Below are 56,403 nucleotides of genomic sequence, written 5' to 3' on the forward strand. Positions count from 1 at the left end.
CGCCGTCGTGGTCCGCGATCTGGCGGTGGCCGGCCTTTGCGCGCTGGTGATCCGCGACATCCACCAGCCGCGCAAAGACCCGGTCCGCGCCGCCGGGGACGACGATCCGATCGGCGGATTCCTCGACGGCGCCCCCGACCTACGCGCGGTCAAGCCCGCTTCAGCACCTCAGGCCCAGGACGTTCGAGCCTGATGTGCTTGCCGAAGTCCTCGGCCCCGAAGTCTTCGATCCGCACGACGACGGCTTCGGGCGAGGTTTCGACCAGCCTGCAGGTGAACCAGTCTTCGCCGTGCCTGACCGACCAGCGCTCGGCAAGGATGGCCAGGCCCTCCGCCTCCAGCAACGCGACGGAGTCGTCGAAGGCGGCGGGCCCGCCGAGCGGGTAGCCGAAAACGGTCAGTGCCTGCCAACGGGTTTCCGGCGCGGGGACGACGTAGCCGACGTGCTCGCCGTCCTCCGCCCGGTACACGGTCCGATTCTTCATGCGGCCAAGACTCGACCCTCCCGTGGCGAGAGGGTCAAGCCGATTCAGCGCACGAGGTAGCCGCCCGTGCTCGTTTCGAAGAACGGGATCGGGGCCGTGCAGCGCAGAACGTCCTGGTCGAAGCCGCCGACGGCCCAGCTCCAGCCGATCCGGTCGTGCCCGCCCGGCACGTCCCGCACCGAGAAACCGACCCGGCGCCCGACCAGGTCCACCGGGAGCGCGGGGATGTCGGCGCGTTCGATCACGCCGGTCAGGATCGCGAGGTCGCCGTCACGCGAGACGCAGTCGACCTTGCCTTCGAAATCGGCGAAGGGCTTCCCGTCCTTGGTCAGATGATTCACGTGGAACCGCCCGGAAGACTTCCCGGGATCGCCGAAGGCCGCGAAGTCGAACCGGACCGGATCGCCTTCGTAGCCCGGAAACGTCAGCGGACCGCCCGCCGACCCGAGGACGACCGAGCCGGACGGCGGGGCCTGGGCCGCCGTCGCCTGGGTTGCCCCCAGCGTTCCCGTGGCGACGGCGAGCACTGCGACGGCGGCGATCTTGGCCTTGAGCTTCATGGCTTTCCCTCCAGTACCGGGTGTTTCCCGGCTGGAATCGAGCCTTCCTCGATCGGCTTGCCCGGCCCTCCCGCTGGAGAGGGAACGCTCTCCCGCGCGGGTAGCCCCTCGGTCCGGCTTGATCACATGCCAGGTCCTCGCCACGCACCCCACAGGGCACAAGCAGGCACAGCGGTCACAGTGCCTTCACACCATGCCGAGTACTTCAGCTGCCCAATCCGTCGCGAGTACCGCACTCACGTGATCGAAGCCGGAACTCGCGTGATCAGAGGCGGAACAACCCGAGTGCGGCTTCCAGTCACGCGAGTCACGTGCCTGAGCACGCGAATCACGCCTTCGCGCACGCCGCGCCCTGTGTTCCAGGTCCGTGAAGGCCTCCTTGAGGGACCCAGAGTCCCTCAAGGAGGCCTTCACGGACTTCGGACCACCGCGACGTCAGGCGGACGCGACGCGCTCCCGGACGAAAGCGATGTCCGCCGCCTGCCCGTCTGCCGGGGTCTCGACGACCACGGGCGCACCCGCTTCGGCCGCGACGGCGGCCAGCACCTCGGGATCGATCGTGCCGTCGCCGCCGACGACGTTGGCGTGCCGGTCCCGCGTGGAACCGAATTCGTCACGCGAGTTGTTGAGGTGCACCAGGTCGATCCGGCCGGTGATGGCCTTGACCTTCTTGACCGCCTCGGTCAAATCCCAGCCCGCCGCGTACGCGTGGCAGGTGTCGAAACAGAAACCGGCGCCGAATTCGCCGACCTTGTCCCAGAGCCGGGCGATCGTGTCGAGGTCGCGGGTCATCGCGTTGTCGCCGCCCGCGGTGTTCTCGATCAGGATCGGCACGGCGAAGCCGCCCTTTTCCTGTTCCCGCTCGAAAAGCTTGCGCCAGTTGACGAGGCCTTCTTCGACGTCTTCCGCCGAACCGACATGGCCGCCGTGCACGACGAGCCCTTTCGCGCCGATTTCGGCGGCGCCGTTCGCGTGCTGGGTGACGTTCTTCCGCGACGGGATGCGGATGCGGTTGTTCATCGACGCCACATTGATCAGGTACGGCGAGTGGATGAACACCTCGACCGGCGATTCCTTGATCGCTTCGCCGTGCGGGTGGGGTTTGGGAGCCTTCCAGCCCTGCGGGTCGGAAAGGAAGAACTGAAGGACCTCGGCGTCGCGTTCGGCGACCGCGGAGAGGGGATCGTCGTCGCGGACATGGGCACCGATTTTCATGCCAGCAAACTACCCTTGGCCAATTCTCACCGGCGCGCCCCAGTCCGTCACGCTCGTGGGGTAGCGTGAGCGCGTTCCGTTAAAACCGCGTGGGTCTTTGAGGGGCGGAGGACGAACTCGATGGGGAAGACTGCCGGGCGGATCACGGCTTGGGGATTCGCGCTTTCGGTCACGGCCGGACTCGCGTTCCCGATGACCGCGACGGCCGCCGAGGAACCGAGCCCGACCCTTTCCGGTGATTGCGGATCGACGCTGCAGAACGGAAAGTCGGCCGACGGTCTCGTGCTCGACGCGGGTGCCCCGCTCGGTTCGTCCGAGGCGCTGACGGTCGGTCTCGATTCGAAGGCCAAGACCGCCGAGGGCCGGAAGCCCCTTCTCTCGCTGCCGGTCGGCGATCTGGTCAAGACGACCGGTCTCACCGACAACGCGGCAGGCGACCTCGTCGCGCAGGGTGTCTGCAAACCGGCGCAGGGCGCGGTGAACGCGGTCGGGAACCTGACCCAGGGCGTCGTCGAGGAGATCCCGGGAGTCCCGGAGATCCCGCCCGGCCCGAAACCGCCGAACCCGGAGCCTCCCAAGCCGGAACCCCCGAAGCCGGGGCCGGGTCAGCCCGGCGGTCCGGGCAGCGAACTCCCGGTCGAGACCGCCCCGGGTTCCTCCACCGGCATCGGCGGCGACTCGATCGCCGGCCTGATCAGCAACGCCGCGCTGCTCCCCGGCAGTTTCGTCCAGGCGCCGGTGATCACCGAGATCATCCCCGGCGAGGTGCCGCCGCCCACCGTCGACGAGAAGGACACCGGCAACGCGCAGGCCGTCCAGGCGCCGGTCGCCCCGGCCAAGCTGCCGCTGCTGCTCGCGGTGCTGGCGCTGGCCGTCGTCGCCGCGGCTCTGGTCCGCGCTTGGCTGCGGGGTAAGCCCGCCTGACCTTCACCGTCAGTGACGCCCGCTTCCACTCGAATGCCTGACCTCTTCGAGTGAGCGGGCGTTACTTGTCTCCATTAGCGTCGTTATCCGGGTAGGTGACCCCGACGACGGAGGAGTCGAAGGCATGCGCGAACGGACACGGAGGGCGACCGCCCTGGGTGCGTCGGCCTTCATTCTCGCGGGCTCGGCCGCCCTCGCCATGCCCGGCCAGGCCGCCGCCGCGGAGACCAAGACCGCCACCTGCGGCGGCTCGGTGACCGCGAAGCCCGGCGACACGATCCTCGGCAAGACCCCGTTGCTCGGTATCCCGCTCAACCTCGGCCAGGCCGGACCGGTCTCCGGAGTGCTCACGGGCACGATCAACGCGCTGCTCGGCACGGTCTGCAAGGTGACGGTGACGATCGTGAACACCGTCGTCGCACCGGTCCCGGTCGTCGGCGCGCCCGCCGCGGAAGCGCTGAACGGCGCGGTCGCCGGCACCACCCAGGCGCTGACCGGTGGTGGCGCCAAGCCCGCTCCCGGAACCCAGCCCCAGCCGGGGAAACCCGCTCCCGGAACACCCGGCAGCGGCGGACCGCAGACCGGCGGACCGGGTGCTCCCGCGCAGGGCGGCGCCCCGGCGGGCGGCATCCCGGCGGCGAACAGCCCGCTCCTGCCCGGCACCTTTACCCCGAATTTCGGCGGCCTGCCCTGGGGCATCAGCACGGGCTACGCCCCGATGCGCGACTACAGCTCCATTCCGATGGCGACGGCCGGTCTCTTCAGTCCGTCGCCCGGCCTCCGGTACGGCGGCCAGATCCCGGGTTACGCGCCGCAGTACGGCCTCGCGACCGAGAACCAGGTCGGCAACCCGGACGTCCAGAATGCGGGACAGGCGGAAGCGCTACCGGGTGTGAGCGACGGATTCACTCAGAACGGGAAACTGCCGCTGCTGATCGCCGTTTTGGCACTCTCCGGAGTCAGCGCGGGCCTCGTGCGCACCTGGGTCCTCCGCCGAATGGCCGCTACAAGTTAGTCCTACCGCCTAGTATCTTTCTGGTCGCTCCCTCGTTATCCCCGTTGCAGTGATTCCTCATGCACTGCTTCACGCCCCACCGACCCGGAGGATCGCGCCCGTGCGGAAGACCACCATCTGGCAGACCACCCGCAAGGCGCTCACCGTCACCGCACTCGCGACCATGGTCACCGGTGGCGCGCTCCTGACGGCGGGTACCGCCTCGGCGGCGGGCACCACGCTGGCGAACGCGTGCAGCGGCACCGTGAACGGCGGGATGGGCGACACCGTCGCGATCACCGGCACCTCGGTCAAGGAACTGGTGCGGGCGGGCGCGCGGGAAGCGGGCACGCTGGCGCTGTACGACGTCGCCGCGAACGACATCGCGAAGGTCAACACCATCAACGTCGGCGCGGTCCCGAACGCCGCGGGCGGTTCGGTCGACGGCAAGGCGATCGGCACGGCCGTGCGCCAGGCGGTCAAGAACACCAAGTCCTGGGGCCTCGGGCTCAACCCCGAGAAGACCCTCGAGTCCATCGAGCACAAGGTCGCCGGCAGCTGCGGCCTGACCACGGTCGCCACGAACTACGTCGCGCCCGCCCTGCCGACGCCGGGCACCACCGCCCCGCAGCAGGGCGGCAACGGCGGCGGCACCAACGGCCTCCCGGCCTCGCCGAGCCTGCTGCCCGGCGGCAGCAACGGCACCGGCTACGCCCCGCCTCGCGACTACGGCAACCTGCCGGTCGCGCAGCCGGGTGTCGCGGTGGCGCCGGGCGTGCGCTACCCGGCCAACAGCCCGCTCCCGGGCGAGGGTGCCCCGCAGTACGGCACCGACGGCCAGGCCGGACCGGGTCCGGACGTCCGCAACGCGGGCAACGCCGAAGCGCTCGCGACCGACGGCATGCCCGGCGGCGACGTCCAGCTGCCGATGCTGCTCGCGGTGCTCGTGCTCGCCGGCGTGACCGCCGCGCTGGTCCGCACCTGGGTCCTGCGTCGCGTCTCCTGACCGCCAGGTACGCTTACCTGGACAAACCCTCCTGCCACGGACAGTCCGTGGCCGCGAGCCCATAGGAGGTGAGTGGTTGTGTCACGCCATTACGAGGTAATGGTCATCCTGGACCCCACGCTCGACGAGCGTACGGTGGCCCCGACCCTGGACAACTTCCTCAACGTGATCCGCACTTCGGGCGGAAGCGTCGAGAAGGTCGACGTCTGGGGCCGTCGCCGGCTGTCCTACGAGATCAAGAAGCACGCCGAGGGCATCTACGCGCTCCTCGACCTGAACTCGACTTCGGAAGCGGTCAAGGAGCTGGACCGTCAGCTCTCGCTGCAGGAGACCGTGCTCCGCACCAAGGTCATGCGCCGCGAGATCAAGCGCGCCGCGACCGCCGCCGCCAAGGCCTGAGCCGAAGGACTTTCCCGATGGCTGGAGACACCGTCATCACGGTGATCGGCAACCTCACGTCCGACCCGGAGCTTCGCTTCACCCCTTCCGGTGCGGCGGTCGCGAACTTCACCGTCGCGTCCACCCCGCGCACGCTGGACCGTCAGTCCGGTGAGTGGAAGGACGGCGAGGCCCTGTTCCTGCGCTGCAACATCTGGCGTCAGGCGGCCGAGAACGTCGCCGAGTCGCTGACGCGTGGCGCGCGAGTCGTCGTGCAGGGGCGCCTCAAGCAGCGGTCTTTCGAGACCAAGGAAGGCGAGAAGCGCACCGTCGTCGAGCTCGAGGTCGATGAGATCGGCCCGTCGCTGCGCTACGCCACCGCCAAGGTGAACAAGGTCAGCCGGGGCACCGGTGGCGGTGGCGGCGGCTTCGGTGGTGGCGGCGGCCAGAGCGCCCCGCCCGCCGACGACCCGTGGGGCTCCGCCCCGCCCGCCGGTGGCGGCGGTTTCTCCGACGAGCCGCCCTTCTGATCAGGCGATCCACCGCGGGCGCGAGCTCCGCGAGACGCCTCGAGACAACCACTACGTAGAAATTCAGGAGTAATACCGTGGCCAAGCCACCCATCCGCAAGCCCAAGAAGAAGGTCTGCGTGTTCTGCAAGGCCGAGAAGAAGGGCCGCCCGGAGAACATCGACTACAAGGACACCAACCTGCTTCGGAAGTACATCTCCGACCGCGGGAAGATCCGTGCCCGTCGAGTGACCGGCAACTGCAGCCAGCACCAGCGTGACATCGCCATCGCGGTCAAGAACTCCCGCGAAATGGCGCTGCTGCCCTACACCTCGACCGCGCGCTAAGGAGGCACGTCAATGGCGAAGATCATTCTCACCACCGACGTCGCCAACCTCGGTGGGCCCGGCGACATCGTCGAGGTCAAGGACGGCTACGCACGCAACTACCTGCTCCCCCGCGGCTACGCCATCGTGGCCACCAAGGGCGCGGAGAAGAACGTGCGCACGATCAAGCGGGCGCAGGAGAGCCGTCGCATCCGCGACCTCGACCACGCCAAGGAGATCAAGGCGACCCTGGAGGGCCTCGGCGCCATCCAGCTGAGCGGCAAGGCGGCCGAGGGCTCGAAGAAGCTCTTCGGTTCGATCACCACCGCCGAGATCGTGGACGCGATCAAGGCCGCGGGTGGCCCGCTGCTCGACAAGCGCGTCATCGAGCTGAAGGACCACATCAAGACCGTGGGCAAGCACTCGGTCGGCGCCCGTCTGCACCCCGACGTCCGCGTCGACGTGCGGCTCGAGGTCAAGGCCAAGTAACACCGCTTCGGCAAAGGGCGGGACGTCTCCATTCCGGAGGTGTCCCGCCCTTTGTTTTACGGGGAACCGCACCCCACCAGGCCACGTCTTAAGCTTGACTGGGGATCAAGGCATTATCGAGACTCGACGTCGAGGCACGGGGAGATCTGGACGCAATGGCTTACGACAGCAACGCCGAGCAGAACCGACAGGAGAAGGTCACGGTGTCCGCGCCGGCCAACCCGGACAAGCCGGCGGCTGGCGGAGGTGGCGGCGGGTTCACCTTCGACAAGGACAAGATCGACGGCATCATCAAGAAGTGGACGGATCTGCAGGCCGAGCTCAAGCGGGACTACGCCGACGCGAACCTGATGGCGAACGTCAAGGCGCCCGGCAAGGAGTTCGCGAGCGGCGACTGGGAGAAGCTGGCCAACCCGTCGGGCAAGGCGTTCCTGGAGCAGAACCAGAAGATGCAGGAATACGTCAAGAACTACATCGACCAGCTGACCGCCGCGAAGCAGAAGATCGCCACGAACGAGGCCGAAACGCAGGCTTCGCTCAACAAGCACAAGGCCGTGTGATGCGACGTTCCCTCGTTCTCCTCCTGGCCGCGGGCGCGCTGGTCGCCGGCTGTTCGGGCACCAAGACCGGCACCGCCTCTTCGGAGCCGTCCTACACGACCGGTGCCGGTGCCTCCAGCGCGTCGAGCGGCTCGTCCGGCTCCGCGCCCAAGGTGTCGAACCCGTTGAAGACCTCGTCGATCGAGAGCGACGCCTGTGCCGCGCTTTCCGCGGCGAAGCGGACCGAGCTCGGTCTCGGCGAAGGCGAGCGGCGGACCACCAGCGTCGGGCCCGGCTGCTCGATCTTCGCCGCGGACGACCAGCTGAACCAGATCGAGATCAGCCCGGTGCTCGCGAACAAGAACGGCCTGAGCGACGTCTACGACACGAAGGCCAACAACGAGTACTTCGAGCCGACCGAGGTCGCCGGCTACCCGGCGGTGTACGCCGCGTCGCTCGACCACCGCAAGAACGGCAAATGCGGTCTGTTCGTCGGCGTGACCGACCAGCTGTCCGTGAACATCCTGGTGCAGTACGACAACGGGCCCGGCGCGAGTGATCCGTGCCCGGTCGCGCTCAAAGTGGGGGAAGCGATGATCGAGACGTTGAAGGAGGGCTGACGCGTGTTCCTGCTGCCGATCATCGCCGGGTATTCGGCCTACAACCTGGCGACCACGAAATCCGGCGACTTCGAAGCGTCCGGCGGCGATCGCAAGATCGACTGCTACAACATCTGGGAGAAGATCGTCACCGGTCCGGGTACCGGGTCGATCCAGGAGGGCCAGGCCGCCGCGACCCGGCTCAAGGCCGGCTACCAGGACAGGCTGACCACCATCGACAACCTGTCGAAGGAGATGGACGCCGCCTGGACCGGTAAGAGCGCCGAAGCCGCGCAGCAGTCGGGTGCGCATCCGCTGCGGACGTGGATGGAGGACTCCGGCAAGAAGCTGGTGGACTCCGACAAGTACCTCGGTGAGCAGAACACCGCCTTCACCACGGTGAAGGCGAAGGTGCAGCAGGTCCCGAAGGAACCGCCGAAGAACAACCTGCTCAACTCCATCACCCCGTGGACCACCGACACCGACCGCGCGATCCGGGACTACAACCAAAAGGGTCAAGCGAACGTCGACGCGTTCAACGAGTACTTCAAGGCCAGTTCCGAGAACGGCAAGAAGCTGCCCACCTACAACAAGATGGAGGGGCAGAACACCAACGTCGACGTCAACGGCGGCGGCAAGGACAAGAACGGCAAGGACAAGGACGGCAGCGGCCAGGGCGACCGGAACGGGAACAACGGCATGCCGGGCATCTCGACGCCGCCCGGTTCGATGCCGCCCGGCGGGATGCCGAGTGTCCCCAGCCCGAACATCCCCGGTTCGAACATGCCGGGTATCGGCACGCCGGGATCGAACCTTCCGGGCAGCAATCTGCCCGGGTCGAACCTGCCCGGCTCGAACCTGCCCGGCGGGCAGTACAACCCGAACATCCCCGGCAGCAACTACAAGCCGCCGTCCTGGGACGACGGGACGAACGCGTCCGGCTACACCCCGCCGAAGATCCCCGGCGCCGGTGGCTTCGGCCCGGGTGGTGGCGGCGGAGGCGCCGGTGGCGGCTTCGGCGGCACCGACATCCCCGGCGCGGGCGGCTTCGGCCCGGACGGTGGCTTCGGTCCTGGTGGCGGCTTCGGCCCCGGTGGCGGAAGTGGCGCAGCCCTGCCCGGCAACGCGGGCGCGATGGGTGGCGCCGGCATGGGTGGCGGCGCCGGTGGCGCGGGTTCCGGAGCGGGCCGCGGCGCGGGCGGAATGATGGGCGGCATGGGCGGTATGGGAGCCGGTGGCGCCAGGGGTAAGGGCGGCGAAGACGAGGAGCGCAGCTCCAAGTTCCTCGTCGGCGACGACCCCAACGAGATCTTCGGAACCGACGAACTCACCGCACCGCCGGTGATCGGCGAGTGAGTTGGGGGCGGAGCTGCGGCTATGGCGGCATACGGCCACGGTTGTGAACCCGCCCGGCCGCAAGGCCCCGCTATCGCGGTGGCAGGGCGCCTGCACCGCGAAAGGCGACTGGGAGTGCCAACACGCGCCCTGCCGACGTCGATCGCGGTCGCGGGTTCACCGATGAAGGACTAGTAGTCACGAGCGGGCCGGGCGCGTGCCAAGATTGGGGCCGCGCCCGGCTTGTCTTGTTCCGGGCTGGACGAACAGAACGACTAGGGGGCAGTTCCGGTGCTGGACAAACAGGTCACGATCACGACCGGCACCCTCATCACGCTGATCCGCCGCCGAGGCGGCGAACCGCACACGATCCTGTCGGAAACCCCCACCTGGTACGACGAGGACGCGCAGCGGGCCGAGGACGAGCGGACCAACGAGGAACTGGCGAGTCAGGGCCTCTTCGGCGCACGAGGACTGCACCCCGGTTTCAAGGCGACGCTCGAAGCGATCGCCAGGCCGTCGCTGGAGTACTACGGCTGGGTCGACGGCGGGTTCGAGGGCAAGGCGTTGAGCTTCAGCGTGCTCGCGGGGAGCGCCGGCGGCGAGGGTTTCGTGCTCGCCCGGCACAGCGAGCACGACGGTGTCGCGCTGGCCTCCGTGCGGCCGGAAGAGCTGCTCACCGAGTTCCTCGACCAGATCCCCAAGCTCGCGCCGGGACGCGGCCGTCCGATCGCCGTGCCGAAGAGTCAGGTCGAGGCTCCACGCTCCTCGTCGACGGCGCAGGACGAGGGCTTCGAGGTGCTTCGCAGCGGACGGCAGAGCGCCGGGAGCCAGGAGGCCGACGAGCTCCGCCGCATCCTCGCGTTACGCCGTTTGGGGAGTGGAAGCCTCTACGTCGCGGCCCGCGGCCGGAGCGGCGCGCGGCAGCGGATCGAACGCCCGGTGAACTACATCGATACGACCGAGGGCCGCTGGCTGACCGAAGAGGTACCGGGGAGTGGCGAGCCGAGGATCGCCTTCACACCCGCCGACCAGCAGGTTCTCGCAGAACGACTACGGAGCGCACAGGGCAGGTTGTTCGCGTCCTGAATTGCGGCCCGTTCGGCCCGGCGGGTCGCCCCTCTACCCTCCGTAGCATTCATCCACAGGGCACCCCTGTGCGCCCGCGTGCGACACGCCGAACGACGACTTTTGCCCGACACGCCGTCGCGAGGTGAATAAAGTTCTCCACAGTCTCTCCACAGGGCCTGACCAGCACTTTTGTCAGACCATCCCAGCGTTGCCCACAAGTTGTACACAGGGTTTCGGCCACCTGTGAAGGGATGCCCGCAGTCATCCCCAGGTTGTCCACAGGGCGGTCCCCAGGCGAAATTGCGCTCGTCCTTTCGGGGGGCCTAGCGTGCCCGCCGGGCCGGTACACACCGTGGTGGTCGTCCGGCCGCAGAGGGGAAGACAGGGGAGAGTCCGGAGCCGCGGGAGGGGCGGACGGGCGCGGGCGGACCGACCGGGGAAATTCTGGCATAATCGAACGCGTGTTCGATGTCTTGAGGAGGTGGCAGCAGCGGTGGCGCTGACCGACGACCGCAATCCGATGTACGCGGAGTCCGACCCGGGTCCCAGCGACCCCGGTCCGCGTGGCGGCGAATACGACCGCCAGCCTCCGCAGGACATCGCGGCCGAGCAATCCGTGCTCGGCGGCATGCTGCTGTCGAAGGACGCCGTCGCCGACGTCATCGAAGCCCTCGGCCCCGACGACTTCTACCGTCCCGCGCATCAAGCGATCTACGACGTCATCCTCGACCTCTACGGCCGAGGCGAACCCGCCGACCCGATCACCGTCTCCGCCGAGCTGGAACGCCGCGGCGAGCTGGGCCGGGTCGGTGGCGCCCCGTATCTGCACACCCTGATCGCGACGGTGCCGACGGCGGCGAACGCCGGGTACTACGCCGAGATCGTCTCCGAGAAGGCGGTGCTGCGGCGCCTGGTCGAGGCGGGCACGCGGATCGTGCAGTACGGCTACGGCGCGGCCGCGGCCGACGGCGCGAACATCGACGAGGTCGTCGACCGCGCGCAGGCCGCGATCTACGACGTCACCGAGCGGCGCACCAGCGAGGACTACGTCGCGCTGGAAGAGCTGCTGCAGCCGACCATGGACGAGATCGACGCGATCGCGTCACGCGGCGGGCAGTCGCAGGGCATCCCGACCGGATTCGCCGACTTCGACGATCTGACCAACGGCCTGCACCCCGGCCAGATGATCATCGTCGCGGCGCGGCCCGGTGTCGGGAAATCGACGCTGGGACTCGATTTCGCGCGTTCGGCGTCCATCAAACACGGTCTGACCAGCGTCATCTTCTCGCTGGAAATGAGCAGGACCGAGATCGTCATGCGCATGCTCTCGGCCGAGGCTCGGATCCGCCTGGCGGATATGCGCGGTGGCAAGATGTCCGACGACGACTGGACGCGGCTCGCGCGCCGGATGAGCGAGGTCTCCGAGGCGCCGCTGTTCGTCGACGATTCGCCGAACATGACGATGATGGAGATCCGCGCGAAGGCCCGGCGGCTCAAGCAGCGCAACGACCTCAAACTCGTCGTCCTCGACTATCTCCAGCTGATGACCTCGGGCAAGCGCGTCGAGTCGCGGCAGCAGGAGGTCTCGGAGTTCTCGCGGCAGATGAAGCTGCTGGCGAAGGAGATCGAGGTCCCGGTGATCGCGATCAGCCAGCTGAACCGTGGTCCCGAGCAGCGGACCGACAAACGCCCGATGCTGTCCGACCTCCGTGAGTCCGGCTCGCTGGAGCAGGACGCCGACCTCGTCATCCTGGTCAACCGCCCCGACGCCTGGGAGCGGGACGACCCGCGGGCGGGCGAGGCGGACCTGATCATCGCGAAGCACCGTGCCGGGCCGACGGCGACGATCACCGTGGCGCACCAGCTGCACTACAGCCGCTTCGTCGACCTGTCACACGACTAAAGCAAGAACTCGAAGACGTCCTTGGTGAAGCGCCGGTCGCTCATCACGGTGTGGTGCCGTCGGCCCGGGTAGACCTTGAGATCGCCGCGGCGGGTCTTGTCGGCCACCCGTTCGGCGAGTTCGAGCGGGTAGAGGGCGTCCCGCGACCCGGCGATCACCAAGGTGGGCGCGGTGATCTCGCCGAGCCGGTCTTCGATGTCGAAAGCGTCTTCGGCCCGCAGCATGGCCACCATGCCGTTCGGGTCCGCCGGACGGCCGGAGGTCAGCGCCAGCATGCCTGCCAGCAGAGCCCGCCCCGGCCGGGTTTCCGCGACCGTGGGCGCCAGCGCCATGGCCGCGGCCCGGTGCCGTCCGGCGGCCAGGAGATCCGCGTACTCGCGCTGGACGCGGCGGCCGGTCGAGCCGAGGCGGGTGCCCGCGGCCCCGACCACCAGGTTCCGCACCAGGCCGGGGTGGTCGGCGGCGAACTGCAGCGCCAGGCAGCCGGCCGTGGACACACCGAGCACGTCGACCGGTCCGTCGAATCGTTCCCGCAGCTCTTCGGCGTGGTGGGCGGCGAGGTCCGCCATGGTGACGCCGGGTTCGAGCCCCGGCCGCCGTCCGACCGTCAGCACGGTGAACCGCGCGGCCAGCGGTTTGAGGGAACGCACCTCGGCCCAGCGGGCGACGCCGGTGGGGTTGGCCGAGTCGGGCAGCACCGTCCGGAAGACGACGAGCGGGCTTCCCGTGCCGAACTCGAAATACGGGGCCCCACCGGCCAGTACACCTTCGCGCATGGTCACTCCTTGATCAGTCCCGCCGCGACGATGTCGATGAGCCGGTCGAGTACGGCGGGGTAGCGCTGCTCGCCGATGTCCTGCCGGTGCATGGGCAGCAGCAGCACGGCCTGGAGCACCCCGGTCAGCTCGTCGTCGTCGGCGTCGACGAGCTGCCCCTTGGCTCGGGCCGCCGCCAGGAATCCGGGCAGCGGCAGCACCTGCTCGGCTCTGGCCATCTCCTCGGGCCCCATCCGCCGGGCCACCGCCCGCATCTCCTCGGGATGCGTGATCAGCCGGTGATAGAGCGGGTTCTCCGCCAAGATCCGTACCGTGGCACGCAGGAAACCGGCAAGGGCGGCGCGGGCGTTTTCGGTCTCGTTCACCACTGTCGCCAGCTGTTCGTGCAGCTCAGGGGCCTGCCGCAGCATGAGCTCCAGGTACAGCGCCTCCTTCGAGTCGAAGAAGGCGTAGAAGCTGCTTTTGGCGATCCCGGCGGGGGCCACGAGGTCGTCCAGCGAGGTTTTGCGCAGGCCCTGCGCGGCGAACAGAGCACGTCCGGCGTCCAGGAGCCGCTCGGTGATCCTCGCGCGGTCCTCGGCGCTGAACGGGCTCGGCATCTCGGCTCCCGGCTGGCTATGAACGAAATGAATTTTCGTTCATAGCCACCTTAGCCTCACCCGGGCTGGAAGAACGCCAGCATTTTCCGGGAAGCGTCCGGAGCCGCGAGGAGTTCGTGGACCCGCGCGGACATCCGGGCGGCGGCAGCGGCGCGTTCGAACATCTCGAGTTCGTACTCCTTGACGGCGGCGGGGAAGTCGTCCGGCCGCGCGGCCAGCGCGAGCCCGAGCAGGGCGCCGTCGAGCAGGGCCATGTTGGCGCCTTCGCCCACCGGCGGCATCAGGTGCGCGGCGTCGCCGACCAGGGTGACGTCGGGCGCCGACGGCCAGGTCAGGCCGACGGGGAGACTGCTGATCGATCGCGGCACGACCACGTCGTCGCAGGCCGCGATCAGCGCGGTGAACCGCGCGTCCCAGCCGTCGAGTCGTCCGATCAGCCACGTCCTCGCGGCGGCCGGATCGTCGAGCGGCATCCCGTTGGTGGCGAACCAGTCCTCGGCGGTGCCGTAGAAGCTGAGGCCGACGCGAACGGTGCCGTCGCCATTGCGCTGCGCCGCGAGGGATTTCCCGTCGCCGAGCACCCAGTACGTGCCGCGTCCGACCATCGCCGCGAGATCGGGATGGGTGCGGTCGATGTCGGGGATGCGGAGTTCGACCAGGTTGTGACCGAGATGCGCTGGCCGGGCGTCGGTGAGCAAGGCGCGGACGCGGGAGTTGGCGCCGTCGGCGCCGACCAGAAGGTCGTACGTCGCGCTGTGCCCATTCGCGAAGCGCACGACGCCGTCTTCGGCGGATTCGAACGCGTGCCCCCAGCGCACCGTGTGCTCGGGGAGCGAGTCCAGCAGCAGGTCGCGCAGATCGGCCCGGTCGACCTCGGGCCGCTCGAAAGGCGCGTCGTCCGGAGTGTCCTCCCGCAGCAGCAGGGTGCCGTCCGGTTCCAGGAGCCGCATGTCCTGGCCCTCGCCTCGGGCGATCGCGGCGAACCGGTCGATCAGACCGGCTTCGCGCAGCGCCCTCTGCCCGGTGTCGGCGTGGATGTCGAGCATGCCGCCCTGGCCGCGGGCGTGGCGTGACGACTCCCGCTCGTACACGACCGCTTCGATGCCGTGGACGTGCAGGACCCGGGCGAGCGCCAGGCCGCCGAGGCCCGCTCCGACGATGGCGATGGTCATGATTCGCACCTCTCGATACAGTGTATTGGTCGATACACTGTATCGAGCGATGCGTTGTATTGTCACCGCCATGGTGGTGTGGGAGCGGCCCGAGCCGCCGGATCGGCCCGCGCTGGCCCCGCTGAGCCGGGAGCTGATCGTGCGGGCGGCGATCCGGCTCGCCGACGCGGACGGCCTGGACGCGGTGTCCCTGCGCAAGATCGCGACCGCGCTGGACGTCGGCCCGATGCGGCTGTACGGCTACATCGAGAACAAGGAAGAGCTGCTCGATCTGATGGTCGACGCCGCCCACGCCGAGATCCGGCCCACCGGCGACGGCTGGCGGGAGGTGCTGCGGTCGCTCGCCGACGCCATGCGCCGCGCCGTCCACCGGCACGAATGGCTCGCCGACCTCCTGGGCGGCAGGCCGCAGCTGGGGCCGCACGCGCTGGCCACCGCCGAGGCCGTGATGGCGGCGCTGGGCGACGTCGGGGTGGATTCCGCGATGCCGGTGGTCTCGGCGGTCAACGCGTACACGATCGGCGCGGTCCGCCGGGAGATCGCCGAACGCCGTGCCGAACGTGCCACCGGGATGGACGAGCAGCGGTGGCAGGCCACGCTCGGGCCTTATCTGACGCGGGCGTTCGCCAGTGGTGATCTCCCCGCGCTGGCCACGGTCGTCCGCGACGCCGTCCACCTGGACGCCGACGAGACCTTCCGGATGGGCCTCGATTTCCTCCTCGACGGCATCGAAGCCCGCCTCTCAGGCTGACGCGCGTTCGAGGGCCGCCCTGCCCGCCGGCTCCCAGGTCGGCTTGCCCCCGGGTCGACCGAGCCTGCCGTTGCGCCCGATGCCGATCAGGTGCAACGCGCGCAGAACCGCCCAGCCGCGGGCCCGCGCGATGGTCGCCTCGTCCGCGATCGCGTACGCCTCGAAGAACCGGGTCGCCGTGCCCTCGGGCAGGAGGAGCCAGGCCGCCGACAGGTCGGTCGCGGGATCGCCCGAGCACAGGTCGCCGAAATCGATCACCCCGGCGAGCGTTCCGTCCCGCACGATCACGTTCGCGGCGTGGAGGTCGCCGTGCAGCCAGATCGGCGCCCCGTCCCACGCGGGCGCCGCGAGGGCCTTCTCCCAGATCTCCCGCGCGGGTCCGGTGTTCGCGTCGCCCTCGATGAACTCCAGCCCCTGGTCGAAACCGTCGCGCATTTCGGCGAGCGGGATGCCACGCGTCGGACTGACCGGGGCATCGGCGGGCGCCTCCTGATGCAGCGCCGCGAGAAAACCCGCGAGTGTCTCGGCGGCATCCGGACGGGTGATCGGCGCGCGATCCGAAGGCTCGCCCTCGACCCAGCGCGTGATCGTCCAGGTGTGCTCGAACCGGGCGGAAGGCTCGCCGATCCGCACCGGCACCGGAGTGGGCAGTGGCAAGCGCTCGGCCAGCACGGGAAGCCACTTCTGCTCGCCGCGCAACAACTCCGGCGCGCGTTCGGTGCGTGGCAGGCGCACGGCCAGGTCCGGTCCGAGACGCCACTGCTGGTTGTCCCAGCCGCCTTCGACGTCACGGAGTTCGAGTTCCGCGAGATCCGGATGCTGTTCTCGCAGCAGAGCCCGCACCAGTTCCTGCTCGAACCTGAATTCGTCCATGATCGAGACTCCCATGTCAGCGCCGTGACCGTGCCGTGTCAGCGCGGCCCGCGAACGTGGTCGCCATGACCAAGACACTGAAGACCTTCCGCCGCATCGGTCTCACCGCCCTGGCCGCCGCACTGCTGGCGGGCGTGACCGCCCCCGCCGCCTCCGCCGGGCAGGATCGCCCGGAACTGCAGCGGGCGGCCCAGGAATTCGTCGACGCGGGCTTCGCCGGGATGCAGCTGCGCGTCCGCGACGAGCGGGGCGAATGGTCCGGCAGCGCCGGGGTGCGCGAACTGGGCGGCACCGCGAAGCCGCCGACGAACGGCCACTTCCGCCTCGGCAGCACGACGAAGAACTTCACCGCGACCCTGGTGCTGCAGTTCGTGGCCGAGGGCCGGATCGGCCTCGACACCCCGGTCGCCGGTCTCCTTCCCCAGCTGGGGCTGGACCCGCGGATCACCGTGCGGATGCTGCTGCAGCACACCAGCGGGCTGTTCAACCACACCGGCCAGTACAACCCGGACGGCACGGTCACGCCGGGGATCCCGTGGGCGGGCCAGGAATGGGTGGACAAGCGGTTCCACACCTACCAGCCGGAGGAACTGGTGCGGCTGGCCGTGTCCAAGCCCGCGGTCTTCGCGCCGGGGGCGGGCTGGAGCTACTCCAACACCAACTACGTGGTGGCCAGGCTGCTGGTCGAGAAGCTCAGCGGCCGTCCCTTCGCCGACGAGCTGGACCGGCGGATCCTGCGGCCGCTCAAGCTGCGTGACACCTTGTCGCCGGGGGCGTGGGCCGGGATGCCCAAGCCGTACGCCCACGCCTACTACCGCTACGAGAACGCCGGCCAGTGGAAGACGATCGACGTCACCCACCAGAACCCGACCTGGATCTCCAGTGCCGGCGACATGATCTCGACGACCAAGGATCTCCAGACCTACTACTCCGCGCTGCAGAGCGGAAAGCTCCTCCCTGCCTGGCTGCTGGCCGAGATGCGCGTGACGCATCCGGGCAGCGAAAGCCTCTACGGCTTCTACGGTCTCGGGCAGTTCTCGCAGGACTTGGGCCCGGGCTGTGTCGGCGTCGTCCTCAACCACAACGGTGGCCTCAACGGCTACGGATCGCTGATGTACAGCACGCCGGACGGCAGCAAGACGCTGACCGCGTCGGTCACCGGCGGGGACGACGCGAACGCGGGGCAGGCGTTCCCGGCGGCGCTGAACAAGCTCGTCCGGACGGTGTTCTGCGGTAAGTGACCGGTCAACGCGCCCGCTCGGCCAGCCGGGCGGCCAGCGCGCAGACCAGATCTCGGAGCTCGGCCGGCCGTTCGATCACGAACGGCCGGTCGAGCGCGGCGAGCAGTGGCGGGATCCAGTCCAGCCGCTGCGCCCGGATGCGGACACGCACGCGGTCGCCGTCGGTTTCGAGAGTGGCCACCGACGGCGGGAAAACGGCGCGGATCTCCTCCGGCGTCGCCTCGATCCACACGAAGACGTCGTGCCGGTACGGCGCCTCGGCCAGCGCGGTCAGCACCCGCTCGGCCGGATCGAAACCGTCCGGCGCCTCGAAGGTCCCGGCCCGCGTCTCGGCCGACCGGATCCGGTCGACGCGGAAGGTGCGCACCTCGCCGCTGGCCGAGTCGAAGCCCGTCAGATACCACCGTCCGGAGTGCGCCACGACGCCGTAGGGATGGACGACGCGTTCACTCGCCCCGCCGTGACCGGCGAGATACGCGAGCGCGACCGGACGCCGGTCCCGCGCCGCTTCCGCGACGGTGAGCAGGACTTCGGCCTCGGCCGACAGGGCATTCCGGGCGGGGGCGGTGAAGTCGGCGGTCTCCAGCAGCGCGTCCAACCGGCGGCCAAGCGCTTCGGGAAGCACACGCCGGACCTTCGCGACCGCGCTCTCGACGGCCGCGACCGACGTGGTGATCAGCCCCGCCCGCCGCCCCGCGACCAGCCCGAGCAGGACGGCCAGTGCCTCCTCGTCGGTGAGCATCAGCGGCGGCATCCGGTAGCCGGGGGCCAGCCGGTAACCGCCGTACCGGCCGCGCACCGAGCGCACCGGGATGTCCAGGTCGACGAGGTGTTCGGCGTAGCGGCGGACCGTACGTTCGTCCACGTCGAGCCGGTCGGCGAGCTCGGCGACGGTGCGCGTCCCGCCGCTCTGGAGGATCTCCAGCAGCGCGAGCACTCGGGCGATGGGCCTGGTCACAACCCGGAGAATACCGGGCGGATTCTGCCCGGTATTGCTCCTAGCGTGGCCGGTGTCCCGCTTTCCGGCACCCGAAAGGATCCATCGTGCAGTTCGTTTCCGTCCGTGTGATCACCCACGACGTCACCCGCCTCGCCGGTTTCTACGAGAAGGCGACGGGCCTCGACGCGCGATGGCGCGCCGAGCAGTTCGCCGAACTCGTCGGCCCGTCGTGCACCTTGGCGATCGGCAGCGCCGAGACGATGCAGCTGTTCGGCGCGGGCGCCGCCGTGCCCGGATCGAACCGGACCGCGATCCTCGAATTCCGCGTCGAGGACGTCGACCGCGAGTACGAGCGGCTGGCGGAGCTGGCCGAGATCGTGCAGGAGCCGACCACGATGCCGTGGGGGAACCGGTCGCTGCTGTTCCGCGATCCCGACGGCAACCTGGTCAACTACTTCACGCCGAGCGCCCCGTAGTTCCGGACGAACGCCGTCAGCAGCCGCGCGAATTCGCGACGGTCGCCGTCCGGCCAGTCCGCCATCGCCTCGGCGAACACCGAGCGGCGGAATTCGTGCATCCGCGTCACTTCGGCGCGACCGGTTTCGGTGAGCACGAGGACGGCGCGGCGACCGTCGCGCTGATCGGCTTCGCGCCGGAGGAAACCACCCTCGACCGCGCGGGCGACCAAGCGGCTCGCCCGCGGCTGGTCGATGGTCAACGCCGCCGCGAGGCTGGTGACGGTGCCCGGTTCGCCGCTCTCCTCGGCCGCTTCGACGGCGTCCAGCAGCCCCTGTATCGCCTGGTCCGGCATCGTTTCGGCGCGGTCGCGGGCGAGTTTCGACAGCGATCGCCTCGCTTGGCTTCGCCGGATGGCGATCATCGCGCGTTCCACGTCGGCCACGGCGTCCGTCATTGCCCGTCCTCACCAAGTGCATGTATTTTTACATGTAGTTGTCGCCTACTCGAGGAGTATCCATGAAACCCATCGGATTCTGGTTCGCCCATCTTCACCAGGCTCTCGAAGCTTCACTGGACCACCTCCTCGCCGCCGAATCGCTGACCCGCCGCCACTGGCAGGTCCTGAACACGGGAGCGTCGCCCGAAGAGGCGCTGAAGCCGTTCGGAGATCTCCGGGAAACCATCGCCGACCTGCGCCTTCGCGGCTGGATGGACGAGGACGGCCTGACCGAAGCAGGCCGGGCGGCCCACCTTCGACTGAAGACCAAGATCGACGAGTTCCGCTCACGCGTGACCGAAGGCATCAGCGACGACGAATACCGGGCGACGGTCGGCGTACTGGAACGCATGGCCGCGAACCTCGCCCGGGAATAAGGCGGAGGCGGCCGGCGTCGTCTATCCTGGTAGTTGAAAGTTCAAACACCTGGAGCTGACATGACGCCGGTGCTCTACCTCAGCCACGGCGCGCCGCCGCTCGCCGACGACGCCACCTGGACCCGCCAGCTCGCCGGCTGGTCGGCGGACCTCGAGAAGCCGAAGGCGATCCTCGTCGTCTCGGCGCACTGGGAAGAGGCGCCGCTGACCCTCGGCGCCACCACCACGGTGCCGCTCGTCTACGACTTCTGGGGCTTCCCGGACCGCTACTACCAGGTGGAATACGCCGCGCCCGGTGCTCCCGCGCTGGCGGACAAGGTGCGCAAACTCCTGCGCTCGTCCCAGACGCCGGTCCACGACGCACCCGACCGCGGTCTCGACCACGGCGCGTACGTCCCGCTCGTGGAGATGTACCCGGACGCCGACATCCCGGTGCTTCAGGTGTCGATGCCGTCGCTGGACCCGCGTGAGCTGTTCGACCTCGGCCGGAAGCTCGCGCCGCTGCGCGACGAAGGCGTGCTGATCATCGGCAGCGGTTTCTTCACCCACAACCTGAGCGCGATGCGCGAGACCGACGGCACCGACGGGACGCCGCCGTCGTGGTCGAGCGAATTCGACCACTGGGGTGCGGAAACCCTGCGCGAGGGCGACCTCGACGCGTTGCTGGACTTCCAGCACAAGGCCCCTGCCGCGGCCATCGCGCACCCCAGGATCGAACACTTCGCCCCGCTGTTCGTGTCGCTCGGCGCGAGCTCGTCGGAGGGCAAGGGCGAGACCGTCATCGACGGCTACTGGCACGGCCTCGCCAAGCGTTCCCTCCAGTTCGACTAGCGGGACCGGAGGACACCGGCGCCCGCCACCAAACCGAGCGCCAGCAGCGTGACCACCGCGAAGGAGATCGTCAGCGACGTCAGGTCGGCGATCCCGCCGATCAACGACGGCGCGACGAGACCCGACGAATAGGTGATGGTCGCGACGCCCGCGATCGACTGGCTCGGCGTCGGCCCGCTGCGTCCGGCCGCCGCGAAGGCGAGCGGTACGACGACGGAGACGCCGAGCCCGATCAAGGCGAAACCGGCCATCGCCATCACCGGATGGACGGCGAAGACGACCAGCAGCCCACCGGCGGTCGCGAACACTCCGCCCGCGCGAACGGTCTTGACCGAGCCGAAGCGCCGCACCAGCGCGTCACCCGAGAGCCGCGCGACCGCCATCGTGCAGGTGAACGCGGTGGTCGACGCGGCCGCGATGCCCGGCGACGTGCCGAGGACGTCACGCAGGTAGACGGCGGACCAGTCGAGGCTCGCCCCCTCGGCGAAGACGGCGCAGAACGCGACGGCACCGATGATCACGGCCGATTTCGGCGGCAACGCGAACCTCGGCGGCGGGTGCTCGTCGGGCGCGCTCCGCACGTCGAAAACGCCCTGGCAGAGCAGCGCGCCGGCGACGGTGAGCACCGCCGACGCGATCACGAAGTGGATCCGGGCGTCCAATCCGGCGTGCGCGGCGAGCGTGCCCGCGGCCGAGCCGACGAGCGCGCCCGTGGTCCACATGCCGTGCAGCCCCGACATGACCGACTTGCCCATCTTCTCCTCGACGTCGACGCCGAGGGCGTTCATCAGCACGTCCGAGGTGCCGGCCGCGGTGCCCATGACGAACAGCGCGAGGCACAGAGTGAAGAGGTTTCCCGCCAGGGACGGGAGGATCAGCGCCAGCGTCCAGTACGCGAGCAGCAACCGGAGGCCCATCCTGCCGCCGAGCCGGTGCCCGATCCGCGCGGCGAGCGGCATGGTGAGCGAGGCACCGATCGCGGGGAAGGCGAGCGCGAGGCCGAGCTGGCCCGCGCTGATCCCCGCGTGTTCCTGGATCCATGGGATCCGGGTGGCGAAACTGCCGGTCACCGCGCCGTGCACGGCGAAGACGGCGGCGATGGCGACCCGCGCCTGCCGCACCCGCCGCGTCGGCCCGCCGACGGTTTCCACTGTGTTGGTCACTGGGCCCCCAAGGTCCATGAGACGACTCGACGGGCGTCAGCGTAAACTATCAGGAAGGGAACCTGATAATTAATTCTGGGAGGATCTGCCGGTGAGTGTCATCCGGACGCCGTCCGCCTCCCCGAGCACGGCGCGCGCCATCAACGACCGCCTCGCCCTCGACCTGCTCCACCGCGAGGGTTCGCTGACGGCCGCCCAGCTCAAGACGTTGACCGGGCTTTCCCGGCCGACGGTGGCGGACCTCGTCGAGCGTCTGCAGGACGCGGGCCTGATCGAGATCGTCGGCGAGGCTGGCGCGGACCGCCGCGGCCCGAACGCGAAGCTGTACGGAATCGTCGCCGAACGCGCGTACCTCGCGGGGCTCGACGTCCGCACCCACGGCATCGCCGTTTCGGTCGCGGACCTGCTGGGCCGGACCCGCGCGGAGGCGTCGCTGCCGTTCGACCTGGACGTCGACACCGATGAGGCCGTGGAGCGGGCGATCGCCCTGCTGAAGACCACGACCGCCGAGGCGGGCGCGACCGCGCTGCACACGATCGCCGTCGGCGCCCCCGGCTTGGTCGACCCGGCGACCGGCGGACTGCGGCACGCCGGGGGATTGCCCGCGTGGCACGGGAAACTCGTCGACGAACTCCGGCGGCGGCTGGGTGTCCCGGTGCTGCTGGAGAACGAGGTCAACCTCGCGGCCGCCGCCGAACAGCGGCTCGGCGCCGCCCGCGACCGGGACACGTTCGTCCTGCTGTGGCTGGGCTTCGGGGTCGGCGCGGCCGTCGTCCTCGACGGTTCGCTGCGGCGGGGCGCGTCGGGCGGCGCGGGGGAGATCGGGTTCCTGCCGATGCTGGGGCCAGGACGGCTCCCGACCGCGACCGACTGCGACGGCGGCTTCCACACGCTGGCGGGCAGCGCCGCGCTGTGCGAGCTGGCCCGCGAGCACGGCATCCCGGCGTCATCGGCCGACGACGCCGCCGCGGCCGAAGCGGCCATCGGATACGCGATCGACTCGAACGCCGAGGACTTCCTCGGGATCGTCGCGGAGCGGATCGCGATCGGTGCCGCCGCGGTCACCGCGGTGCTCGACCCAGGCTGTCTCGTCCTCGGCGGGGAGATCGGGCGGGCGGGCGGCGACGCGCTGGCGGCACGGGTGAGCCGACGGCTTTCGGAGATCTCGCCGCTGCGGACCGAGGTGCGGCCGGGGACCGTCGGCGGCGGCGCGGTGCTGGAGGGCGCGGTGCTGACCGCGATGGGCGCCGCGCAGGACGCGCTCTTCACCCCGCGGGGCTGAAACGGCGATCTCGCGTGATCAGACGGAGGACACGCGTGATTGGCGGGCGAACACGCGTGATCGGGGGCGGAACACACAAAAGGAAGCGGGCCCGGGAGTGTCTCCCGGGCCCGCTTCGGTTCATTCAGTGGCGTCAGCCGACTGGCAGGTTCACATGGTGTGGAACTTCTTGCCGGTCAGGGTGCCGATGAAACGCTGGAACATGCTCAGCGGCGACGAGTCGACGCCCGCCAGAGCCGGGACCTGCGCGGTCGGCATCGCCGGGGTGCTGTTCACCGCGGGCAGGGTGCCCGTGGTGGGCAGCTGCACCGGCAGCGCGCCGGCGGTGGGCAGCGCACCCGCGGTCGGCAGGGCGCCGGCCGTCGGGAGCTGCACCGGCAGGTTGCCGGCGGTGGGCAGCCCGTTGCCCAGCGCCGGAAGGGTCGGCAGCTGCGCGACCTTGGGGGCGTCCGCGCGAGCGGCGTCACCGGGCAGACCCGGGGTCTTCGGCAGGGCCGGGACACCGGGCAGGGCCGGGGTGCCGGGCAGCTCGGGCAGGTCCGACTTCGGCAGCTGCGCCGGGATGGCACCCAGCTGCTTCAGCGCGGTCAGACCGGCCACCTGCACCGGGAGGGTCGCCACCTGGGGACCGTCGGCGCGGGCGCCACCGATCTCCGGGGTGGTCGGCAGGGCGCCGGCACCGTTCAGCGACGGCACCGAACCGAACGGCAGCGCGGGCAGCGCGTCGATCGGCATCTCCGAACCGACCGAGTCGGTGAAGGCGCGGGTGTACTCCTCGTCGTTGATCACGGTGTTGTCGGTCGAGTTCTCGTCCGCGATCGCCAGGACCGGGATTTCGAGCTCGTTCAGCGGGATCACGAAGACCAGCGGGTGGTGGAAGTTGAAGCCCGAGAGAGCCTCTCCGCTGCCGTCGGTGATGCTGTCGCCACCGGCCTGGCCGGTGATCATGCTCTCCGCTTCGGTCTCGGACACGCCACCGGCGGCCGCGATCGCGTCACCGAACACCTCGGGGTCGGCCGCGGCCGGGATGTCGAGGATGTTGCCCGAGAGGGATCCGTCGAGACCCGAGGTCTCCACGTCCCCACCCGAAAGGGCGTCGACGGTGTTGGAGCCTTCGGCGTCGGCCAGACCGGCCGCCGCGACCGCGTCGTGGGTGACCGGCACGATCGGCAGCGCCTGCGCGCCGATGATGTTGCCCGAAACCGCGCCCTCGTCACCGTTGGTGGTGGCGTCGCCGCCCGCCTCCGAGAGGACGTCGCTGACGCTGTCGCCCTCGGCGATGCCGGCGCCGGCGATGCCGTGCCCGGTCACCGGGACCGCGCCACCGATCGGCGTCTGGACGATGTTGCCCGCCAGGGCGCCTTCTTCACCGTTCGCGGTGGCGTCGCCGCCCGCGTTCGAGTCGGTGAGGTTCGTGCCCTTGCCCGACGCGATCCCGCCGAGCACGGCGGCGAAGTTGTGCGCCTGGACCGGCAGGGAGACCGGGCCGTAGACCAGGTTGCCCGAGCCCGCGCCACCGTCACCGGTCGCGTGGACGTCGTGTCCGGCGTTGGACGTGGTGTCGCCGTCGGCGCCACCGTGGCCCTGGCCGATGAACGCGCCACCGATCCCGAACGCCTGCACCGGCAGCGAAACCGGCACGGTGCCCAGGTTGGAGCTGAGGAAGCCGTTGTCGTCGGCGGTGTTCCCGCCGCCGCCACCGGAGACGACCTTGGTCTCGTCGGCGGTGCCGGTGCCCTGGCCGATGAACGAGCCACCGACACCGAAGACCTCGGCCGGAACCGCGGCCGGGACCTGGACGATGTTGCCCGAGCCGGACGAGTCGTCGCCCGTGGTGCCGTCGTAGCCGCCGGCGGTCACGGTCTTGGTCTCGGTCGCCTCGGCGACGGCCTGGCCGATGTGCGAGCCACCGACGCCGTAGACCTCGGGGGCCAGCGCGGCCTGGGTGTTGACGATGTTGCCCGCGAGGGTCGAGTCGTCACCCGTGGTGTGGCTGCCGTTGCCGGCGTTCGCGTCGACGGTGTTCTCGCACGAGGTCGAGGACACGTTGCCGATGTAGGTGCCCGCGATGCAGGTCACCTCGACGGGCGCGGCCACGGCCGGGTCGACGATGTTGCCGCCGCCCGCGGAGCCTTCGCCCTCGCTGCTGACGAACCCACCGGCGTCGACGACGCTCGAGTGGCTGGTGCCGCCGTCCTTGCCGGTGTTGGCGAGGCCGATCCAGCTGGCGGCCACGCCGCCGACGTTCGCGACGTCCGCGGTCTGCGGCACGATCGCGTTACCCGCGACGGCCGAGTCCTCGCCGGAGGTCTGCACGTAGCTGGGGACGTTGCTCCAGCCGGGGGTGGTGTCACCGGCGGTGGCGTCCGCCGAGGAGCTGCTGTTGGAGTTCGCGAGCGAACCCCACGCGGCGGCCGCGTTGTCGTTCACCTTCACCGGGAGGGCGATCGGCACCGCGCCGACGTTGCCGCCGAGGGCGGAGTCGTCACCGTCGGTCTCGACCCAGCCGCCGGAGGTGGCTTCGGTCTCGGCCTCGTAGCCGGAGCTGTTGGCGTTGCCGATGATCCAGGAGGCGGCGTTGCCGGTGACCTGGACCGGGGTGGCGAACTGACCGGCCAGCACGTTGCCGGACAGGGCGGAGCCCTCGCCGTCGGTGGTGATGTTGCCGGTCTCGGTGGTGCTCTGGCTGGCGGAGCCGCCGACCACGCGGCCGGTGCCGCCGGCGAGCCCGCCACCGTTGCCGGCGATCTGCACGGGCAGCGCCCAGTCGAGGGACACGACGTTCCCGGCGAGGCTGGAGTCCTCACCGGTGGTCTCGATGTCCTGGTTGTGCGCCCAGGTCTGGTCGTGCGAGCCACCCTCGACCTCGGCGTCGCCGATCACGCCGATGGCGTTGTCGACGATCTGGATCGGGACGACGACGTCACCGACGACCTTGTTGCCCTTGAGGATGTCGTCCGTGGTGGTGAACCCACCGCCGGTCGGGCCGCCGGTGATCTGGCGGGCCGAGTCCTTCGCGGCCAGCGGCGCCGGGACCGCGGCGTTCTTGCCGGAAAGGCTGGGGAGCCCTCCACCGATGCCGTCGGTGCTGCCGCCGGGCGACGAAGCCGAGTCCAGCGCGTCCGAGACGGGCTTGGTGACGGCCTTCGTGCTGACCTCACCCTTGTAGCCGGGGAGATCGGCCTGGCCGAGGGGGGTGCCGACGGCGTTGTTGTCGATCTCGATGGGAACGGTGACGTTCGCGTCGAGCGGGGAGGCCGGGGTGTCGGGGTTGACCTGTTCGTCAGCCGAAGCGATGCCGGTACCCAGCATCAACAGCCCACCCGTGACCAACGCGGTCTGGAGTCCGCGCTTTGCCCAGGATTGCATGGGGTTGTTCTCCTTCATTTCGGGTTCCCTTTCGGGTCTGAGGAGGTGCCTTCGAAGCGGCACCAGAGGGGGGTGGAACTGGCTGCGGGCGCACAAAAGCGCACCGCCGTTTCGCGGGGGATCAGGAGCGGACGCGAAGCCAAGCCCGGAATCGGGAGGCGTGAGGCGCGTCGGCTACCCCGCGGAGGGAGGTGTTCAGTCGGGAGTGACGCCGGGCTGCGAGCCCGGGGTGAGCGGCATGTACCGCGTGCCTGCCAGCGCGTAGCCGGTCAGGGAACGCTCGACGGCGGCGGCGACCCAGGCGGGAACGCCGTGGGTCAGGCCGTCGAGGTGACCACCGGGGGCGGAGCCGCCGGGGACAGTCGGGAAGGAAGGCGCGGCGGGAAGCGGCGCCGGGGTGATCGGACGCGGGAAGTCACCACGGTGACCGTCATGCGCCGGAGCGTCCTCGACCTGATCGAAGGCATCGTGCGACTGCGCGAAGGCCGGCATCGGGAGGACGGTCTCGGAGGAAGCGGGGAACTGCGTCGTGGCCAGCTGTGCGAAGTCGGTGACCTGCTCACCGGCGCCGATGGTGTCCAGCGGGGAGCCGGGGTCCACCGGGGATTCGCCGACCGGGAGTTCCGGGACGAGGTCGCCGTGTTTGTCCGGGTCCAGGAGGTCCCAGACGTCGCGGCCGAAGTCGGGCGACGGGGCGAAGGTCTCGTCCAGCACCTGACGGGTGTCCTGTGGCTTGCGCACGATGTGCTCGACGGCACCGAGGGTCCGCTTGACCGGGGTGACCACCGAGGTGTCCGCGAAGTCGGTGACCGCGTCGCTGACGCGGGTGGAGACCTCGTGCTGATCGGCACGGAGATCGCCGCAGTGGCGCTTCGCGGGAGCGGATCCGTTCTCGCCCGGCATCGACCACGTGGTGGCGTCCTGCTGGCCTTCGCCGCACATCGCGCCGGCGACATCGCCGGCGAACTTCGAGGCGCCACCGGAAACGTCGGTCAGCCCCGCCGCGGTGGCGTCGGTGACCGGGGTGACGCTGGTTTCGGGCGCGGAGACCACCGGGGCGATGTCCGCGGAAGCGGAAGCGCCGGAAACGGCCCACGCCGCGGCGGAACCGGCGACGGCACCACCGAGCACGAACAGCGCACGCGAAGCGAGACGGCCGAAGCGCACAGCGCCACGCCTCTCGTTCTTCGCCGCGTTCGTCACTCGGCCTCCTGTCGCTTCGGTTCGTCGTTGCGGGACCGAGGTAAGCAAAGTGCGGAAGGCTTGCGCGAGTTTGAAAGGCCTTGATGGCACGATCGTGTGAAGAACACTCGGTGTAACCCGAAATCACGATCGGTGATCAAGGCTGGCGGAGCCCGGTTACTCCGGAGTCGATCAACGGGCGATGTGTCAAGCGTCGCATCGGGCGAATTCGCCGCTCGCGCGTTGCCCGGAATGTTCAAGAAACGTCGCCTCGGACCGATACGGTGTCCGCGTGAGCGAGCCCCAGCGCAAACAGCCGGAATTCGACCCGGCGAACCCGTTCCTTTCGGAATCCACCGAGGACGTCACCAACCTCGTGCCCCGCGGCCTGCGGATCGGCGCGGCGTTGTCGTGGCGGTTCATCGTGGTGATCGCCGCGCTCTACGTGATCGTGTTCCTCATCGGCTATCTGTCGGTGGTCGTGATCCCGTTGTCGATCGCGCTGCTGCTGGCCGCGCTGCTCGCGCCAGCGGTCTCCAAGCTGACGGCGCTGAGATTCCCGCGCGGGCTGGCGGCCGGGATAGTGCTGATCGCGGGCCTCGCCGTGCTCGGCGGGCTGCTGACGTTCGTCGTCGCGCAGTTCTCGTCCGGCCTGCCGGAGCTGCAGAAGCAGCTGACGGAGAGCCTCAACCAGATCAAGGTCTGGCTCATCGACGGTCCGCTGCACCTGCGCCAGGAGCAGATCCAGGAGTTCATCAACCAGGCGATCAGCTTCCTGCAGAACAACCAGGCCTCGATCACCACCACCGCACTCACCACCGCGGGCACGGTCGGCGAGATCGTCACCGGGTTCATCCTGACGCTGTTCATCCTCATCTTCTTCCTCTCCGGCGGCGACCAGATCTGGACGTTCCTCGTGCGCGGCGTGCCGGGCCGCGTGCGGAACCGGGTCGACGTCGCGGGGCGGCGTGGCTTCGCGTCGTTGGTCAGCTACGTGCGCGCGACGGCGGCGGTGGCCGTGGTGGACGCGGTCGGTATCGGCATCGGCCTGGCGATCGTCGGCGTCCCGCTGGTGATCCCGCTGGCGACGCTGGTGTTCCTCGGCGCTTTCATCCCGATCATCGGCGCGGTGATCGCGGGCGCGGTCGCGGTGCTGATCGCGCTCGTGACGAAGGGTGTCGTCGGCGCGCTGATCGTGCTGGCCATCGTCATCGGCGTCATGCAGCTGGAGAGCCACGTGCTGCAGCCCATCCTGCTCGGCCGCGCGGTGAAGCTGCACCCACTCGCCGTGGTGCTCGCGATCACCGCCGGTCTCGTCGCCGCCGGGATCGCCGGCGCGCTGCTGTCGGTGCCGCTGCTCGCGGTGCTCAACGCCGGTATCCGGTCGCTGCTGCACGAACACGATCCCGATCCGGCCGAGATCGACGTCCTGCGGGATCAGGCGGCGCAGCCGAACGATCCCGGGGAAGAGTCCGAAGCCAAGTCATGACCGAGCCCCCGCTCTGGCGCGCCGTTTCGGCGCTCGGCACGCGGGACCCGGCCACACCGCTGTGGCGCGGGGTGATCGTGCTTCGCGTGACGACGCTGCTCTTCGCGCTCGGCTCGTTCATCGTCCATTACGACGGCTACGCGAATAAGTGGCTCGCGTGGACGTCGTTCGGCGTGATGACGCTGTGGACGGTGCTGAGCAGCGTGTTCTACGCGCGGCCGTCGAGCCGCTGGCCGTGGCTGGTCGGCGTCGATCTCGCGCTGACCGTCGTCCTCATGTTCACCTCGGCGTGGATCCTGACCACCGCGCAGTTCGACGCCAACACCCCGCTCATCACCACGGTGTGGGCGGCGGTCCCGCCCGCGGCCGCCGGGACACGCTTCGGCGCGCTCGGCGGGGTGCTCGCCGGGCTGGTGGTCTCGGTGGTCACCGGGCTGGTGCGCTGGCGGTTCGACGTCGACGTCGCGAGGGACGGCTTCCTGCTGACCGCGAGCGGGTTCGTCATCGGGCTCGCCGCGACCATGGCGCGCCGGTCGGCCGACGCGCTGACCAGGGCGTTGCGCATGGAGGCCGCCACGGCCGAACGGGAGCGGCTCGCCCGCTCGATCCACGACAGCGTCCTCCAGGTGCTCGCGCGCGTGCGCAAACGCGGCGCCGAATTCGGCGGGGAGGCCGCCGAGCTGGCGAAACTGGCCGGCGAGCAGGAGATCGCGCTGCGGGCGCTGGTCACCACCGAGCCGACGCATCCGAGCGAGAACGGGACCACCGACCTCCGGTCCGCGCTGCAGCTTCTCGCGACGCCGTCCGTGCAGGTCTCGACGCCCGCGGGCGAGGTCCAGCTGCCCGAACACGTCACCGCGGAGCTGGTGGCCGTGGCGCGCGAGGCGCTGTCGAACGTCGAGAAGCACGCGGGCGAAGACGCGCATGCCTGGGTGCTGCTGGAGGACCTCGGAACCGAGGTCGTGGTCAGCGTCCGCGACGACGGCCCGGGAATCGCGCCCGGTGTCCTGGAACGCGCGGCGGCCGAGGGACATCTAGGTATCGCGGAGTCCATCAAGGGACGGGTGCGGGATCTGGGCGGGAGCGTCGCCCTGGACACCGCGCCCGGCCAGGGCACGGAATGGGAAGTCAAGGTTCCAGTGGCGGCGAGGGGGAAGCGATGACCGAAGCGCCTCAGGTCTCGGTGATGGTGGTCGACGACCACCCGATGTGGCGGGACGGCGTCGCGCGCGACCTGGCCGAGCACGGATTCGACGTGAAGGCCACCGCGCCGGACGCCCCCGCCGCGGTGCGGATCGCGCGCACGGTCCGGCCGGACGTCGTGCTGATGGACCTCAACCTCGGCGAGACGTCGGGGGTCGACGCCACCCGCGAGATCACCGCGGAACTGCCGTCGACGAAGGTGCTCGTGCTGTCCGCGAGCGGCGAGCACAGCGACGTCCTCGAGGCGGTCAAGGCCGGGGCGTCGGGCTACCTGGTGAAATCGGCCTCGGCGAGCGAACTGGTGGACGCGGTCAAGCGGACCGCGGTGGGCGACCCGGTGTTCACCGCCGGGCTCGCCGGACTCGTCCTCGGCGAGTACCGCCGCATGGCGGACGCGCCGGACGACGGGCCCGCGCCGCCGCGGCTGACCGAACGCGAGACCGACGTCCTGCGCCTGGTCGCGAAGGGCATGACGGCGCGGCAGATCGCGGAGAAACTCGTGCTCTCGCATCGGACGGTGGAGAACCACGTCCAGTCGACGTTGCGCAAACTCCAGCTGCACAATCGCGTCGAACTCGCCCGCTACGCCATCGAGCACGGGCTGGACGAGGAATAGTTCACCCCTGGCCGATCGTCACCACGGAGCGATTCCGCTCGGCGGGCAACGCGGTCTTGACGACCGTCCACTGTGGCCGGTCGAGCCGCCAGCTCGCGACGACGTCCGTGGCGAGCACCAGGCTGTCGTCCTCGGTCCATTCGACCGCGACCCGTTTGAGCTCGGTCGCGATCGGGTTCGAGGGCGCGTGTGTCCAGGTCAGCGTGTCGAGGGCGAGCACCCAGACGTCGGCGGTCTGCGTGGCCGTCCCGGCCCAGGCCGGGTCGCCGAACAGCACGGCGACCTTGTAGCCGTCACGGCTCGGCACCGCGTCGCCCGGCGTGCCGTTGGCCACCGGCCGTTTGACCGGGGTGCGCTGGTTGTTCCGCAGGTCGAGCACGGAGAACTCGGTCAGCTCGGCCAGCAGCATCCGGTCCTTGGTGATCGCGAGGACGCGGGGGAACTGGCGCACGGCGCGGCCGGTGGCGGGGTCGATCAGCACGTCCTCGGCGGTGGCCGTCCCGGTGTTCACCGTGATCAGCAGGCCCTGCGGCACCTCCTGGCGCACCGCCATCGTGCAGCTCGCCGGGCGGCCGCGCCCGCGCTCGACGCCGAGCAGGGAGACGTATTGGAGGCGGCAGAGGTCGTTGCCGTCGTCGCGGATCACCCAGACGCCGCTCTCGTCGGCGGCCGGGGCGACGCTGCGAGCCCTGCCGAGCTTCCACGGCTGGTTCTTGGGGTCGCCGTAGACGAGCACCTCGGACGGCTCCAGGCACGACGGTCCGCAGCGCCCGGCCGACAGCACGACCGGGAACTTGCCGACGCGGAAGACGTCGTTGACCCGGTCACCGCCCGGAGCACCGGGCAACGGCGTGGTGGCGCCGGTGGCGGGATCGAGCATCGAGGGCGGTGAAGTCGCCATGACGAGCCGGAAACCGCTGTAGTCCACCGGTACGCCTTCGAGTTTCGACGGCGGCGGCGATGTCGGCTCCGGGACGGCTTCCGGCGGGTTTGCTTCGACAGTGCATCCGGCCAGCAGCAGGACGGCCGCCAGCAGGGCGGCACAGGGGAGAAATGCGGGTCTGTTCAGGGTTTTTCCCCGATCTCGCGCGTGAGAATCGGTTCTACCATTCCTGGCATGGGCGAGGAAGAGCAGCCGGCGACCGAAACCAAGCCGTTGACCGGACGGGACATCCGGGTCTCCGACGCGGAACGCGAACACGTCGTCGAGGTCCTGCAGAAGGCGATCGGCCTAGGGATGCTGAACCTCGACGAGTTCACCGAACGGACCGACCGCGCCCTCGCCTCGAAGACCCGCGGTGAGCTGAACGCGGTGCTCACGGATCTGCCCGGCCTGGTGCATCCCGAAGCCGGAATGGTGCCCCGGCAGCAGCAGAACCCGTGGGCGCCGCCGCGGCAGCACGCCTACGCGCAGGCGTCCGGGCAGGTCATGGAGCTCAACGGCAAGTACTCGGCGTTGCAGCGCAACGGGAACTGGCTCGTTCCCGAGTCGATGGTGATCCGGAACAAGTACGGCGCCACGAAACTGGACTTCTCCCAGGCCGAGATCCGGTACCCGGTGGTGCACATCGAACTGCAGGCCAAATGGGGGCCGGTGGAGATCACCATCCCCGAAGACGGTGCCGTCGACACCAACTCGATCACCGACATCAAGTTCGGCAACCTCGACGACCGGACCCGCTCGAACGGCCGCCCCGGCACGCCCCGGTTCGTCATCACCGGGCGCGTGCACGGGGGGTCGCTGATCATCAAGTACCCGCGGCGGGGCTTCTTCGGTTAGGCGCCGACCGGGCGCACGTGGCGCAGGTGCCGGACCACGAAGAACGCGACAGCGGCCAGCACCAGCGCGGCCAGCCCGGACACCGCGTGCATCCCGCTGGCGAACGCGTCGTGCGCCGGGACGGCGTCGGCGAGCCGGGACCGGGTGACCGCGTTGCCCAGCGTCCCGACGATCGCGATACCCAGCGCGTAGCCGAATTCGTTGCCGGTCTGCGAAAGCGAGGCCGCCGAACCGGCCTTCTCCGGCGGTACGGAGCCGACGACCAGATCCGTGCCCAGGGTGATCAGCGGGCCGCCGCACAGGCAGGTGATGGCGAAGGCGATCGCCGGGATCACCGGGCCGGTCCCGGGTTCGACCTGCGTCAGCAGCAGGAACCCCGCGATCGCGCCGGCCAGCCCGGTGGCGATCAAGGTCGCGGGGCGGATACGACGGGCGAGGATCGGGGCGGCCAGGAAGCCGGCGGTCGAGGCGAGCATGCCCGGCAGCAGCGCCAGCGCGGCGCCGACCGGCGAAAGCTCCAGCACGATCTGGAAGAACTGCGCGACGAAGAGCATGGTCGTCCCGCCCAGCATGGAGAACGCGCACATCCCGCCCAGCGCCGTCGTGAACGCCCGGCCGCGGAACAACGTCAGGTCGATCAGCGGGTCCTGGAGGGTCCGCTGGCGCCGCACGAACACCACGCCGAAGCCGAGGCCGATCAGGAGCGAGGCCACCGGGACCACGTGCACACCCTCGCGAGCGAGTTCCTTGATGCCGTAGACCGCGGGCAGGATCGTGACCAGGGAAAGCGCGACGCTCGCGAGGTCGAGGCGGCCGGCGTTCTCGTTGCGGTACTCGGGCAGGAGCTTCGGGCCGACGACGAGCAGCAGGACCATCGCGGGGACGCCGAGCAGGAACACCGAACCCCACCAGAAGTGCTCCAGCAGCACGCCGCCGACCATCGGCCCGACGATCGCGCCGACGGTGAAGCAGCCCGCCCAGATGCCGATCGCGAGCGAACGCTGACGGCTGTCGGAGAAGAGGTTGCTGATCAGGGCGAGCGTCGACGGCGCCAGCGTCGCACCGGCGATCCCGAGGATCGCGCGGGCGGCGATGAGCATCAGCGCGCTGGTCGAGAACGCGGCCAGCACGGAGGCCAGCCCGAACGCCGTGGCGCCGATGAGCAGCAGTTTCCGGCGGCCGATGCGGTCGCCGAGGGTGCCCATGGTGACCATGAAGCCGGCGATCATGAAGCCGTAGACGTCCATGATCCACAGCTGCTGGGTGCTGTCGGCGCCGAGGCTCTGGCTGAGCTTCGGCAGCGCGAGGATCAGCACGAACACGTCGAGGGAGACCAGGAAGGTGGGCAGGGCCAGCACGGCCAGCCCGACCCATTCCCGGCGTCCAGCCCGCGTCGGGGTCATGGTGGTCGTCATGGTCCGGTCCTTTCGTCGCTTCGGTGTCTTTCACCTAGGCGTCGAAGCGGTGGACCGGATTTCGACATCCCCCCGGATCCGATTTTGGGAGCGGGGGACCTTTGCTACCGCTTGGCGGCGGCTTGCCTTGCGGACACCGGGTCCGACGTGGCCAAAGCTGCGTCGGCCAGTGCCTCGCATTCGGCCAGTGTCGTGGCCGCCAGGCTCGCCCCGACCGCGCGCACAGCGGGCGCGTTCATCGAGAGGCTGGTCAGGCCGAGCCCGGCCAGCACCAGCGCGAGCCTCGGATCGGCGGCGGCCTCACCGCAGACGCCGGCGGGCTTGCCGGTGTCCTTCGCGGCCTGGCCGATGACCTTGAGCAGGCGCAGCAGGCCGGGCTGCCACGGGTCGTTGAGCTTGGCGACGGCGCCGAGCTGGCGATCCGCGGCGAAGGTGTACTGCGCGAGGTCGTTGGTGCCGACGGAGACGAAGTCGACCGCGTCGAGGATCTCGCGGGCGGTCAGCGCGGCGGCCGGGATCTCGATCATCACCCCCGCGCGGGCGATTCCGGCGGCGCGGACGCGCTCGGCGAACCAGGCGGCCTCGGCGGCGGTGGCGACCATCGGGGCCATCACCGAAACGTAGGCGCCGGAGTCCCGCGCGGCACCCGCGATGGCCTCGAGCTGGCGGTCGAGGATCTCGGGACGGTCGAAAGCGACGCGAAGGCCGCGTACGCCGAGCGCCGGGTTGGGCTCGTCCTCGGGCTCCAGGAACGCGAGGGGTTTGTCCGCGCCCGCGTCGAGGGTGCGGACGATGACCGGCTTGCCGCGGAACGGCGTGAGCACGGCGGTGTAGGCCTTGCGCTGCTCTTCGACGCTCGGCTCGGAAGAGGCGTCGAGGTAGCAGAACTCGGTGCGGAAGAGGCCGACGCCTTCCGCGCCCGCCTCGGCGGCGGCCTGGGCGTCGGTCGCGGAACCGACGTTGCCGAGCACCTTCACCCGGTGGCCGTCGGAGGTCGCGCCGGTGCCGTCCCACTCGATCGCGCCGGTCTTGGCGGCCGTGACGACCTCGGCGTTCGGGTCCGCGACCTCGACGACGCCGGTGTCACCGTCCACCGCAAGCGCTTGCGCGTCGAGCGCGAGCAGGCCGCGGACCGCGACGACGGCGGGAATGCCGAGCGCGCGGGCGAGGATCGCGGTGTGACTGGTGGGGCCGCCCTCTTCGGTGACGAGCGCGAGCACCTTGTCCGGGTCGAGTCCGGCGGTGTCGGCGGGCGCGAGGTCGCGGGCGACGAGCACACTCGGCGACGCCAGGTCGGGAACGCCGGGAGGCGCGATGCCGAGCAGTTCGGCGATGAGCCTGTCACGCACGTCGAGGACGTCGCGGGCCCGCTCGGCCATGTAGCCACCCGCGGCCGCGAGCGCGTCGGCGAACTTCCCCGCCGCCTGGTGCACCGCGCGCGGCGCGTGCAGGTTCTGGTCCTTGACGAGTTGCTCGGCCGAGGAGACGAGCGCAGGGTCGGCCGCCATCGCCGCCGTGGTGATGAGGATCGTCGCGGCCTCGCCGGTCGCCGTCTCGGCGAGCTTCTCGAGCCTGCCCGCCACGATCTGCGCGGCCGGGGCGATCCGGGCGGCCTCGGCGGCGGGATCGGCCGGTGCCGGCGTGCTCGCGGGTTCACCCAGCGGTTCGGCGACCCGGACGACAGGACCGCTCGCGCGGCCGGGACTGACGGCGACCCCGGACAGTGACTCAGACGGCATGGTCTAGACCATATCTCATAGGCGGCGTGAGCTGGCTCATAGCCATCAGCAGAACACAGAAGAGGACATCATTCCAGTTCGGACGCCGTCGGATACGAAGGCTGCGCGCCTTGGCGGGTCACCGTGATCGCCGCCACCTTCACCGCCTCGCGCGCCGCATCGACCAGCTCCTCGCCCTTCGCGAGCGACGCGGCAAGCGCCCCCGCGAAAGCGTCACCGGCGCCCGTCGTGTCGACCGCCTCGACCTTCGGCGACGGCACCTCCGTCACCCCGTCGGCCGTCACCACCGCTGCCCCCTTCGCGCCGAGCGTCACGACCGCGGCCTTCGGACCGAGATCGAGCAGCTTGGGGAAATCCGCCTCGCCACCGAGCAGGAACGCGGCCTCGTGCTCGTTGACCAGCAGCACATCGAGACTCTGCAGCGTCTTCGCGGAAAGCTCGGCCGCAGGCGACAGGTTGAGCAGCGTCTTCACGTGGTGTTCGGCGGCTTTCGCGACGGCATGCTCGACGGTTTCGAGCGGGATCTCCAGCGACAGCACCACGATCTCGGCGCCGTCGAGGTCGACGTCCTCGGGCCGCAAGGCGGAATTGGCGCCGGGCGAGACGAGAATCGAGTTCTCACCGTCGGGTGTGACCGTGATGTACGCGATCCCCGTCGGGCGCTCACTCGTGCGCAGCGAGCCGGTGTCCACCCCGGACTCGGCGAGCGACCGCTTGAGCAACTCGCCGTACGGGTCGTCGCCGACCGCGCCGAGCAACGCGACGTCCGCCCCGAGCCTGGCCGCGGCGACCGCGGTGTTGGCGCCCTTGCCACCCGGCGACAAGATCGTGTCGCCACCGAGTACGGTTTCGCCACCACCGGGTCGCCGATCGACCGGGACGACGAGATCGGCATTGGCGGACCCGATGACCAGCACCTGAGAAGTCATGGAAGAGACGATGCCATGACCAGCAGTTGTCCGGGCATGACCCTTCTCCAGACGAAGATGTGAAGAACTTTGTAACTTTCTCGGCGCGTAGTGCGACAATCAGGCGAGCAGCGGAACGCCGTCACTCTTTCGGGGGATAACCTTCCCCCGGGCGTCACTTCGGCGATCACGCCCGCTCTTGAGATGCGTTGCCGCGTCCAAGCGGTGACGTTGCCCCGATCCCGGCTTCCGCCGGGAAGAGGGCATCGGGTCGCCGGCGTCGATCACGTAGCCCCCCGAGTGATCGGCGCCGGCGGCGCCCCGGTTGACAGGGTGCCGCACTCAGGACGCGACCGTGTTCTGCGGGATTCCGCGATACTCGCCCAGCTTGTCAGGCCGGATCATGGTCATCGCAGCCCGGACCTCCGCGAACGCGGCGTCGCTGAACGCTTCAGGAATCCGGTAGCCGTTCACGACCGGCGGAAGTGAGCGACCGTCGAGGTTCGCCCCGATTTCCCATAGTCCCTTCAGCGTTCGATGACGCTTCGCGAAATCATCGTCGAGGGGAAAGAAGTCGATCATCCGCAAGACGTGTTTGCCATCGGTGACGGTGGTCAGCCGAAGCTCGCGGAGCTCGTCCCAGCCCAACTCGAAGGTCGCCTTGTCGCGGCGGAACCAGCGAATTCCTTCGACCGACACGGTGAACGTGGTGCACCAGGTCGCCTTTTTCCATCGCGCGGGGGTGCAGAACCAAAGCCAGCCCGGAGAGAGGAGCCCGATCGCCGCGATCGTCAGGGTCGCTTCGCGGAGCTCCGTTCCGCGGCCCGCCGTGAAACCCACGATCCCGGAGATGACGGCGACAACGAGGATCACCCCGCAAATGCGCCAGAACTTCGCTGACGACCAGTCGTTGGGCGTGACCGTCCTCGAAGCCGTCGCGGGAAGGCCGGCAGGAGCCGCCACGCCGCCCCGCGGACGAACTGAGGAGAGAGAAAGCGAACTGGTCACGGGTGTTTCGGTATCAGGTTTGCGGAAGCGCTTGTTCCGTCGCCAGTAGGCGAACAAGCCCAAACCTACGAACCCACCGACGCCGGGCGCGATGCTCCACCACGGAACGTCGCTTTTGAAGTCCCGGGCGTAGTACCTGCCGACCTCTTTGACTCGGACGGGTTTGCTTATGTCAGCCGGAGTCAACTCGTCCGGGTACGAGCGCGCCGTCACGACTTCTTGCCTGGAGCCTGACGAATAGGGGCGAACCTCGAGGTCGCAAACCCAGTAGTAGCCGATCCCGGCAATGCTCACCGGCCCTATCTGCTCGCAAGACTTCGCCGTCGCCATGTCGACGAACTTGCTCGTTCCCTCCTCGCCGTGGGACACGATCCCGCGGCCGAGCAGGGTCCAGCAGATCAGCGCATAGAGGAATACGCCGACGGCGAGGCCCGCCACCTTCCAAGGGGATCTACGCGTGACTGTGGGAACCGCTTCGTACCCGGTCAGCAGAAGACCGTTGCTCACTGGATCGACCCGGCCATTCCGATCGTCCGGCGCGAGTTCTCTTCGACCTCGAACCGCCTCACGAACGGTTCTCCAGCGGCTCTGCCGTCGCTGGTCGTGGCTGGACGAGATCAACGAGACGCTTCGCGGCGGCTGCGCCCACCCGCTCCACGAGCACATACTCGTCGCCCTCACTCGGCACGACGTGAACGCTGTAGTACCAGCGGCCGTTGCCCGGCGGAGCAGGCTTCACCACGATGTTGTCGATGTCCGCGTAGAGAACTTTGACCTCAGGGCTATCCCTTTCCTTCCAGCTCAAGGAATCTGTTCGGAACACGAAGATCCCACGGCGTCCTCGGTACAAGGATGCGGCGAGGTAGACGAGCACGACCGCGGTGATGACGAACCGGTCCATCGCCACCTGACCGGATGCGGCGGTCGCCAATGACCAGGTCAGCAGAATCGACCCCAGCAACATCACCGTCAGCCGGGTGAGCGAGGGCCGGCTGGCCGAGACCCGCTTCTCCGTCGAGACGCCCGACGAGGCGTTCTTCAGCCTGACGACCGTGCTCTTGGCCGGCCTGATCAAACCGAGCCCGCCCCTGGCAACTTCCCTCGTGGGCCAACGCGTCAAACCTGGCTTGAAGTTCTCGACCACTGCCGAGAAGCGCTCGGCTTCTTGAAGCCGCAGAAAGGGCGTGAGGAGATATCCGTGATCGGAACGAGTGCAGAAGGCTGCTGCCAGGTCTTCATCCCTCTTTTCACCCACGATCGCGAGGTGGACCTCGACCAGGTCACCTGGGCGTTCCACGAAAACGAAACGCTTGATCCTCGACCAGTGGATTCGGCGTGGCGAACCATCGCGCGCGGTCTGTACGAACCCTCTCGACGTCAACTGCGCGGGAACCAGCGATGCTCCCGACGTGACCCGAAGCCTGCGCCTGGCCGAGGGAATCGCCGCGAGCAAGCCGACACCTGGTAGCAGGAAAGGAAACGCGACCAGATATGTCGCCACATCGTCGGGCCTCAGCCGGACTGTCGCCACGATCATGGTTCCCGCCACCACCAGAAACCCGGCCCCTGTCGCGGCGAAAAAGATGAACGCCGCGACGGACCCGGCCCGATCTCCTCCATCGGGCACCGGCAGTTTCAGCTCGACCGGCAGGTCCAGCGATTCCGGTTCGGCCGGTGCTCGTGTCCTTCCGGTATCGCGCCGCAGGGTCGGTACCAGCCACCTTAGGACGGTCTCGGGACCGACGGCGTAACCGATGAACCCCAGGCCTCCAACGGCGACCAGACCGATCACCGCGAGGAATTCGTAGGGGTGCGGGACATTTCGCTGCCAGTCCTTGGCGGCGTAGTCCACGAACACCTGCTGTCCGCGGTCGGCCGGTGTCAGCTCGTCGGGGCCGAACTCGATCTCGACCGGTGCTCGATCCGGACCTGTCCGCACCTCGGCGACACATTTCCAGTAATAGCCCGCTCCTCGAGCCGAAAGCGGGCCGAATTCGGCGCACTCGCCGACGGTCGCGGTCCCGTCGGCCCCGTTGAGGTCAGAGCCGGAAACGGTGACCGGCAACCCGGCGATCCGGAGAAACGTGAGCACACCGATGACGAACAAAGCCAGCAGGATCCACGCCGCGACACAGGTGACAACGGTTTTCGCGGCCGCTTTCATGACTTCCTCCGAACGACCGAGTTCTGGACTCGAGGACTAGATCGATCCTGATATCCGTTGTCCGCCAGGCTGGTCGAAAACCGGCTGCACTGTCGAACCGGCAGACTGGGCACCAACTGCACCATCCTTGCCGTCCTTCTTGTCGTCACCACCTGAAACCAGTTTGTCGCCGATTTCGCCGGCCTTCTTACCCGCCTCTTTCAACACTTCCTTCGTGACGGCGTCGGGAACCTTCTTGACGGCGTCCGACACCTCCTTGCCGAAATCGTCGGCGATGTCCTTCGCGCCGACCTTGCCGTACGCGGCGAGATTGGCGATGTCGTCGCCCAAGGTCTTGGCCAGACCAGAGACATCGTTCCCGAAGTTCTTGGCGACGTCCTTGACGTTCACCCCCTGGAGAAGCCTCTTCGCCTCTCCGAACATCGCACCCAGCTTCTTGATGAGCCCTGATGCGTTTCCGAAGGCCTTGGTCAATTGCTTGACCTTGTCCATGATCTTGGTCGCCCACCTGATCGCCATGGGAACTCCCTCGGCGGCCAGCCCGGCCGGCATCGCGGGGCCCGGGTAGCGACAGACGATCCAGATCAGCTTCCATACACACTCGGAGATCAGGTCACGTACCAAGCTGCGAACCACGGCGAGAATCGACTTGCACATCGCGATCATGACCGAGATGCCCTGCGCCCCGGTGGCGACCGATTCGTAGAGGTCCGCGCGATCGTTCGCGAACGCCCGGTAGGCGTCCGCGGCGGTCCCGGTCCAGGTGGCCGAGTCCCTGGCGACGTCCTGTCGCAGTTCATCGGCGACCTTCGACAACTCGTCGCCGATGTTCCCCCAGGTACCGCCCAGGTTCTCCAGCGCGACTTGGTCACCTGTCAGCCAGTCCAGTGGCTCCCGCAGAAAGCTGACATGCTCGATGACCCATCCGATACCCGCTTTGGCCAGAGCACCGAGCGGATCGGACATATCGGAGGCGAAGGAGACGCCACCGATCACCAGATTGGCCAGTCCCTCACCCCAATCCCCAGAAGAGAACTTGATCAGGGCGTCGCCGAAGTCTTGTATCAGGCCGGCGCCCTCGAGCGGGCTTTCCTTCTTCGCACCGTCGGTGGCGACCAGTGGATTCGGCGCCTTCGGGGCGGGGTTCGTGGCAACAGGATTCTCAGTCATGGCCGGCCTTATACCTTGAAGAGTTTCTTGTACTCGTCCTCGGTGATTTCCTTCCGCTGCTGCCACACCCTGACCCGATCGGCGTGGTCGTCAGCGCTCGTCGCGGCCGTTCTGACGGCGTCTTCCGCGACGGATTGCGCCATGGAGAACGAGATGGCGAGCGACATACCGATGATCCCGAACGCTTCGGGGTGCATCGTCTGCTCGGCGGCGTTCAAGGCCGTGTTGATCCGCCCGGTGAGCGCATCTAGCTTCCCTCGATGTGTTTCGAGCGCGGATGGATCTACATCGAATCCTGGTCCACTGGAGCCGGTCATCGTTCTTTCCCTCCCTCAAGAACCCGCTCAGCGCAGGAAGTCGCCGCCGGTGAAGTAGTCGTCCTCGTGGTCCGTCTGCTGCCTGCGCGCGACACGCGGCGGCGCGGGCGGGGCCGGGGGTGCGGCCGGCTTCGGGGCGGGAGGAGGCGGAGGCGCGTCGAGTTCGTCTTCGGCGACGAAGCGGTCGTCCTCGTCGGGCTCCTGGTGACCGCCCTCGACGTAGCCCGTCGGTTCGGGTTCCGGGTACTCGTTGTGCAGCTGGTTGACCAGCTCGTTCATCGTTTCGGTGCCCGCGATGGACGGCACGCCGGTCTGCATCGCGCCCGCGAGTTTGCTCTGCGCGCTCTGGACGACGCGGAGGATCTCCTGCGCGAGCGCCGGGTTGTCCCGCACGGACGGGCCGATCTCCAGGCCCACCAGGTTCCCCGCGTGGTTCACCCTGACCGAGATCTGGCCGTCTTTGCTGCGTTCGGACACCGAGACACTTTCGATCTCGGTGCGCATCTGATTCGCCTTCCGCTGGGCGTCGGCCAGCTTGGCCTCGAAATCAGCGAAGAGCTGCTCAGGGTTCGACACGCGAACCTCCCCTGTTCACGTCGTAGCCGTTCGGCGACCGAGTGTGGCATACCCGTCTGACATCGGGGAACGTTTGCCGGACATCCGCACCCCGGTCGTGTGGATCACCACAGCGACCTCCGGTTTTCCCTACCGGATCCGACGGCTTACCTCATGTTCCCGCAGGTCAGCGACCCCTAGCGTGCCGGGTATGACGATTTCGGACTGGAAACGCGCGGTCTACGCGCTTCTCGTACTTCCGGGGTATCTCGGTGGCGCGAAGGTCCAGCGTGGACTGTCGCGGCGCTGGCTCGGGCACGAGAGCGGGTCCCGGCCTCGGTTCGTGGCGGCGTTCGGTCCGAGCGCGGCCGCGTTCCTGCTCGCGTTGCTGCTGTTCTACCTCGTCGGGCGCATCGCGACCTACGGGCTCTTCTGGACCGGCAGCGATCCCGAGGGCACGTGGGGCGGGCCGACGCTGGCGGGGGCGTGGATCGTGCACTTCCTCGTCGCGGCCGGGATGGCCATTCCGATCTTCCTTGCCCTCCGGCCGCTCACACGGCTCCAGTCCCGGCTTCTGGGTTCTTCCCCGGTAAGGGCGCACTGACCACCTAGAATGCCCGGATGACGAACACCGGCCGCAGGGGTCGCGAGCGGGCCGCGACCGATCAGGACATCCGCCGGACGGCGCGGGCGCTCCTGGTCGAGCAGGGGCCGGAGGCCGTGACCCTGCGGGCGATCGCGCGCGAGCTCGGCATCACGGCGCCGGCGTTGTACCGCTACTACGGTTCCCGCGACGATCTGGTCGAGCATCTGCGCGCGGACGTCGTCGCGGATCTGGCGGCCGGGCTCGCCGAGGACATCGCGCAGCTGCCGGACGAGGGCGCGCTGCAGCTTTTCGCCATCTGCAAGGGATTCCGGCGGTGGGCACTCACGCACACCAAGGAGTTCACACTGGTTTTCGCGTCGCCGGCCGGCGACGACACGTTGAGCAGGCTGGACGAGCCGTTCGGGCGGATCTTCCTCGCGGCGGCGGGGCGAGTGCTCGCGATGCACGATCTGGTGACGCCGTCGAACGACGTGGTCCCGGCCGAGTTGCGCGACGATCTCACGTCGTTCCAAGAGGAACTGCTCGCCGTGCTGAAGGAGTCCGGGGCGACGTTCCCGCTCGAAAAGCTCGACCTCGGCGTGACGTACCTGATGATCCAGTTCTGGGCCCGGCTCTACGGGCACGTCACGCTCGAGGTCTTCGGCAACTACCCGATCCCGTTCTCGAAACCGGACGTCCTCTTCGACGCGATGCTGGCCGATCTCGCGCGCGAGATCGGCCTGTCCACCGAGTAGCTAGGCCGCGTGCCCGCCGTCGACCGAGACGGTCGCGGCGGTCACGTACTTGCTTTCCGGCCGTGCCAGGAACGACACGGTGGCGGCGACCTCCGACGGCGAGCCGTAGCGGTCGAACACCGTCAGGCTCCGCTGGTCGGCGGCGTACGGGCCGTCGGCCGGGTTCATGTCGGTGTCGGTCGGGCCGGGGTGGACGATGTTCACGGTGATGCCGCGCGGCCCCAGTTCCCTGGCCAGGCCCTTGGTCATGCCCAGCAGCGCGGTCTTGCTCACCGCGTACAGCGACATCCCGGGGCCGGGCACTCGGTCCGAGACGCAGCTGCCGATGGTGATCACGCGTCCGCCGTCGCCGAGGTGCCGGGCCGCGGCCTGGGTGGCCACGTAGACACCGCGGACGTTCACCGCGAGCACGCGATCGATGTCCTCCAGGCTCGTCTGGTCGAGCGGGCCGACGAAGCCGACGCCGCCGTTGTTGACCAGCACGTCGAGCCTGCCGAATTCGGCGACCGCCGTGTCGACCGCGGAGACCACGGCCGCGGCGTCGGCGCTGTCGGCCTGGATCGCCAGCGCGCGGCGGCCGAGCGCCTTGATCCGGTCCACGACACCGGCCGCGAGTTCGGCGTTGTTCTGGTAGGTGAGTGCGACGTCAGCGCCGTCCTCGGCGAGCCGGATCGCCGTGGCGGCACCGATCCCGCGGCTGCCGCCGGTCACCAAAGCCACCTTGCCGTCGAGGGTCATGCGGTGTTCTCCGTTCGATTTCGTTGTCCTTGAACAACTCCATCGAATCGCCGCACGACCCTCGACGCTGGCGTCTTTCGGCCACGGTGCTACAGGACGATGTTGACCAAGCGTCCCGGCACGACGATCACCTTGCGCGGGGTGCCGTCGCCGACCAGCGCGGCGACCTTCTCGTCGGCCAGCGCGGCCGCCTGCACGGCGTCCTTGCCCGCGTCGGCGGGCACGGTGACGCGGGAACGCACCTTGCCGTTGACCTGGATCGGGTACTCCACGGAATCCTCGACCAGGTACTTCTCGTCGACGACCGGGAACGGCCCGTGCACCAGGGAATCCGCGTGGCCCAGGCGCTTCCACAGCTCCTCGGCCAGGTGCGGGGCCAGCGGCGCCAGCATCAGCACCAGCGGCTCCACCAGCTCGCGCGGAGTCGCCTCGGCGCCGCCGTAGACCTTGGTGACGTGGTTGTTCAGCTCGATCAGCTTCGCGCCGGCCGTGTTGAACCGCAGTTCCGCGTAGTCCTCGCGGACCCCGGCGATCACCTTGTGCAGCTGCTTGCGATCGGCGTCCGTGGCGTCCACTGTGGACACACGCAGTTCGCCGGTCTCTTCGTTGACGACCAGGCGCCACAGACGCTGCAGGAACCGCTGCGCCCCGACGACGTCCTTGGTCGCCCACGGCCGCGACACGTCCAGCGGGCCCATCGACATCTCGTAGAAACGGAAGGTGTCGGCGCCGTAGGTCGCGCACATCTCGTCCGGGGTGACGACGTTGCGCTGCGTCTTCCCCATCTTCCCGTATTCCTGCTTGACCTCTTCGTCCTGGTAGAAGAACTTCCCGTCCTTCTCCACGACGTCTTCGGCCGGCACGTAGAACCCGCGGGAATCGGTGTACGCGTACGCCTGCACGTAACCCTGGTTGAACAGCTTCCGGTACGGCTCCTTGGACGACACGTGGCCCAGGTCGAACAGCACCTTGTGCCAGAACCGCGAGTACAGCAGGTGCAGCACCGCGTGCTCGACGCCGCCGACGTACAGGTCGGTGCCGCCCGGGTCTTCGACGCCGTGCTCGGCGGGGCGCGGGCCGACCCAGTACGCCTCGTTCTCCGGCGCGACCAGGGCTTCGGAGTTCGTCGGGTCCAGGTACCGCAGCTGGTACCAGCAGGAGCCCGCCCAGTTCGGCATCGTGTTGATGTCACGACGGTAGGTCTTCTTGCCGTCGCCCAGATCCAGTTCGACCTCGACCCACTCGGTGGCGCGCGCCAGCGGCGAGGACGGCGTGCTGTCCTTGTCCTCCGGGTCGAACGTCACCGGCGAGTAGTCGGCGACCTCGGGCAGTTCGATCGGCAGCATGCTGTCCGGCAGCGCGTGGACCTGACCGTCCTCGTCGTAGACGACCGGGAACGGCTCGCCCCAGTAGCGCTGGCGCGAGAACAGCCAGTCGCGCAGCTTGTACTGGACGGTGCCGCGGCCGTGGCCGTGCTCCTCCAGCCAGCCGATCATCGTCTTCTTGGCTTCGTCGACGCCCATGCCGTCCAGGAAGCCCGAGTTGATCGCGGGCCCGTCGCCGGTGAACGCCTTGCCGTCGAAGCCTTCCGTCGGCTGCACGGTGCGGATGATCTCCAGGCCGAACTTCTCGGCGAACTCCCAGTCGCGGGTGTCCTGGCCGGGGACGGCCATGATCGCGCCGGTGCCGTAGCCCATCAGGACGTAGTCGGCGACGAAGACCGGGATCTCCTTGCCGTCGGCCGGATTCACCGCGTAGGAGCCGGTGAAGACGCCGGTCTTCTCCTTGCTCTCCTGACGGTCCAATTCGGACTTCCGGGAAGCGGCCTCGCGATACGCGGCGATCGCCTCGGCGGGGGTCGCGGCGCCGCCGGTCCACCGGGCGTCGACGCCTTCGGGCCACGTCGCCGCGGTCAGCTTTTCGACCAGCGGGTTCTCCGGCGCGACGACGACGTAGGTCGCCCCGAACAGCGTGTCCGGACGGGTGGTGAAGACCTCGATCTCCTGATCGCCCGCCGCGAACTTGACCTGTGCGCCGTGCGAGCGGCCGATCCAATTGCGCTGCATGGACTTGACCTTCTCCGGCCAGTCCAGCAGGTCCAGGTCGTCGACCAGGCGGTCCGCGTAGGCGGTGATCCGCATCATCCACTGCCGCAGATTGCGGCGGAACACCGGGAAGTTGCCGCGTTCGCTGCGGCCGTCGGAGGTGACCTCTTCGTTCGACAGCACCGTGCCCAGGCCGGGGCACCAGTTCACCGGCGCCTCGGAGATGTAGACCAGGCGGTGCGTGTCGATGATCTCCAGCTGCTCGGCGCGGGTCAGCTCGCACCAATTGCGGCCGTCGGGCGTACGACGCTTGTCCTGCGCGTACTCGGTCTCCAGCTCGACGATGGGCCGGGCCTTGCCCGCCTTCTCGTCGTACCAGGAGTTGAAGATCTGCAGGAAGATCCACTGGGTCCAGCGGTAGTACTCCGGATCGGTGGTGCGGATCCGGCGCCGGTCGTCGTGGCCCAGCCCCAGGGCGCGCAGCTGACGCAGGTACGTCGTGATGTTCTCGTCCGTGGTCTTGGCCGGGTGCTGCCCGGTGCGCACGGCGTACTGCTCGGCGGGCAGGCCGAAGGCGTCGAAGCCCATCGTGTGCAGCACGTTGCGGCCGATCATGCGGTGGTACCGCGCGAAGACGTCGGTCGCGATGAAGCCCAGCGGGTGCCCGACGTGCAGGCCGGCGCCCGACGGGTACGGGAACATGTCCTGGACGAACAGCTTGTCCGACGGGACCTCACCGTTCTCGTCCGCGAGCGGGCCCACCGGGTTCGGTGCGTGGTAGGTGCCGTGGTCGGACCAGTAGTCCTGCCAACGCTGCTCGATCTGGCCCGCCAGCTCCGCGGTGTAGCGGTGCTGAGGGGCCGCGTCGGCGCCTTCGCTCGCCTGGTTCATCGCCGAAATCCTCCGTGCTCATCCACGTCAAGCCACTCCAGAAACAACTCGACCCCTCAGCCCGGAGGGCATGAGGGGTCGCCGCGCTGGTCCCGGCCGTTCGACCGAGTTCAGCGCGGCAGGCCAAGGAGCAGCCGAGCCGTGTTCATGGGGCCAGTTTAACGCCCAGGTCAAAGGCGTTCCGAGGGGACCGCCAGAGCGATGAACTGGGTCACCTGGGTCGCGGAGAAGTTGTTGTCACTGACCAGGACCAGGCTGCGCTCCCCGTTCGGGAGACGCGGGCCCCAGGTCATGCCCTCGACGTTGTCCACCGTGGACAGTTCGAAGTCCGCCAGGTCCGCCAGCAGGCGTTTCTTGACCGGCTTGACCTTCTTCGCGTCGGCGAGGGAGGGCGTTTCGAGGACGTTCGTGGCGCCCTTGGTGTCGATTTCGTAGATGCGGATCTTGTTGCCGACGCCGGTGACGAACGACCGCTCCATCACCAGGTAGCGCGTCGGGTCGGCCTGGTCGACGGCCAGCAGCGACGAGATGCCGGTGGTCGCGAACGCGCCGGGCGGGTTCGGCGACGCGAAGACCTTCTCCTGCGGGTACGCGTACTGCGCGAGGACCGGCCCGAACCGCGACTGGACGGTGATCCGCGAAAGGGCGCCCGACGTGGTGTTCGCCTCCGGGCCGTCCTGGAGCAGCGGACCCTCGACCGAGCTGGCGACCAGCGACCCGAAGCCCGCGAAGGTGAGGCCTTCGAGGGCGAGGTTCTGCCGCGGCCCCGCCGTCTCGGCCATCTTCTCGTTGGCGGGAATCGGCAGGTCACGGGTGTAGGAGCCGTCGCGCTCCGCCTCTCGGATCGACGGGTCGATCCGGGCCGCAGCCGACCGCTCGCCCTCCTGCGACCAGACGTACCGGCCGGTCCAGGGGTCGACGCGCAGCTCTTCGGGGTCGATGGTCTGCATGTTCGGCGGCTGCGCGGGGTCGTTCTTCGCGAGCGGCGGGTACGGCGTGCCGTCGGGACGCAGGAGCGGCTTGGTGCCGGTGAAGGTCACCGGGCCGAGGCCCTTGGCGTCGAGGGAGAACTTCGCCGTGTAGAAGCGCGCCGGGTTGATCGCGGAACGGTCGTCGCAGATCAGCGCGTACTCGCCGGTGCGGGGGTCGTAGTCGATGCTGGACAGGCCGCCGACGACGGTGCCTTCGTAGGGCAGGGCGTTCGGGACGATCTGTTCCCCGATCAGGCGCAGCGGACGGTGACCCGCTTCGGCGGCCGGTGCGGCCATCAGGGTGAGGGGAACGGCCCCGATCAGGGCTGCGGAAAGAGCTCGGCGTGACATGGCCTGTAGCACAGTCGATCAGGGTATCCGGCAGGTTGCCGGGACGTCACGCTTATCCTCGTGGAGTGTTCGTCATAGCGCTGGTCCCGATCGTGCTGGGTGTCCTCGTCGGCTGGGGTGGGTTCCTCGGCCTGCGCGAGAAGCTGCCGCGTGACCGCGGCGCAGGCGTGCGCACCGCCGCCACGATGCGCAGCGAAGAGGCCTTCCGCCTCGGCAACAAGGTCGCCGGGGTCCCGACGCTGACCGGTGGCGTGATCGCCGTGCTCGCGGGGATCGCCGCGCTGGTCATGCCGACGACGTTCGGGCTGCTGCTCGCCTCGTTCGTGGGCGTGGTCGGGATGGTCGCGCTGGTCGCGGCCGGGGGAGTGCTCGGCAACCGCGCCGCCGCGACGGTGCCGGAGCCCGAGCCCGAGCGGCCCGCCGGCTGCAGTGGCTGCGCGTGCGGCACCTGCGGCGTCTTCAAGAAGGCCGACACCGCCACCGCCTAATTGCGCTGCAGGTCTCCCGGGTGGGTGGCCAGCAGCGCCAGCGGGATGCCCTGACGCCGCAGCACCTGGCCCCACAGATCGTGATGCGGCGAGGCGAGGACGTCGCTGGGCAACGCCGGGACGATCACCCAGTCGTCGCGTTCGATCTCGTTCGCCAGCTGGCCGGAATCCCAGCCCGCGTATCCGGCGAACACCCGCACGCCACGGACCTTCGGCACCAGGATCTCGGGATCGGTGTCGAGGTCGACCAGCGCGACCGGGCCGCGGACGGCGATCACACCGGGCACGCTCGACGCCGTCTCGCCGGTCCGCAACGCGGCCAGGCACAACGCGGTCTTCTTCTCGACCGGGCCGCCGACGAACACCGACTGCGGCTCGGCGACGTGCCCGCCCCAGTTGGGGAGCACGTCGTACACCGGCACGTCACTCGGCCGGTTGAGCACGACGCCGAGCGTCCCCTCGTCCCGGTGATCGATGACGAACACGACGGTTCGCCGGAAGTTGGGATCGAACATCGTGGGGGCGGCGACCAGGAGCGTTCCCGGTTCGACCTCGGCGTCCGCTGGCACGTCCGCCATGATCCCACTTCGAGCGGGGACAAATCGTCCGGCTCTGGGAACAACAGCATCACGAGCACCGTTGGACACAACGGTCGGTGCGCTTTCCGTGTCCCCCGGGCTCACTGAAGAACCGCCTTTGTGGAATACCGTCCGGCTGGAGCCACACTGCGCATAGCCGCCGAGAGGCGACCTCAAAGCGCATCGGCCACCTTCAATAGGCTGGTGCCGTGACGACCACCGCCACGGCGCCCACCAGGGCGTTCGTCCGCGACCGTGACTTCCTCCGACTGCTGTTCACGCGGTTTTCCGCGCACTGGGGCAACGGCATGTACCAGGCCGGGCTGGCCGGTGCCGTCCTCTTCAACCCCGAACGCGCCGCCGACGCGCTCGCCATGGCGGGCGGATTCGCGGCGTTGCTGCTGCCGTACTCGATCGTCGGCCCGTTCGCGGGCGCGCTGCTCGACCGCTGGGACCGTCGGAAGGTCCTGATCTTCGCGAGCCTGCTGCGGTCGGCCACCATCCTCGCGACGGCCGTCGCCGTGGGCACGGGCGTGGCCGGGATCGGGCTCTTCTCCCTCGCGCTGGCGTCCGAAGGCATTTCGCGGTTCATCGGCTCGGGCCTGTCCGCGTCGCTTCCCCATGTCGTCGAGGAGAAATCCGTGGTGGCCGCGAACGCCTTCGCGGCCACCTGGGGTTCGGTGCTCGCCGTCGTCGGAGGCGGCTGCGCGATCGGCCTGCGGGCGCTGACCGGCGCGGACGACGCCGGTTCCGCCTGGGTCACCGCCGTCGCCGCGCTGGGCGGGATCGGTGCCGCCGTCCTCGCCGCCGGATTCGCACGCGGGCTGCTCGGGCCGTCGACGGTCGACGAGCCGTCGAACCCGGTCCTCGCCGTCGCCCGCGGCCTGGCCGACGGCGCGAAGGCGGCTTGGCGCACGCCCAGCGTCACGGCCGGGTTCGTCGCGCTGTTCGCCCATCGCGCGTCGTACGGGATCTCGCTGCTGGTGACCGTGCTGCTGATGCGCAACCATTTCGCCGCCGGGATGACCGGGCTTGGCGAGATGGCGGCGTTCGCCGGTGCCGGGATCCTCGTCGCCGGGCTGCTGACCGCCTGGCTGCTCAAGCGGTTCGGCAGGCTCCGCGTCGTGGTGGGGGCGCTGGTGCTGGCGGCGGTCGCGCAGTCCGCCCTCGGTCTGCCGATGACGATCCCCACCGCGTTGCTCGCGGCGTTCCTGGTGACCGGCGCCGGGCAGGTGCTGAAACTCTGCGTCGATTCCTCGGTGCAACTCGACGTCGCCGACGAGGCCAGGGGACGGGTTTTCGCGCTCTACGACACGCTCTTCAACATCACCCAGGTCGTCGCGGTCTCACTGGCCGCGACGGTGATCCCGGCCGACGGACGCTCGCCGGGGCTGCTCGTCACGGCGACCGTCCTCTACCTGGCGGGAGCCGCCGGTCATCTGCTCGCCGGGCGAAAACACCAGATCCGGTGATATGGCGCGGGCGTTGGCATTAGGGTGACGCTTACCGACACCGGGTGGCGTATGCCCGGGATCCAGCACTAGCGGGGGCTCAAGTGACGACGGCCGGCGACGACAGCGCACGCCTCGAAGCGCGCAATGCCGCCATGAAGGACCAGGTCGACACGCTGCTCGAACAGTTCGAGCGCCAGACGGCCCAGCTCCGGGACGCGCAGGAAGCCGCTTCGCAGACCTCGGCGACGGTGGTCTCGCAGGACGGCCTCGTCCGCGCCACCATCGACGCGACCGGCACCCTCGCCAAACTCGAGATCCAGCCGAACGCCTTCGAGCGCACCAACCCCGCGCAGCTGGCCAACACCGTGCTGACCCTGGTCCGCCAGGGATCGCTGCAGGTCAAGCAGCAGGTCGCCGAGCTGATGGCCCCGATCACCGAAGGGCTGCCGGACCTTTCGGACCTCATCGAAGGCGCGCCTTCGCTGCAAGGGCTGATGCCGGTGATTCCGGACTTCCTCGCGGCCGAAGAGGAAGGGGAGCCGGCGAAGTCCGACGAAGACTTCGACGCCCCGCTGATGATCAAGGACGACACGCCGCCGCCTCCTCCGCCACCGGCCGCCCCACCCGCGCCGCCGACGCCGAAACCGGTTCCGAAACGGGTGCGTCAGCAGGACGACGATGAGGAAGAGCCGCCTTCGAGCTGGCTGACCAGGGGAGTCTGATGCCGAACGGTGGGGGTGGAGCCGGATTCACCGCGGATCCGGATGCGGTGAAGTCGGCGGCGGCCAAATTGGGGATCGCCGCGGACCAGCTGGACGAGGCGGGCAAGGAACTGCTGGCCGCGATGAACTCGCTCGGCCAGTGCTGGGGCAACGACGACGCGGGCAAGGAGTTCGCGAAGGACTACGAACCGGGCGCGCAGGGCTCGTCCGAGGGGTTCGCGAACATCGTCGAGGCGCTGCGGGGTATGCAGCACAACGTCGAACGGTCGATGACCGCGTTCACGAACGCCGAGGAAGAGATCAAGTCGACGCTGGACAAGAAGGTCTAGCGCCGTGGGTATGGAGATGCCCGACGCGGTCAAGTGGCTCTTGCCGATCGTCGTCGGGGAAAGCTGGCCCGAAGGCGACGAGGACAAGCTCCGCGAACTGCGCGACGCCTGGCACAACGCCTCGAAGGCGATCCAGCCGATCGCCGACACCGCGACCAAGGGCGCCACCGAGATCCTCGGCGGCTGGAGCGGTCAGGGCGCGGAGAAATTCGCCGAAGCGTGGAAGAAGTTCGTCGAGGGCGACGAGGCGTACTTCAAGTCGCTCGCCGATTCTTCGAAGGCGCTCGGCGACTCGTGCAACGCGACCGCGCTGGACGTCGAGTACACGAAGTACATGATCATCATCTCGCTGGTGATCCTCGCCGCCCAGATCGTCGCGATGATCGCGGCCGCGGCGGTGACGTTCGGCGGTTCGACGGCCGGGATCGCGCCGGCGCAGATCGCCACCCGCATGACCGTCCAGATGATCTTCCGCCAGCTGATGCAGAAGCTCGCGCAGGAAGGCTTCAAGAAGGTCGCGAAGGAACTCCTGGAGAAACTTCTCAAGGAGGGCCTGAAGAAGATCGGTAAAGAGGTCCTGCAGAACACGGCGATGAACCTCGCCATGGACGCGGGGATCCAGGGCCTGCAGATGGCCAAGGGCGACCGCGACAGCTGGGATTTCAGCAAGACCAAGGATTCCGCGATCAGCGGCGCCGTCGACGGTGTGGTGGGCGCGGGCAGCAGCAGTATCGGCAAGGGCGCCACCAAGGGACTTTCCGACAGCGTCGGCGGCCAGATCGTCGACAGCGCGGCGCGGGGTGCCGTGCGCGGAGCGGCCGAAGGCGTCGCCAGCACGGTCGGGCAGGCCGCCGTCACCGGTGACCTGGACAAGCTTTCGGCCAAGGACGTGCTGATGGGCGCGTCCGGCGGGGCGGTCGGCGGTGGTGTCGACGGGGCCAAGAGCCAGATCGGCGACATCAAGGCCGCGAACACGCCCGGTCCCTCGGCGGGTGACGGGCCCACGACGCCGGACGTGGATTCGGGGGATTCCGGGACGCCTTCGCGTACGCCGAGTTCTTCGGATTCCGGTTCTTCTTCGCGATCGGACTCTTCTTCGGACTCGGGTTCTTCGCGGTCGGACTCCGCTTCTTCGCGGTCGGACTCGGATTCTTCTTCGGATTCCTCGTCGCGGTCGGACTCTTCGCCGGACCCGGCGCCACGGTCCACTTCGGACAGTGACCCTTCGCCGCGGAGTTCGTCCGCCGATCCGCAACCCCAGCGGGCGGCGGACGGCGACCGGGTCAGCCAGTCCTCGACGCAGGCTCCGGAACGTCCGGCGGACACCGGCGACGGTCAGCGGGCGGCACAGACCCACCAGAACGCACCGGTCGCGGACAACGGATCCGGTCAGCAGCAACAACAACAGCAACAGGCCGCGGCGGGGAACCAGCAGCAGGCACCCGCCGCCCAGTCACAAGCCCCGGCGCAGGCTCCGGCGGCGAGCCCTGCCCAGACGCCGGCTTCGAGCCCGTCACCGGCGGCCACCCCCGCACCGAGCTCATCGCAAGGACCCGCGTCCAGTCCGGCACAAGGACCGGCGTCCAGTCCGGCACCGAGTCCGTCGCACAGCCCTTCGCCGAGCCCGTCGCAGTCCAGCGCGATGCCGCCCGCCGCTTCCTCGGGCGCGCCGTCGAGTTCCGGCGGCTACGGGATGGCGTCCGGCTCGTCCACTCCGTCGGGTGGCTACGGCATGGCGCCCGGCGGCAACCCGCCGGGCAACGGGCCCGCGCCCGGTGGTTTCCCGCCCGGCGGACACGATCCCTCCCGGCCTCCCCGGCCGAACGACGGCGTCCAGGCCGCGGGTCTCGCCGGGAACGGCGGACCGCAGCAGCCGCGGTTCGACCAGCCGCCCGCGCCGATGCCCTTCCAGGGCCAGCAGCCGATGCAGCCGCCGCCTCCGGGTGGGTTCGCGCCGCCCCCTCCGCCGCCTCCGGGTGGTGGCGGCGGACCGATGCCGCACCGAGGACAGCAGGGCCCGATGGGTCCGCGGCCGACCGGGCCGCAACCGCCACCCCCTGGTCAGGGTGGACATCCGCAGGATCGTGGGCCGCGTCAGCGTCCTCAGCAACCGCCACAGCCGCCACCACCGCCCGGCCCGCCGCGGCCGCTTCAGGGGTACCAGGGCAGGCCCGGTCCCGGTCCGGGGCCGAACGGCGGGGTTCCGCCGCGCCCGCAGACGCCTCCGCCCGGTCCGCCTCCTGGCAACCGCGGTCCCGGGGGCTACCCGCCGCCTCCGCCGCGACCCCAGCACCCGGGCAACGGTCCGTTCCCCGGCAACCGCGGCCCGATGCCGCCGCCTCCGCCCGGGCACCACCCCGGTCAGCCGGGACGTCCCGGACAGCAGCCCGGACGGCCGATGCCGCCCGGCGCCGAGCCGCCACGTTTCGGTGGTCCGCAACGTCCGCCGCAGGTCCCGGCCCCGCGCCCCGGCCACGACGGGAACGCGGGTCCCCAGCAGCCGCAACGTCCGCCGCAGCAGCAGCCGCCGGTGCGGCCGGTGGAGCACGCGCCGCAGCAGGTGCCTCAGGACCACGGCGCGAACGCGCCCAAGGACACCGAGCTCCCGAAGGACACCCAGGCGCCGAAGGACGTCGAGGCCCCCAAGGACACGGAAGTCCCCAAGGACACCGAGACGCCCAAGGACGTCGAGAGCCCCAAGGACACCGACACACCCAAGGACGCCGACGCGCCCAACGACGTCGACGCGCCGAAGGACACCGAAGCGCCCACGCCCGACGACAGGGCCACTGTCGACGAGCCGTACCTGACCGACCCGGATTTCCACACGGACGATCCCGCCGCCTACCGCGCACTCGCCGAGACGCAGATCGACAAACGCGGTTTCGACAAGGACACCGGGGAAGCGCGGAGCGAGCAGGTCCGCCGCGAAGGTCTCGCCAAACGCGACGCCCACGAAGATCCGCGCGTCAAGCAGATGTCGGATCAGGGCGCGTACGCGGTGCACAGCTACACGCGCACCGACATGGCCGAGCGGATCACGCACGCCCAGCGCCACGGTGGTCCGGAGCTGGACGCGCTCCGGCCGCATATCGAGGCGATCACCTCCGGCCTCAACGAGATGCCCGCCTACGAGGGTCTCGTCTCGCGGCGGGTGAACTTCAACGGCAACGAGAGCGCGATCCGGGCCTTCCTCGAAGCGCACGCCAAGGGCCAGGTCATGGTCGACCCGCAGATGCTGAGCACGTCGCGGGTCACGCCGGACCATCCGCGCAGCACCTTCCCCGGCGAAGTCGAGATGCGCATCCAGTCGAAGACCGGCCGCCACATCGAAGACCTCGCGTCCAAAAAGGACGAACGCGAAGTGCTGATGAAGTCGGCGACGCAGCTGCGCGTCACCGACGTCAAGATGGGCCCGGGGCATCCCGAACACCCCGATTACAAGAAGCGGCTGGACGACGGTTCGCCGAACGACCTGCCGAAGTGGATCGTCGAATGCGAAGAGGTCGTCCCGGGTGACGACGGCCATCTGAGCCCGGACGAGGTCCACCAGAAGGTCGCCGAGCGGCGCGACTACAACAACGCCGTGCAGGAGCGGCTGGCGCAGGAAGCCGCCGACCAGGAAGCCCAGCTGCGCCGCGAGCACCCGGAGCTCTTCCAGGGCCAGGGTCTCGCCGGGCTCGAAACCAAGCTGGCCGACGGCAAGGGCGGCTGGACCGACGTCACCGACGCCCCGGTCCGGGAGCTCCCCAAGCCGCCGAGGGAGCACGCTCCCGACGGTGGCTGGTCCGAGCTGGCGAAGCCGCTCGAAGAGGGCGGGACACCGGTCATCCACGCCGGTTCGACCGAGACGCCGCACCAGCAGCTCCGGCTGGTCATGGACGAGCTTCCGGCGATCGGCGAGGCCAACACCCGCAACTACTACGCGCCCGAATCCTGGAAGGACGGCTACCAGACGAACTCGGCCGAGGCGCTGGTCGCGTTCGAGAACCGGATGGAAGGTGGCGACGCCGTCGCCGGGCCGTCGACGGGTGGTTCGCCGCTGCAGCACGTCAGCGACCGGCTCGGCGGGCAGTGGTCGGATCGCAACGGTTTCGCCGACGTCGCCCGTGAGCTGGGCGAACGTCCGGTCGGCGCGCGGACCGCGGTGGCGTTCGAGCATCACGCCCCCGCCGATCCGAACGCGCCGGAGGGCTCGCCGCGGTCCAAGGACCGGATCGAGACGCGCATCGTCGCCGCGGTGAACACGCCGCACGGCGTCGTCTTCGCCGACCCGATGACCGGGCG

Annotated in this window: 55 protein-coding genes (2 of these 55 running past the window's edge); 30 read left to right on the plus strand and 25 right to left on the minus strand. The window is 69.4% G+C overall.

Annotated features, from left to right (window positions below):
• On the plus strand, window positions 1–193 hold the 3' portion of the coding sequence (locus tag DMC64_RS00250) for a glycosyltransferase family 87 protein (RefSeq protein ID WP_125731272.1). 1,355 nt of this gene lie to the left of the window's left edge; 193 of the gene's 1,548 nt are visible here — the last part of the coding sequence; its start codon lies off the left edge, out of view; it ends in the stop codon at window positions 191–193.
• Here the strand turns inward: DMC64_RS00250 and DMC64_RS00255 are convergent.
• From DMC64_RS00255 to DMC64_RS00270, 3 genes are all read right to left on the minus strand, one after another.
• Complete coding sequence (locus tag DMC64_RS00255; RefSeq protein WP_037334159.1) at window positions 150–485, minus strand: hypothetical protein; 336 nt, start codon at window positions 483–485, stop codon at window positions 150–152. The two genes, DMC64_RS00250 and DMC64_RS00255, sit on opposite strands and share 44 nt — an antisense overlap.
• 44 nt (window positions 486–529) lie before the next feature.
• Complete coding sequence (locus DMC64_RS00260) at window positions 530–1,045, minus strand: hypothetical protein (RefSeq protein ID WP_125731274.1); 516 nt, start codon at window positions 1,043–1,045, stop codon at window positions 530–532.
• Window positions 1,046–1,480: 435 nt separating this feature from the next.
• A complete protein-coding gene (locus DMC64_RS00270; protein ID WP_125731278.1) occupies window positions 1,481–2,260 on the minus strand; it encodes a deoxyribonuclease IV in 780 nt (259 codons plus the stop codon).
• Window positions 2,261–2,380: 120 nt separating this feature from the next.
• On the opposite strand from DMC64_RS00270, the gene DMC64_RS00275 reads away from it, so the two are divergent.
• From DMC64_RS00275 to dnaB, 12 genes are all read left to right on the plus strand, one after another.
• Window positions 2,381–3,184, plus strand: a complete 804-nt coding sequence (locus DMC64_RS00275) for a hypothetical protein (RefSeq protein ID WP_037334151.1) — start codon at window positions 2,381–2,383, stop codon at window positions 3,182–3,184.
• A gap of 124 nt (window positions 3,185–3,308) precedes the next feature.
• A complete protein-coding gene (locus tag DMC64_RS00280; RefSeq protein WP_125731280.1) occupies window positions 3,309–4,199 on the plus strand; it encodes a hypothetical protein in 891 nt (296 codons plus the stop codon).
• Between the two features lie 100 nt (window positions 4,200–4,299).
• A complete protein-coding gene (locus DMC64_RS00285) occupies window positions 4,300–5,184 on the plus strand; it encodes a hypothetical protein (RefSeq protein WP_125731282.1) in 885 nt (294 codons plus the stop codon).
• Between the two features lie 78 nt (window positions 5,185–5,262).
• Entirely contained in the window at window positions 5,263–5,583 is a 321-nt protein-coding gene (rpsF, locus tag DMC64_RS00290; RefSeq protein WP_016338288.1) for a 30S ribosomal protein S6, read from the plus strand.
• A 17-nt stretch (window positions 5,584–5,600) separates the two neighbouring features.
• Window positions 5,601–6,092: a single-stranded DNA-binding protein gene (locus tag DMC64_RS00295; RefSeq protein WP_125731284.1), complete on the plus strand. Its 492-nt coding sequence runs from the start codon at window positions 5,601–5,603 to the stop codon at window positions 6,090–6,092.
• A 77-nt stretch (window positions 6,093–6,169) separates the two neighbouring features.
• Window positions 6,170–6,418 (plus strand): 30S ribosomal protein S18, encoded by a 249-nt coding sequence (gene rpsR, locus DMC64_RS00300; protein ID WP_005168122.1) that lies wholly within the window; start codon window positions 6,170–6,172, stop codon window positions 6,416–6,418.
• A 12-nt stretch (window positions 6,419–6,430) separates the two neighbouring features.
• On the plus strand, window positions 6,431–6,886 hold the full coding sequence (gene rplI / locus DMC64_RS00305; RefSeq protein WP_005168124.1) for a 50S ribosomal protein L9: 456 nt from the start codon (window positions 6,431–6,433) through the stop codon (window positions 6,884–6,886).
• Between the two features lie 155 nt (window positions 6,887–7,041).
• On the plus strand, window positions 7,042–7,446 hold the full coding sequence (locus tag DMC64_RS00310; protein WP_199754837.1) for a hypothetical protein: 405 nt from the start codon (window positions 7,042–7,044) through the stop codon (window positions 7,444–7,446).
• Window positions 7,446–8,045 (plus strand): DUF3558 domain-containing protein, encoded by a 600-nt coding sequence (locus DMC64_RS00315; protein ID WP_037336135.1) that lies wholly within the window; start codon window positions 7,446–7,448, stop codon window positions 8,043–8,045. The genes DMC64_RS00310 and DMC64_RS00315 overlap by 1 nt, the downstream gene beginning before the upstream one ends.
• 3 nt (window positions 8,046–8,048) lie before the next feature.
• Window positions 8,049–9,380, plus strand: coding sequence for a PPE domain-containing protein (locus tag DMC64_RS00320; protein WP_125731287.1), 1,332 nt, complete (start codon window positions 8,049–8,051; stop codon window positions 9,378–9,380).
• A 270-nt stretch (window positions 9,381–9,650) separates the two neighbouring features.
• Window positions 9,651–10,448, plus strand: a complete 798-nt coding sequence (locus tag DMC64_RS00325) for an ESX secretion-associated protein EspG (RefSeq protein WP_125731289.1) — start codon at window positions 9,651–9,653, stop codon at window positions 10,446–10,448.
• 475 nt (window positions 10,449–10,923) lie between these two features.
• Window positions 10,924–12,333 (plus strand): replicative DNA helicase, encoded by a 1,410-nt coding sequence (dnaB, locus tag DMC64_RS00330; RefSeq protein ID WP_016338295.1) that lies wholly within the window; start codon window positions 10,924–10,926, stop codon window positions 12,331–12,333.
• On the opposite strand, the gene DMC64_RS00335 is transcribed toward dnaB, so the two are convergent.
• From DMC64_RS00335 to DMC64_RS00345, 3 genes are read right to left on the minus strand one after another with little or no spacing between them, the layout of a single operon-like run.
• Window positions 12,330–13,109 (minus strand): alpha/beta fold hydrolase, encoded by a 780-nt coding sequence (locus tag DMC64_RS00335; protein WP_125731291.1) that lies wholly within the window; start codon window positions 13,107–13,109, stop codon window positions 12,330–12,332. The two genes, dnaB and DMC64_RS00335, sit on opposite strands and share 4 nt — an antisense overlap.
• A 2-nt stretch (window positions 13,110–13,111) precedes the next feature.
• Window positions 13,112–13,708 (minus strand): TetR/AcrR family transcriptional regulator, encoded by a 597-nt coding sequence (locus DMC64_RS00340; RefSeq protein ID WP_125731293.1) that lies wholly within the window; start codon window positions 13,706–13,708, stop codon window positions 13,112–13,114.
• A 56-nt stretch (window positions 13,709–13,764) separates the two neighbouring features.
• Complete coding sequence (locus DMC64_RS00345; RefSeq protein ID WP_125731295.1) at window positions 13,765–14,880, minus strand: NAD(P)/FAD-dependent oxidoreductase; 1,116 nt, start codon at window positions 14,878–14,880, stop codon at window positions 13,765–13,767.
• A gap of 70 nt (window positions 14,881–14,950) precedes the next feature.
• Between DMC64_RS00345 and DMC64_RS00350 the strand changes: the two genes are divergently transcribed.
• On the plus strand, window positions 14,951–15,631 hold the full coding sequence (locus DMC64_RS00350; RefSeq protein ID WP_037334119.1) for a TetR/AcrR family transcriptional regulator: 681 nt from the start codon (window positions 14,951–14,953) through the stop codon (window positions 15,629–15,631).
• Here the strand turns inward: DMC64_RS00350 and DMC64_RS00355 are convergent.
• The gene (locus DMC64_RS00355) at window positions 15,623–16,504 is read right to left on the minus strand and encodes an aminoglycoside phosphotransferase family protein (RefSeq protein ID WP_125731297.1); all 882 of its coding nucleotides are present in this window, start codon (window positions 16,502–16,504) and stop codon (window positions 15,623–15,625) included. The genes DMC64_RS00350 and DMC64_RS00355 overlap by 9 nt on opposite strands.
• Window positions 16,505–16,569: 65 nt before the next feature.
• On the opposite strand from DMC64_RS00355, the gene DMC64_RS00360 reads away from it, so the two are divergent.
• Window positions 16,570–17,745, plus strand: a complete 1,176-nt coding sequence (locus DMC64_RS00360) for a serine hydrolase (RefSeq protein WP_125731299.1) — start codon at window positions 16,570–16,572, stop codon at window positions 17,743–17,745.
• 4 nt (window positions 17,746–17,749) lie between these two features.
• Here DMC64_RS00360 and DMC64_RS00365 read toward each other — a convergent pair whose 3' ends face one another.
• Window positions 17,750–18,703, minus strand: a complete 954-nt coding sequence (locus tag DMC64_RS00365; protein WP_125731301.1) for a YafY family protein — start codon at window positions 18,701–18,703, stop codon at window positions 17,750–17,752.
• 86 nt (window positions 18,704–18,789) lie between these two features.
• On the opposite strand from DMC64_RS00365, the gene DMC64_RS00370 reads away from it, so the two are divergent.
• Window positions 18,790–19,161 (plus strand): VOC family protein, encoded by a 372-nt coding sequence (locus tag DMC64_RS00370; RefSeq protein ID WP_125731303.1) that lies wholly within the window; start codon window positions 18,790–18,792, stop codon window positions 19,159–19,161.
• On the opposite strand, the gene DMC64_RS00375 is transcribed toward DMC64_RS00370, so the two are convergent.
• Window positions 19,137–19,598, minus strand: coding sequence for a MarR family winged helix-turn-helix transcriptional regulator (locus tag DMC64_RS00375; protein WP_037334104.1), 462 nt, complete (start codon window positions 19,596–19,598; stop codon window positions 19,137–19,139). The genes DMC64_RS00370 and DMC64_RS00375 overlap by 25 nt on opposite strands.
• Before the next feature lie 62 nt (window positions 19,599–19,660).
• Here DMC64_RS00375 and DMC64_RS00380 point away from each other — a divergent pair, with 62 nt between their 5' ends.
• Both DMC64_RS00380 and DMC64_RS00385 read left to right on the plus strand, forming a co-directional pair.
• Window positions 19,661–20,017: a MarR family transcriptional regulator gene (locus DMC64_RS00380; RefSeq protein ID WP_125731305.1), complete on the plus strand. Its 357-nt coding sequence runs from the start codon at window positions 19,661–19,663 to the stop codon at window positions 20,015–20,017.
• Between the two features lie 60 nt (window positions 20,018–20,077).
• The gene (locus DMC64_RS00385; protein WP_037334100.1) at window positions 20,078–20,848 is read left to right on the plus strand and encodes a dioxygenase; all 771 of its coding nucleotides are present in this window, start codon (window positions 20,078–20,080) and stop codon (window positions 20,846–20,848) included.
• On the opposite strand, the gene DMC64_RS00390 is transcribed toward DMC64_RS00385, so the two are convergent.
• Entirely contained in the window at window positions 20,845–22,011 is a 1,167-nt protein-coding gene (locus tag DMC64_RS00390; protein WP_125731306.1) for an MFS transporter, read from the minus strand. The genes DMC64_RS00385 and DMC64_RS00390 overlap by 4 nt on opposite strands.
• 91 nt (window positions 22,012–22,102) lie before the next feature.
• On the opposite strand from DMC64_RS00390, the gene DMC64_RS00395 reads away from it, so the two are divergent.
• On the plus strand, window positions 22,103–23,293 hold the full coding sequence (locus DMC64_RS00395; protein ID WP_125731308.1) for an ROK family transcriptional regulator: 1,191 nt from the start codon (window positions 22,103–22,105) through the stop codon (window positions 23,291–23,293).
• A 150-nt stretch (window positions 23,294–23,443) separates the two neighbouring features.
• Here the strand turns inward: DMC64_RS00395 and DMC64_RS00400 are convergent, their stop codons facing one another.
• A complete protein-coding gene (locus DMC64_RS00400; RefSeq protein WP_125731310.1) occupies window positions 23,444–26,662 on the minus strand; it encodes a PE-PGRS family protein in 3,219 nt (1,072 codons plus the stop codon).
• Between the two features lie 195 nt (window positions 26,663–26,857).
• On the minus strand, window positions 26,858–27,865 hold the full coding sequence (locus tag DMC64_RS00405; RefSeq protein WP_125731312.1) for a hypothetical protein: 1,008 nt from the start codon (window positions 27,863–27,865) through the stop codon (window positions 26,858–26,860).
• 271 nt (window positions 27,866–28,136) lie between these two features.
• On the opposite strand from DMC64_RS00405, the gene DMC64_RS00410 reads away from it, so the two are divergent.
• The 3 genes from DMC64_RS00410 to DMC64_RS00420 are packed head-to-tail and all read left to right on the plus strand — an operon-like array spanning window position 28,137 to window position 31,152.
• Window positions 28,137–29,333 carry an AI-2E family transporter gene (locus tag DMC64_RS00410; protein ID WP_038521967.1) on the plus strand — a complete coding sequence of 399 codons (1,197 nt, stop codon included), beginning with the start codon at window positions 28,137–28,139 and terminating at the stop codon, window positions 29,331–29,333.
• A complete protein-coding gene (gene macS / locus DMC64_RS00415) occupies window positions 29,330–30,496 on the plus strand; it encodes a MacS family sensor histidine kinase (protein ID WP_037334086.1) in 1,167 nt (388 codons plus the stop codon). The genes DMC64_RS00410 and macS overlap by 4 nt, the downstream gene beginning before the upstream one ends.
• Entirely contained in the window at window positions 30,493–31,152 is a 660-nt protein-coding gene (locus DMC64_RS00420; RefSeq protein WP_125731314.1) for a response regulator transcription factor, read from the plus strand. Before macS ends, DMC64_RS00420 begins: the two co-directional genes overlap by 4 nt.
• 1 nt (window position 31,153) lies before the next feature.
• On the opposite strand, the gene DMC64_RS00425 is transcribed toward DMC64_RS00420, so the two are convergent.
• On the minus strand, window positions 31,154–32,080 hold the full coding sequence (locus DMC64_RS00425; protein ID WP_233629520.1) for a hypothetical protein: 927 nt from the start codon (window positions 32,078–32,080) through the stop codon (window positions 31,154–31,156).
• Between the two features lie 189 nt (window positions 32,081–32,269).
• Between DMC64_RS00425 and DMC64_RS00430 the strand changes: the two genes are divergently transcribed.
• Window positions 32,270–32,932 (plus strand): DUF1707 domain-containing protein, encoded by a 663-nt coding sequence (locus DMC64_RS00430; RefSeq protein ID WP_037334083.1) that lies wholly within the window; start codon window positions 32,270–32,272, stop codon window positions 32,930–32,932.
• Here the strand turns inward: DMC64_RS00430 and DMC64_RS00435 are convergent.
• The 8 genes from DMC64_RS00435 to DMC64_RS00470 form a co-directional block, all read right to left on the minus strand.
• Window positions 32,929–34,347 carry an MFS transporter gene (locus tag DMC64_RS00435; protein WP_125731316.1) on the minus strand — a complete coding sequence of 473 codons (1,419 nt, stop codon included), beginning with the start codon at window positions 34,345–34,347 and terminating at the stop codon, window positions 32,929–32,931. The two genes, DMC64_RS00430 and DMC64_RS00435, sit on opposite strands and share 4 nt — an antisense overlap.
• A 104-nt stretch (window positions 34,348–34,451) precedes the next feature.
• Window positions 34,452–36,086 carry a phosphoenolpyruvate--protein phosphotransferase gene (gene ptsP, locus DMC64_RS00440; RefSeq protein ID WP_125731318.1) on the minus strand — a complete coding sequence of 545 codons (1,635 nt, stop codon included), beginning with the start codon at window positions 36,084–36,086 and terminating at the stop codon, window positions 34,452–34,454.
• 68 nt (window positions 36,087–36,154) lie between these two features.
• Window positions 36,155–37,015, minus strand: a complete 861-nt coding sequence (locus tag DMC64_RS00445) for a ribokinase (RefSeq protein ID WP_125731320.1) — start codon at window positions 37,013–37,015, stop codon at window positions 36,155–36,157.
• Between the two features lie 321 nt (window positions 37,016–37,336).
• The gene (locus DMC64_RS00450) at window positions 37,337–38,440 is read right to left on the minus strand and encodes a DUF6346 domain-containing protein (protein WP_125731322.1); all 1,104 of its coding nucleotides are present in this window, start codon (window positions 38,438–38,440) and stop codon (window positions 37,337–37,339) included.
• A 127-nt stretch (window positions 38,441–38,567) separates the two neighbouring features.
• On the minus strand, window positions 38,568–40,166 hold the full coding sequence (locus tag DMC64_RS00455; RefSeq protein ID WP_125731324.1) for a DUF6346 domain-containing protein: 1,599 nt from the start codon (window positions 40,164–40,166) through the stop codon (window positions 38,568–38,570).
• A 36-nt stretch (window positions 40,167–40,202) separates the two neighbouring features.
• Window positions 40,203–41,336 (minus strand): WXG100 family type VII secretion target, encoded by a 1,134-nt coding sequence (locus DMC64_RS00460; RefSeq protein WP_125731326.1) that lies wholly within the window; start codon window positions 41,334–41,336, stop codon window positions 40,203–40,205.
• An 8-nt stretch (window positions 41,337–41,344) separates the two neighbouring features.
• A complete protein-coding gene (locus tag DMC64_RS00465; RefSeq protein WP_073845920.1) occupies window positions 41,345–41,653 on the minus strand; it encodes a type VII secretion target in 309 nt (102 codons plus the stop codon).
• Window positions 41,654–41,680: 27 nt separating this feature from the next.
• Window positions 41,681–42,229: a YbaB/EbfC family nucleoid-associated protein gene (locus DMC64_RS00470; RefSeq protein ID WP_125731328.1), complete on the minus strand. Its 549-nt coding sequence runs from the start codon at window positions 42,227–42,229 to the stop codon at window positions 41,681–41,683.
• Between the two features lie 190 nt (window positions 42,230–42,419).
• Between DMC64_RS00470 and DMC64_RS00475 the strand changes: the two genes are divergently transcribed.
• Both DMC64_RS00475 and DMC64_RS00480 read left to right on the plus strand, forming a co-directional pair.
• Complete coding sequence (locus DMC64_RS00475; RefSeq protein ID WP_125731330.1) at window positions 42,420–42,812, plus strand: hypothetical protein; 393 nt, start codon at window positions 42,420–42,422, stop codon at window positions 42,810–42,812.
• A 17-nt stretch (window positions 42,813–42,829) separates the two neighbouring features.
• Complete coding sequence (locus DMC64_RS00480) at window positions 42,830–43,549, plus strand: TetR/AcrR family transcriptional regulator (RefSeq protein WP_037334062.1); 720 nt, start codon at window positions 42,830–42,832, stop codon at window positions 43,547–43,549.
• Here the strand turns inward: DMC64_RS00480 and DMC64_RS00485 are convergent, their stop codons facing one another.
• From DMC64_RS00485 to DMC64_RS00495, 3 genes are all read right to left on the minus strand, one after another.
• Window positions 43,550–44,287: an SDR family oxidoreductase gene (locus DMC64_RS00485; protein WP_125731332.1), complete on the minus strand. Its 738-nt coding sequence runs from the start codon at window positions 44,285–44,287 to the stop codon at window positions 43,550–43,552.
• Window positions 44,288–44,376: 89 nt separating this feature from the next.
• On the minus strand, window positions 44,377–47,223 hold the full coding sequence (gene leuS / locus DMC64_RS00490) for a leucine--tRNA ligase (RefSeq protein WP_125731334.1): 2,847 nt from the start codon (window positions 47,221–47,223) through the stop codon (window positions 44,377–44,379).
• A gap of 170 nt (window positions 47,224–47,393) precedes the next feature.
• On the minus strand, window positions 47,394–48,545 hold the full coding sequence (locus DMC64_RS00495) for an esterase-like activity of phytase family protein (protein WP_125731336.1): 1,152 nt from the start codon (window positions 48,543–48,545) through the stop codon (window positions 47,394–47,396).
• Between the two features lie 65 nt (window positions 48,546–48,610).
• On the opposite strand from DMC64_RS00495, the gene DMC64_RS00500 reads away from it, so the two are divergent.
• Entirely contained in the window at window positions 48,611–49,033 is a 423-nt protein-coding gene (locus DMC64_RS00500) for an SdpI family protein (RefSeq protein ID WP_125731337.1), read from the plus strand.
• Here the strand turns inward: DMC64_RS00500 and DMC64_RS00505 are convergent.
• Window positions 49,030–49,611, minus strand: coding sequence for a YqgE/AlgH family protein (locus DMC64_RS00505; RefSeq protein ID WP_007032276.1), 582 nt, complete (start codon window positions 49,609–49,611; stop codon window positions 49,030–49,032). The genes DMC64_RS00500 and DMC64_RS00505 overlap by 4 nt on opposite strands.
• A gap of 209 nt (window positions 49,612–49,820) precedes the next feature.
• Here DMC64_RS00505 and DMC64_RS00510 point away from each other — a divergent pair, with 209 nt between their 5' ends.
• The 4 genes from DMC64_RS00510 to DMC64_RS00525 all read left to right on the plus strand — a co-directional run.
• Window positions 49,821–51,083: an MFS transporter gene (locus DMC64_RS00510; RefSeq protein ID WP_125731340.1), complete on the plus strand. Its 1,263-nt coding sequence runs from the start codon at window positions 49,821–49,823 to the stop codon at window positions 51,081–51,083.
• A gap of 83 nt (window positions 51,084–51,166) precedes the next feature.
• The gene (locus DMC64_RS00515) at window positions 51,167–51,787 is read left to right on the plus strand and encodes a YbaB/EbfC family nucleoid-associated protein (RefSeq protein WP_233629521.1); all 621 of its coding nucleotides are present in this window, start codon (window positions 51,167–51,169) and stop codon (window positions 51,785–51,787) included.
• Window positions 51,787–52,116 carry a WXG100 family type VII secretion target gene (locus DMC64_RS00520; protein WP_037334042.1) on the plus strand — a complete coding sequence of 110 codons (330 nt, stop codon included), beginning with the start codon at window positions 51,787–51,789 and terminating at the stop codon, window positions 52,114–52,116. Before DMC64_RS00515 ends, DMC64_RS00520 begins: the two co-directional genes overlap by 1 nt.
• A gap of 10 nt (window positions 52,117–52,126) precedes the next feature.
• Window positions 52,127–56,403: the 5' portion of a toxin glutamine deamidase domain-containing protein gene (locus DMC64_RS00525; protein ID WP_125732763.1), read on the plus strand. Its footprint extends 2,968 nt past the window's final position; 4,277 of the gene's 7,245 nt are visible here — the first part of the coding sequence; the start codon lies at window positions 52,127–52,129; its stop codon lies off the right edge, out of view.

The organism is Amycolatopsis sp. WAC 04197, assembly GCF_003947475.1.
Taxonomy (GTDB): domain Bacteria; phylum Actinomycetota; class Actinomycetes; order Mycobacteriales; family Pseudonocardiaceae; genus Amycolatopsis; species Amycolatopsis japonica.

What these genes read in the sequence shown, in the direction of transcription:
- DMC64_RS00520 (WP_037334042.1), top strand. Translation starts at nt 51,787, where the DNA reads ATGCCGAACGGTGGGGGTGGAGCCGGATTCACCGCGGATCCGGATGCG.
- DMC64_RS00430 (WP_037334083.1), top strand. Translation starts at nt 32,270, where the DNA reads ATGGGCGAGGAAGAGCAGCCGGCGACCGAAACCAAGCCGTTGACCGGA.
- DMC64_RS00455 (WP_125731324.1), bottom strand. Translation starts at nt 40,166, where the DNA reads ATGAAAGCGGCCGCGAAAACCGTTGTCACCTGTGTCGCGGCGTGGATC.
- leuS (WP_125731334.1), bottom strand. Translation starts at nt 47,223, where the DNA reads ATGAACCAGGCGAGCGAAGGCGCCGACGCGGCCCCTCAGCACCGCTAC.
- DMC64_RS00435 (WP_125731316.1), bottom strand. Translation starts at nt 34,347, where the DNA reads ATGACGACCACCATGACCCCGACGCGGGCTGGACGCCGGGAATGGGTC.
- DMC64_RS00360 (WP_125731299.1), top strand. Translation starts at nt 16,570, where the DNA reads ATGACCAAGACACTGAAGACCTTCCGCCGCATCGGTCTCACCGCCCTG.
- DMC64_RS00465 (WP_073845920.1), bottom strand. Translation starts at nt 41,653, where the DNA reads ATGACCGGCTCCAGTGGACCAGGATTCGATGTAGATCCATCCGCGCTC.
- DMC64_RS00385 (WP_037334100.1), top strand. Translation starts at nt 20,078, where the DNA reads ATGACGCCGGTGCTCTACCTCAGCCACGGCGCGCCGCCGCTCGCCGAC.
- DMC64_RS00295 (WP_125731284.1), top strand. Translation starts at nt 5,601, where the DNA reads ATGGCTGGAGACACCGTCATCACGGTGATCGGCAACCTCACGTCCGAC.
- DMC64_RS00485 (WP_125731332.1), bottom strand. Translation starts at nt 44,287, where the DNA reads ATGACCCTCGACGGCAAGGTGGCTTTGGTGACCGGCGGCAGCCGCGGG.
- macS (WP_037334086.1), top strand. Translation starts at nt 29,330, where the DNA reads ATGACCGAGCCCCCGCTCTGGCGCGCCGTTTCGGCGCTCGGCACGCGG.
- DMC64_RS00420 (WP_125731314.1), top strand. Translation starts at nt 30,493, where the DNA reads ATGACCGAAGCGCCTCAGGTCTCGGTGATGGTGGTCGACGACCACCCG.
- DMC64_RS00505 (WP_007032276.1), bottom strand. Translation starts at nt 49,611, where the DNA reads ATGGCGGACGTGCCAGCGGACGCCGAGGTCGAACCGGGAACGCTCCTG.
- DMC64_RS00255 (WP_037334159.1), bottom strand. Translation starts at nt 485, where the DNA reads ATGAAGAATCGGACCGTGTACCGGGCGGAGGACGGCGAGCACGTCGGC.
- DMC64_RS00375 (WP_037334104.1), bottom strand. Translation starts at nt 19,598, where the DNA reads ATGACGGACGCCGTGGCCGACGTGGAACGCGCGATGATCGCCATCCGG.
- DMC64_RS00480 (WP_037334062.1), top strand. Translation starts at nt 42,830, where the DNA reads ATGACGAACACCGGCCGCAGGGGTCGCGAGCGGGCCGCGACCGATCAG.
- DMC64_RS00350 (WP_037334119.1), top strand. Translation starts at nt 14,951, where the DNA reads ATGGTGGTGTGGGAGCGGCCCGAGCCGCCGGATCGGCCCGCGCTGGCC.
- rplI (WP_005168124.1), top strand. Translation starts at nt 6,431, where the DNA reads ATGGCGAAGATCATTCTCACCACCGACGTCGCCAACCTCGGTGGGCCC.
- DMC64_RS00495 (WP_125731336.1), bottom strand. Translation starts at nt 48,545, where the DNA reads ATGTCACGCCGAGCTCTTTCCGCAGCCCTGATCGGGGCCGTTCCCCTC.
- DMC64_RS00445 (WP_125731320.1), bottom strand. Translation starts at nt 37,015, where the DNA reads ATGACTTCTCAGGTGCTGGTCATCGGGTCCGCCAATGCCGATCTCGTC.
- DMC64_RS00340 (WP_125731293.1), bottom strand. Translation starts at nt 13,708, where the DNA reads ATGCCGAGCCCGTTCAGCGCCGAGGACCGCGCGAGGATCACCGAGCGG.
- ptsP (WP_125731318.1), bottom strand. Translation starts at nt 36,086, where the DNA reads ATGCCGTCTGAGTCACTGTCCGGGGTCGCCGTCAGTCCCGGCCGCGCG.
- DMC64_RS00280 (WP_125731280.1), top strand. Translation starts at nt 3,309, where the DNA reads ATGCGCGAACGGACACGGAGGGCGACCGCCCTGGGTGCGTCGGCCTTC.
- DMC64_RS00380 (WP_125731305.1), top strand. Translation starts at nt 19,661, where the DNA reads ATGAAACCCATCGGATTCTGGTTCGCCCATCTTCACCAGGCTCTCGAA.
- DMC64_RS00475 (WP_125731330.1), top strand. Translation starts at nt 42,420, where the DNA reads ATGACGATTTCGGACTGGAAACGCGCGGTCTACGCGCTTCTCGTACTT.
- DMC64_RS00315 (WP_037336135.1), top strand. Translation starts at nt 7,446, where the DNA reads ATGCGACGTTCCCTCGTTCTCCTCCTGGCCGCGGGCGCGCTGGTCGCC.
- DMC64_RS00345 (WP_125731295.1), bottom strand. Translation starts at nt 14,880, where the DNA reads ATGACCATCGCCATCGTCGGAGCGGGCCTCGGCGGCCTGGCGCTCGCC.
- DMC64_RS00355 (WP_125731297.1), bottom strand. Translation starts at nt 16,504, where the DNA reads ATGGACGAATTCAGGTTCGAGCAGGAACTGGTGCGGGCTCTGCTGCGA.
- DMC64_RS00270 (WP_125731278.1), bottom strand. Translation starts at nt 2,260, where the DNA reads ATGAAAATCGGTGCCCATGTCCGCGACGACGATCCCCTCTCCGCGGTC.
- DMC64_RS00460 (WP_125731326.1), bottom strand. Translation starts at nt 41,336, where the DNA reads ATGACTGAGAATCCTGTTGCCACGAACCCCGCCCCGAAGGCGCCGAAT.
- DMC64_RS00335 (WP_125731291.1), bottom strand. Translation starts at nt 13,109, where the DNA reads ATGCGCGAAGGTGTACTGGCCGGTGGGGCCCCGTATTTCGAGTTCGGC.
- DMC64_RS00310 (WP_199754837.1), top strand. Translation starts at nt 7,042, where the DNA reads ATGGCTTACGACAGCAACGCCGAGCAGAACCGACAGGAGAAGGTCACG.
- DMC64_RS00400 (WP_125731310.1), bottom strand. Translation starts at nt 26,662, where the DNA reads ATGCAATCCTGGGCAAAGCGCGGACTCCAGACCGCGTTGGTCACGGGT.
- DMC64_RS00260 (WP_125731274.1), bottom strand. Translation starts at nt 1,045, where the DNA reads ATGAAGCTCAAGGCCAAGATCGCCGCCGTCGCAGTGCTCGCCGTCGCC.
- DMC64_RS00275 (WP_037334151.1), top strand. Translation starts at nt 2,381, where the DNA reads ATGGGGAAGACTGCCGGGCGGATCACGGCTTGGGGATTCGCGCTTTCG.